This is a genomic window from Chitinophaga sp. YIM B06452 (genome assembly GCF_039655965.1).
Taxonomy (GTDB): Bacteria; Bacteroidota; Bacteroidia; order Chitinophagales; family Chitinophagaceae; genus Chitinophaga.
The window spans coordinates 173,015-230,685 of record NZ_JAWLKY010000006.1 but is presented as its reverse complement, the minus strand read 5'-3'; the positions used below and the strand labels follow the sequence as shown (position 1 = coordinate 230,685).

At 52.1% G+C, this 57,671-nt stretch carries 50 protein-coding genes (2 of these 50 running past the window's edge); 24 read left to right on the top strand and 26 right to left on the bottom strand.

Annotation, left to right across the window (positions count from 1 at the left end; genetic code table 11):
• Positions 1–713, top strand: partial view of an ABC transporter permease gene (locus R3I13_RS23980; protein ID WP_346320523.1) — the final stretch only. It extends 1,714 nt beyond the left edge of the window; the window shows 713 of its 2,427 coding nt (coding positions 1,715–2,427); its start codon lies beyond the left edge, outside the window; it ends in the stop codon at positions 711–713.
• Positions 714–954: 241 nt separating this feature from the next.
• Here the strand turns inward: R3I13_RS23980 and R3I13_RS23975 are convergent, their stop codons facing one another.
• The 6 genes from R3I13_RS23975 to R3I13_RS23950 are packed head-to-tail and all read right to left on the bottom strand — an operon-like array spanning position 955 to position 7,635.
• Positions 955–1,884 carry a glycerophosphodiester phosphodiesterase family protein gene (locus R3I13_RS23975; RefSeq protein WP_346320522.1) on the bottom strand — a complete coding sequence of 310 codons (930 nt, stop codon included), beginning with the start codon at positions 1,882–1,884 and terminating at the stop codon, positions 955–957.
• An 8-nt stretch (positions 1,885–1,892) separates the two neighbouring features.
• Positions 1,893–2,489, bottom strand: coding sequence for a histidine phosphatase family protein (locus tag R3I13_RS23970; RefSeq protein ID WP_346320521.1), 597 nt, complete (start codon positions 2,487–2,489; stop codon positions 1,893–1,895).
• Positions 2,482–3,894 carry an FGGY-family carbohydrate kinase gene (locus R3I13_RS23965; protein ID WP_346320520.1) on the bottom strand — a complete coding sequence of 471 codons (1,413 nt, stop codon included), beginning with the start codon at positions 3,892–3,894 and terminating at the stop codon, positions 2,482–2,484. The genes R3I13_RS23970 and R3I13_RS23965 overlap by 8 nt, the downstream gene beginning before the upstream one ends.
• Before the next feature lie 34 nt (positions 3,895–3,928).
• A complete protein-coding gene (locus R3I13_RS23960) occupies positions 3,929–5,374 on the bottom strand; it encodes an FGGY family carbohydrate kinase (protein WP_346320519.1) in 1,446 nt (481 codons plus the stop codon).
• Positions 5,367–6,374 (bottom strand): 2-hydroxyacid dehydrogenase, encoded by a 1,008-nt coding sequence (locus R3I13_RS23955; protein WP_346320518.1) that lies wholly within the window; start codon positions 6,372–6,374, stop codon positions 5,367–5,369. Before R3I13_RS23955 ends, R3I13_RS23960 begins: the two co-directional genes overlap by 8 nt.
• A gap of 1 nt (position 6,375) precedes the next feature.
• Positions 6,376–7,635, bottom strand: a complete 1,260-nt coding sequence (locus tag R3I13_RS23950) for an MFS transporter (protein WP_346320517.1) — start codon at positions 7,633–7,635, stop codon at positions 6,376–6,378.
• A 222-nt stretch (positions 7,636–7,857) separates the two neighbouring features.
• Here R3I13_RS23950 and R3I13_RS23945 point away from each other — a divergent pair, with 222 nt between their 5' ends.
• The 5 genes from R3I13_RS23945 (at position 7,858) to R3I13_RS23925 (ending at position 12,286) form a co-directional block, all read left to right on the top strand.
• Entirely contained in the window at positions 7,858–8,622 is a 765-nt protein-coding gene (locus tag R3I13_RS23945; RefSeq protein WP_346320516.1) for a DeoR/GlpR family DNA-binding transcription regulator, read from the top strand.
• 42 nt (positions 8,623–8,664) lie between these two features.
• Positions 8,665–10,500, top strand: a complete 1,836-nt coding sequence (locus R3I13_RS23940; protein ID WP_346320515.1) for an ABC transporter ATP-binding protein — start codon at positions 8,665–8,667, stop codon at positions 10,498–10,500.
• An 81-nt stretch (positions 10,501–10,581) separates the two neighbouring features.
• Positions 10,582–10,881 carry a DUF3817 domain-containing protein gene (locus R3I13_RS23935; protein WP_346320514.1) on the top strand — a complete coding sequence of 100 codons (300 nt, stop codon included), beginning with the start codon at positions 10,582–10,584 and terminating at the stop codon, positions 10,879–10,881.
• An 80-nt stretch (positions 10,882–10,961) separates the two neighbouring features.
• Entirely contained in the window at positions 10,962–11,531 is a 570-nt protein-coding gene (locus R3I13_RS23930) for a hypothetical protein (RefSeq protein WP_346320513.1), read from the top strand.
• Positions 11,531–12,286 carry a hypothetical protein gene (locus R3I13_RS23925; RefSeq protein WP_346320512.1) on the top strand — a complete coding sequence of 252 codons (756 nt, stop codon included), beginning with the start codon at positions 11,531–11,533 and terminating at the stop codon, positions 12,284–12,286. The genes R3I13_RS23930 and R3I13_RS23925 overlap by 1 nt, the downstream gene beginning before the upstream one ends.
• Here the strand turns inward: R3I13_RS23925 and R3I13_RS23920 are convergent.
• Positions 12,283–12,795, bottom strand: coding sequence for a DinB family protein (locus tag R3I13_RS23920; protein ID WP_346320511.1), 513 nt, complete (start codon positions 12,793–12,795; stop codon positions 12,283–12,285). The genes R3I13_RS23925 and R3I13_RS23920 overlap by 4 nt on opposite strands.
• Before the next feature lie 104 nt (positions 12,796–12,899).
• Here R3I13_RS23920 and R3I13_RS23915 point away from each other — a divergent pair, with 104 nt between their 5' ends.
• On the top strand, positions 12,900–13,385 hold the full coding sequence (locus R3I13_RS23915; RefSeq protein ID WP_346320510.1) for a hypothetical protein: 486 nt from the start codon (positions 12,900–12,902) through the stop codon (positions 13,383–13,385).
• A 3-nt stretch (positions 13,386–13,388) separates the two neighbouring features.
• On the opposite strand, the gene dusB is transcribed toward R3I13_RS23915, so the two are convergent.
• The 6 genes from dusB to R3I13_RS23885 all read right to left on the bottom strand — a co-directional run bounded on the left by dusB (position 13,389) and on the right by R3I13_RS23885 (position 19,231).
• On the bottom strand, positions 13,389–14,426 hold the full coding sequence (gene dusB, locus R3I13_RS23910; protein WP_346320509.1) for a tRNA dihydrouridine synthase DusB: 1,038 nt from the start codon (positions 14,424–14,426) through the stop codon (positions 13,389–13,391).
• Between the two features lie 40 nt (positions 14,427–14,466).
• Entirely contained in the window at positions 14,467–15,201 is a 735-nt protein-coding gene (locus tag R3I13_RS23905; protein ID WP_346320508.1) for a metallophosphoesterase family protein, read from the bottom strand.
• Positions 15,202–15,236: 35 nt separating this feature from the next.
• Positions 15,237–15,791 carry a GNAT family N-acetyltransferase gene (locus tag R3I13_RS23900; RefSeq protein WP_346320507.1) on the bottom strand — a complete coding sequence of 185 codons (555 nt, stop codon included), beginning with the start codon at positions 15,789–15,791 and terminating at the stop codon, positions 15,237–15,239.
• A gap of 19 nt (positions 15,792–15,810) precedes the next feature.
• A complete protein-coding gene (locus R3I13_RS23895) occupies positions 15,811–16,626 on the bottom strand; it encodes a helix-turn-helix domain-containing protein (protein ID WP_346320506.1) in 816 nt (271 codons plus the stop codon).
• A 160-nt stretch (positions 16,627–16,786) separates the two neighbouring features.
• The gene (locus tag R3I13_RS23890; RefSeq protein WP_346320505.1) at positions 16,787–18,382 is read right to left on the bottom strand and encodes a sigma 54-interacting transcriptional regulator; all 1,596 of its coding nucleotides are present in this window, start codon (positions 18,380–18,382) and stop codon (positions 16,787–16,789) included.
• A gap of 12 nt (positions 18,383–18,394) precedes the next feature.
• Positions 18,395–19,231 (bottom strand): AraC family transcriptional regulator, encoded by an 837-nt coding sequence (locus tag R3I13_RS23885; RefSeq protein WP_346320504.1) that lies wholly within the window; start codon positions 19,229–19,231, stop codon positions 18,395–18,397.
• Positions 19,232–19,328: 97 nt separating this feature from the next.
• Between R3I13_RS23885 and R3I13_RS23880 the strand changes: the two genes are divergently transcribed.
• Together R3I13_RS23880 and R3I13_RS23875 are read left to right on the top strand one after the other, a co-directional pair.
• The gene (locus tag R3I13_RS23880) at positions 19,329–20,492 is read left to right on the top strand and encodes an MFS transporter (RefSeq protein WP_346320503.1); all 1,164 of its coding nucleotides are present in this window, start codon (positions 19,329–19,331) and stop codon (positions 20,490–20,492) included.
• 8 nt (positions 20,493–20,500) lie between these two features.
• Positions 20,501–21,646, top strand: coding sequence for an MFS transporter (locus tag R3I13_RS23875; RefSeq protein ID WP_346320502.1), 1,146 nt, complete (start codon positions 20,501–20,503; stop codon positions 21,644–21,646).
• On the opposite strand, the gene R3I13_RS23870 is transcribed toward R3I13_RS23875, so the two are convergent.
• Complete coding sequence (locus R3I13_RS23870; RefSeq protein WP_346320501.1) at positions 21,594–22,214, bottom strand: pseudouridine synthase; 621 nt, start codon at positions 22,212–22,214, stop codon at positions 21,594–21,596. The genes R3I13_RS23875 and R3I13_RS23870 overlap by 53 nt on opposite strands.
• Before the next feature lie 115 nt (positions 22,215–22,329).
• Here R3I13_RS23870 and R3I13_RS23865 point away from each other — a divergent pair, with 115 nt between their 5' ends.
• The 3 genes from R3I13_RS23865 (at position 22,330) to R3I13_RS23855 (ending at position 25,903) form a co-directional block, all read left to right on the top strand.
• Positions 22,330–23,325 carry an AraC family transcriptional regulator gene (locus R3I13_RS23865; RefSeq protein ID WP_346320500.1) on the top strand — a complete coding sequence of 332 codons (996 nt, stop codon included), beginning with the start codon at positions 22,330–22,332 and terminating at the stop codon, positions 23,323–23,325.
• A 184-nt stretch (positions 23,326–23,509) separates the two neighbouring features.
• Positions 23,510–23,785: a helix-turn-helix domain-containing protein gene (locus tag R3I13_RS23860; protein ID WP_346320499.1), complete on the top strand. Its 276-nt coding sequence runs from the start codon at positions 23,510–23,512 to the stop codon at positions 23,783–23,785.
• 3 nt (positions 23,786–23,788) lie between these two features.
• The gene (locus R3I13_RS23855; RefSeq protein WP_346320498.1) at positions 23,789–25,903 is read left to right on the top strand and encodes a protein kinase/lanthionine synthetase C family protein; all 2,115 of its coding nucleotides are present in this window, start codon (positions 23,789–23,791) and stop codon (positions 25,901–25,903) included.
• 68 nt (positions 25,904–25,971) lie between these two features.
• Here the strand turns inward: R3I13_RS23855 and R3I13_RS23850 are convergent, their stop codons facing one another.
• The 9 genes from R3I13_RS23850 to R3I13_RS23810 all read right to left on the bottom strand — a co-directional run bounded on the left by R3I13_RS23850 (position 25,972) and on the right by R3I13_RS23810 (position 37,697).
• Complete coding sequence (locus R3I13_RS23850; protein ID WP_346320497.1) at positions 25,972–26,295, bottom strand: hypothetical protein; 324 nt, start codon at positions 26,293–26,295, stop codon at positions 25,972–25,974.
• 12 nt (positions 26,296–26,307) lie between these two features.
• Positions 26,308–27,138 (bottom strand): hypothetical protein, encoded by an 831-nt coding sequence (locus R3I13_RS23845; RefSeq protein WP_346320496.1) that lies wholly within the window; start codon positions 27,136–27,138, stop codon positions 26,308–26,310.
• 1 nt (position 27,139) lies between these two features.
• Positions 27,140–27,667 carry a hypothetical protein gene (locus R3I13_RS23840; protein ID WP_346320495.1) on the bottom strand — a complete coding sequence of 176 codons (528 nt, stop codon included), beginning with the start codon at positions 27,665–27,667 and terminating at the stop codon, positions 27,140–27,142.
• A gap of 1 nt (position 27,668) precedes the next feature.
• The gene (locus R3I13_RS23835; RefSeq protein WP_346320494.1) at positions 27,669–28,811 is read right to left on the bottom strand and encodes a DUF4221 family protein; all 1,143 of its coding nucleotides are present in this window, start codon (positions 28,809–28,811) and stop codon (positions 27,669–27,671) included.
• A 126-nt stretch (positions 28,812–28,937) separates the two neighbouring features.
• A complete protein-coding gene (locus R3I13_RS23830; protein WP_346320493.1) occupies positions 28,938–29,258 on the bottom strand; it encodes a hypothetical protein in 321 nt (106 codons plus the stop codon).
• Positions 29,259–29,418: 160 nt separating this feature from the next.
• Complete coding sequence (locus tag R3I13_RS23825; protein WP_346320492.1) at positions 29,419–29,739, bottom strand: hypothetical protein; 321 nt, start codon at positions 29,737–29,739, stop codon at positions 29,419–29,421.
• Between the two features lie 496 nt (positions 29,740–30,235).
• Positions 30,236–32,812: a metallophosphoesterase gene (locus R3I13_RS23820; RefSeq protein WP_346320491.1), complete on the bottom strand. Its 2,577-nt coding sequence runs from the start codon at positions 32,810–32,812 to the stop codon at positions 30,236–30,238.
• 36 nt (positions 32,813–32,848) lie between these two features.
• The gene (locus tag R3I13_RS23815; RefSeq protein ID WP_346320490.1) at positions 32,849–34,300 is read right to left on the bottom strand and encodes a RagB/SusD family nutrient uptake outer membrane protein; all 1,452 of its coding nucleotides are present in this window, start codon (positions 34,298–34,300) and stop codon (positions 32,849–32,851) included.
• Positions 34,301–34,310: 10 nt separating this feature from the next.
• On the bottom strand, positions 34,311–37,697 hold the full coding sequence (locus R3I13_RS23810) for a SusC/RagA family TonB-linked outer membrane protein (RefSeq protein ID WP_346320489.1): 3,387 nt from the start codon (positions 37,695–37,697) through the stop codon (positions 34,311–34,313).
• Positions 37,698–38,126: 429 nt separating this feature from the next.
• On the opposite strand from R3I13_RS23810, the gene R3I13_RS23805 reads away from it, so the two are divergent.
• From R3I13_RS23805 to R3I13_RS23785, 5 genes are all read left to right on the top strand, one after another.
• Positions 38,127–38,657, top strand: a complete 531-nt coding sequence (locus R3I13_RS23805; protein ID WP_346320488.1) for an RNA polymerase sigma-70 factor — start codon at positions 38,127–38,129, stop codon at positions 38,655–38,657.
• Positions 38,658–38,755: 98 nt separating this feature from the next.
• Entirely contained in the window at positions 38,756–39,844 is a 1,089-nt protein-coding gene (locus tag R3I13_RS23800) for a FecR domain-containing protein (RefSeq protein WP_346320487.1), read from the top strand.
• A gap of 232 nt (positions 39,845–40,076) precedes the next feature.
• Positions 40,077–41,915: a family 16 glycoside hydrolase gene (locus R3I13_RS23795; protein ID WP_346320486.1), complete on the top strand. Its 1,839-nt coding sequence runs from the start codon at positions 40,077–40,079 to the stop codon at positions 41,913–41,915.
• Positions 41,916–41,939: 24 nt separating this feature from the next.
• On the top strand, positions 41,940–43,913 hold the full coding sequence (locus R3I13_RS23790; protein ID WP_346320485.1) for a hypothetical protein: 1,974 nt from the start codon (positions 41,940–41,942) through the stop codon (positions 43,911–43,913).
• Between the two features lie 261 nt (positions 43,914–44,174).
• Positions 44,175–45,170: a helix-turn-helix domain-containing protein gene (locus R3I13_RS23785; protein WP_346320484.1), complete on the top strand. Its 996-nt coding sequence runs from the start codon at positions 44,175–44,177 to the stop codon at positions 45,168–45,170.
• 65 nt (positions 45,171–45,235) lie between these two features.
• On the opposite strand, the gene R3I13_RS23780 is transcribed toward R3I13_RS23785, so the two are convergent.
• The 3 genes from R3I13_RS23780 to R3I13_RS23770 all read right to left on the bottom strand — a co-directional run bounded on the left by R3I13_RS23780 (position 45,236) and on the right by R3I13_RS23770 (position 48,625).
• Entirely contained in the window at positions 45,236–46,330 is a 1,095-nt protein-coding gene (locus R3I13_RS23780) for an aromatic ring-hydroxylating dioxygenase subunit alpha (RefSeq protein WP_346320483.1), read from the bottom strand.
• A gap of 353 nt (positions 46,331–46,683) precedes the next feature.
• Positions 46,684–47,547 (bottom strand): DUF4349 domain-containing protein, encoded by an 864-nt coding sequence (locus tag R3I13_RS23775; RefSeq protein ID WP_346320482.1) that lies wholly within the window; start codon positions 47,545–47,547, stop codon positions 46,684–46,686.
• A gap of 55 nt (positions 47,548–47,602) precedes the next feature.
• Entirely contained in the window at positions 47,603–48,625 is a 1,023-nt protein-coding gene (locus R3I13_RS23770; protein ID WP_346320481.1) for an LLM class flavin-dependent oxidoreductase, read from the bottom strand.
• A gap of 133 nt (positions 48,626–48,758) precedes the next feature.
• Here R3I13_RS23770 and R3I13_RS23765 point away from each other — a divergent pair, with 133 nt between their 5' ends.
• The 7 genes from R3I13_RS23765 to R3I13_RS23735 all read left to right on the top strand — a co-directional run.
• On the top strand, positions 48,759–49,349 hold the full coding sequence (locus R3I13_RS23765; protein ID WP_346320480.1) for an RNA polymerase sigma-70 factor: 591 nt from the start codon (positions 48,759–48,761) through the stop codon (positions 49,347–49,349).
• A 65-nt stretch (positions 49,350–49,414) separates the two neighbouring features.
• Positions 49,415–50,581 (top strand): FecR domain-containing protein, encoded by a 1,167-nt coding sequence (locus R3I13_RS23760; RefSeq protein WP_346320479.1) that lies wholly within the window; start codon positions 49,415–49,417, stop codon positions 50,579–50,581.
• A 330-nt stretch (positions 50,582–50,911) separates the two neighbouring features.
• Positions 50,912–54,280 carry a TonB-dependent receptor gene (locus R3I13_RS23755; RefSeq protein WP_346320478.1) on the top strand — a complete coding sequence of 1,123 codons (3,369 nt, stop codon included), beginning with the start codon at positions 50,912–50,914 and terminating at the stop codon, positions 54,278–54,280.
• Between the two features lie 19 nt (positions 54,281–54,299).
• Positions 54,300–55,844, top strand: coding sequence for a RagB/SusD family nutrient uptake outer membrane protein (locus R3I13_RS23750; RefSeq protein ID WP_346320477.1), 1,545 nt, complete (start codon positions 54,300–54,302; stop codon positions 55,842–55,844).
• 22 nt (positions 55,845–55,866) lie between these two features.
• A complete protein-coding gene (locus R3I13_RS23745; RefSeq protein ID WP_346320476.1) occupies positions 55,867–56,712 on the top strand; it encodes a hypothetical protein in 846 nt (281 codons plus the stop codon).
• Between the two features lie 57 nt (positions 56,713–56,769).
• A complete protein-coding gene (locus R3I13_RS23740) occupies positions 56,770–57,624 on the top strand; it encodes a glycoside hydrolase family 16 protein (RefSeq protein WP_346320475.1) in 855 nt (284 codons plus the stop codon).
• On the top strand, positions 57,621–57,671 hold the 5' end (the start) of the coding sequence (locus R3I13_RS23735) for a glycoside hydrolase family 30 beta sandwich domain-containing protein (RefSeq protein ID WP_346320474.1). Its footprint extends 1,386 nt past the window's final position; only the first 51 of its 1,437 coding nucleotides appear in the window; the start codon lies at positions 57,621–57,623; its stop codon lies beyond the right edge, outside the window. Before R3I13_RS23740 ends, R3I13_RS23735 begins: the two co-directional genes overlap by 4 nt.

Sequence of the window (57,671 nt, the reverse complement as noted above, 5' to 3'; positions counted from 1 at the left end):
TCAACGAAACATTCGTGAAAAAAATGAGCCTGCCCAACAACGAGGCCGTGCTGGGCAAACGCCTTTCTTTCCACCAGCAAAAGAACCTGGAGATCGTAGGCGTGGTAAAGGATTACAACAATCAATCCCTCCGCGACGAGATCACGCCTTTGGTCATCACATTAGACAACAAAACGATCGCGTTCATGGCGCTGCGCCTTCGCCCGCAGGATATGCCTAAAACGCTGGCCCGCATTGAAAAGGAATTCACGGGCCTGTATCCCACTTACCTGTATGATGTAAAATTCCTGGACCAGCGGATCGGCAACTATTACAAAGCTGAAGCGCAAACCGCGCTGCTGTTCAGGGTGTTCGCCGTGCTGGCTATTTTTATATCCTGTCTTGGTTTATACGGTCTCGTATCTTTCATGGCGGTGCAAAAGCAGAAAGAAGTGGGCATCCGCAAGGTGCTGGGCGCTTCTGTGCAAAACATCGTGCTGCTCTTTTCAAAAGAGTTCACCCTGCTGATCGGCGTCGCTTTCCTGATCGCCGCGCCGCTGGGGTATTACCTGATGAATACATGGCTGGAAAGTTTCCATTTCCATATCACGATCGGGTGGGGCGTTTTCGTACTGGCGGTGGGGTTGTCTGTGCTTATTGCCTGGATTTCCGTGGGTTATAAGGCACTCCGCGCTGCATTGGCCAACCCGGTGAAAAGCCTGCGGGCGGAATAGGAGGCCGGTCAGGGTCGGGCAGACGCAGATTTCAAATTGAAAAACAATACTTTGGAAGAGGAATGCGGCGGTTGGGAGAAAAAATGCAGGGCGGTAAGAATACCGCCCTCAAAATTTTTAACCATATCCTATGAAAAACCAATACAAAGATATACCCGGTGGATATTCCCGTATATGATTTTCCGTGAAAGGATAGTTTTGTCTCGTAAACGATACCAGATATACAATTACAGGTATAGGGCTACTTTAGTGTCTTTTTGCCAAAAAACCTCTTTTTAGGGCTCTTTGCCGGTACCAGCGCGGCAATGGCTTCCGCCGCCTCAATAGACCTGTCCGCCTCTATCAGGCTGGCGCCCTTTTCTATAATAGACTGATAGGCAGCGGCTCTCTCCGTGGCGCCGGGCAGTTTATCGTAGGTGGGCGCGGTGGAGATCATGCACATTACCCCCCGTTTGTTGAGGTTGGCGTACAGCGGGGCCAGCTCCGGCTTGTTGTCCGGCCCAACGTAGGCCATGATGTGCGTCCAGGGGATGTTGGCCTGTTCGTATTCTTCCAGGGCCTTCTGCGTTTTCACAAATGCCTCGAACACGATCTCCGGGTTCCGGTCGTGGTACCATTTGGCCTCTTGGGCGCTGTGAACGGTTACCATTACATGCCCTTCCGCTTTATGTTTTTTAATGATAGCGGCCGTCATTTCAAACGGCACGTCCTTTTTATCCAGTATCAGCACGGTTTTGCCTTTGGCCCACCGGATGGCTTCTTCCAGTGTGGGGATGCGGAAGCTGGTCACATTACCCTCCACGTCTTTCAGGTACAGCTGCTTCAGTTCTGCAAGCGTATAGTCGCCTACTTTGCCTTTGCCGGTGGTGGTGCGTTCCAGCGTGGCGTCGTGCATGAGCACGATGGCACTGTCTTTGGTGAGGCGCGGGTCTATCTCGAACGTAGCGGGCGTGTGGCGCAGGGTGTTTTCAAACGCTTCGATGCTGTTTTCAGGAAAACCTTTGTTCACGCCGCCGCGGTGGCCGCTGATGAAGGGAACATCCTTGCCGGTGTAGGCGAAAAAGCTGCGCAGCTCTTTGGCGTTGCGGATGTTGAGCACGTTGATGGTGTTTTGCGCATTGGCCAGCAGCGCGCCGCAGAGGAGGGCGCTGCCGAGGAGTATCTTTTTCATTTCGTGGATCAGAATTTTGAATTCAGATGTTGTAAGGTGAACTGGCCCAGTTCGTCGATGGTGAACATGGTGACGGCAGCATTATCCTGCACGAGCATACGGTAGTTCTTCAGCGGCATGCCCAGCTTGTGTGCGAGGTAAAGCCTGTTCACGCCGTTGTGCGCCGCTACGAGGATATTGCCGTTCTTATGTTTGCGGGCGATATCTGTAAAAAAGGCATCCACGCGGGCTACGATCTCTTTGCCGGATTCGCCGGTACCGCCCGCTTTGTGCGTGGCGGGGTCTTTCATCCAGTTGTCCCAGAGCTGCGCGTTCTCCGCGATGAATTCTTCTTTTGTTTTCTTTTCCCAGGCTCCGAAATCCGCTTCGATCAGCCGCTGGTCCTTGATCACATGCACGCCGGAGGCAATATTGGCCGTCATAAAGGCACGCTCCAGCGGGGAGGAGTACACGCCGTCGAATGTAATGTCTTTCAGCTGATCTTTTACCAGTTCCGCCTGCTGTATGCCTTTGGCTGTCAAAGGAATGTCTGACCGGCCGCAATAGCGGTTATTGTCTGCATTCCAGGCCGTTTGGCCATGGCGGAGTAAATAAATATTAAGCATATCCTTTTTCTTTCAATGCATGGATGAAACGGTGGTAGTTATTTTCATAGGCCGCTGCCAGTGCGGGCTGCGGCGATACGGTCTTTTCTGTTTGCGTCATGGCCGCGGCTGCTTCGCGGAGTGACTTAAAGTGCGTACGGGAGGCTGCGAGGATGGCTGCGCCTGCCGCGCCGGTCACTTCTTTCATTTTATGCACGGGCCTGTTCAGCACGTTGGCGCGGATGGTGAGCCAGGCGTCGCTGTTGCTGGCGCCGCCTGCGGTGTATACGGCATTTACTTTTTCACCGGAAAGCTGCTCTATCACTTCATAGGCCAGCCTTTCCACGTACGCCACGCCTTCCATGCCGGCAGTGAAACGCTCTGCGCCGGCCAGCCCGGGCGTTTCAAAGCCCTGCGCCTGCGGGGCGATGAAAGGAAAACGCTCGCCCTGCTGCATCAGGGGGTAAAACAGGTGCTGCGTGGGCAGGAGCTTTGCCGCTGCTTCGTTGAGCAGGGCAAGGTCCGTTCCGAACAGCCGGGTTACCCAGTCTGCCCCTGTATTGCTGGCGCCACCCGGCATCCAGAAGCCTTCGGGGTGGCGGTGATTGTATAATCTTCCCTGCGGGTCCTCCACGGCATTTTGCGTGACGCCCTTTACCACGAGGGTAGTACCGATGGTCGTGTTCCAGGTACCGGGGTTTACTGCGCCTGATGCGATCTGCGAGGCGCAGCCGTCCGTCATGCCGGCCACTATGGTCACATTGCCGTTCAGGCCTTTGATGGCTGCTGTTGCAGGCCCCACGGGCGTTCCGGAGGGAACGACAGTTTGCAGCCACTCCCTGCGGAGCGGCAATTTATCCCAAATATATTCCGGCCAGCGTTCCGTTCGCACATCGTAACCGGATTTTAACACATTGGTAAAATCAGTGACGTCGTACCGTCCTGATAATTTGCCGATGATATAATCCGCCGCGTGGATGAACAGGTGGATGTCTCCCGCTTTTTCCGGGAACCGGCGCAGGAACCAGAGCATTTTAGGCAGGCCGCTGCTGGTGTTGAAGGCAGTATAGCCGTCCGGGTTATGCAGGGTTGCGGCTGTTTTGCAGATCGCGCCTTCTTCCGCCTGCCTGCTATCGCTGTACATGATAGCGGGGTGAAGCGGCTCGTTGTTTTTGTTGATGGGAATGATGGTGCCGGAAGTGGAGGTGACGGAAATGGCTACTAAGCCCGCCGCGGCTTTGTTTTCCAGCACCTGTTCCAGCACGCGGGTGCAGGCCTGCCACCAGGTTTCGGGTGATTGTTCTTCACGCGAATGGGCATTGAGCGGGAAATGCTCTTCCGCTGAGACCAGTACATTACCGGAAACATCGGCCAGCACGGCGCGGGCGCCTTGTGTGCCTACATCCAGGCCTATAAATGTGTGCATATCGTTCATGGGTTGCATGCCGGAAGCGGTCCGGTCAGTTCATATTCCGGAAATAACCCCGTGTTTTTTCCCACTCGGCATACAATGCGGCAAAATGCGCTTCATCCTGCGGGTGCACGGTTTCCGTGGTTTCATTCATCTGTACGTCCAGCTGCAGCGCCTGGTTGCAGATCAGCGCGCCGCCTACGGCGGAAGATTGCTGGAATTCGTGCCGCAGCTTTACTTTTTTGCCGGTGAGGTTGGCAATGAGCTGACGCAGCACCCTGCTTTGCAGTCCGCCGCCGCAACCCCAGATGTAGTCAGGCTTATGACCGGCCACTTCGGCGAGTATACGGTAGTTCTTAGCAATGGAACAGGCGATATCCAGGATGGTGGCCCATACGAAGGAACCGCGGGTGAGCAGGTGCGACACGGGCGCCGGGAAGATAAACCCGCCGCGGGTGAGCGACACTTCTTCGTCTGCCAGCAGCGAACCAAGCGAGGCCATGCAGAAGGTATGTTTGTTTTCCGCGAGCTCTTTTTCGATGACGTCGTATCCTTCGTTGGGATAGAAGATCTCTTTCAGCCGCTGGTAGTTGAGGCCTGTCACGCCGGCGTTCGCTTCAAACACAAAGCGCCCTGGCTCAATGTCGCGGCTCGTCCAGGTGCGTTCTTCATTATCCAGTGTATACGTTCCCGTTATTTTCACGATGGGCGTGGTGGTGCCGGATACGATCACCATATCGTCTACCGCCGGGCGCGTGCTTTTGATGGCCAGCTGCGTATCGCCGCCGCCTACGATCACTTTTGTATCGGCCGGGATGCCCAGCGCGCCTGCCACATCAGCTTTCACGTTGCCCAGCACTGCGCCGGAAGCGGCGATGGGCGGGAGGAGGGAAGCGTGCAGGTTAAAGGCGCTGCACAGGCCGGCAGACCATTCCATGCGGTCCACGTCATACAGCAATGTTTCCGAAGCCTGTGAGTGCTCGTAACGGGCTACGCCGCTGAACTGGTATTCTATCCAGTTGCTGATGCTGAGGAATGACGCAGTTTGCGCCCAGATATCAGGCCTGCGCTCGCGGATGCCCACCAGCTTCATGGCGGAGAAAAGGGAAGTAGGGTAGCGGCCGGTGAGCTGGTAGATGCGGCTCTTGTCCTGCATGATGTGTTCCCATTCCCTTCCGCGATGGTCGATGTTGGGCAGGCCGGTCAGGGACTGGCCGTCCTTTCCCAGCAAAACGATGCCTTCGCGCTGGCTGGTGGCGGTGATGGCCTTTACAGAGGCGGCCGGCACTTTCGCCAGTACTTCGCGGGCCAGGCGCAGCACCTGCTGCCAGAGCTGCACGGGCTCGAAATACAGCGCATCGGGATAAAGCGGGTCCTTATGATACACGATGTCTTCCCGGGCTACGCCCAGCACCTGGCCCTGCGGCGAAGCCGCGGCTACGCGCACGTTGCCGGTGCCAATGTCCACGATAATGTATGCTTGCTGATCAGTCATTCACTTTCATTGTAAGTATGTCCCTGTTAGCCAGTTCCCTGACCTTTTTATCTCCACCGGCGAACCACGCGGTGAGCGCTTTGTTCATGATCTCCACATGATGGTCTTCCACTTCAAAGGTCGCCCCTGCAATATGCGGCGTGGCGATCACATGCGGCTGGTCGATGATGCGGTAATCCACTTCATCGGGCGGCTCATGGTCGAACACGTCGAGGATGGCGCCGCGGATGGCGTTTGTTTCCAGCGCCTCCAGGAGGTCTTCCCGTTTTACCACGGCAGCGCGCGCCGTATTTACGAAGATGGCGTCTTTTTTCATCTTTTTCAAAAGACGGCTGCCGATCATACCGGTGGTTTCGGGGGTAACGGGGAGGTGAACGGATACAATGTCGCAATCCGAAAATATTTCTTCAATGCTGCACTGCTTATAAGCCGGGTCGTGCTCCTGCACGTACGGATCGTAAAACCGGATCTCACAGGGATAGTTGCGCACCATGCCCGCGATCAGCTGGCCAATGGCGCCGAAGCCCACCATGCCGATGGTTTTGCCGGCCAGCTCGCCGCCTTTGAAGTGCAGGTACGAATCATGCGCGCCTTCCTGCCAGTTGCGGCCTTTCAGCCAATTAATGCCGGGAATGGTATTGCGCAGCAGCATAATGACGGTGGAGATGAACATTTCAGCCACCGCCTGCGCATTGCGGGCCGGCGTGAAAAACACGGGGATGCCCAGCTGCGTAGCCTTCGAAACCGCTACGTTCGACGGGGTGCCGCGGCATACGCCGATAAATTGCAGTTGCGGGAAAGCCGCGATCACATTCGCCGTAACATGGTCGTGCTCCGTGATCAGCGCTTCAGCGGCAGATTCTTCCAGCAGCGCTATCAGCTCGCTTTCGTAATAAGCCCGGCCATGCGGCTTCCAGGGCCGGTAAACGACCTCTCCGAACAATTGTTCAATTTCCCTGATCCCCTTCTCGTTGTAAGGAGCTGTGATCAAAATTCTCATGCTAAATGGTTTGTAATTTTTCTTCTGGTTGAAGGGTATGGTGTAATGTTTTTGCGTTATCCGGCAGCGTGATGAACTTCGTGATGATGGCGCTGATCACATACAGTACGGCCAGTATCCAGATCACGCCTTCGTTGCCGACAAGGCCGATGAACAGGCCCACGATAGCCGGCCCGACGAACACAGGCAAACCTGCACCCAGGTTGAGGATGGCCATGGCCGCGCCTTTATCTTTTTTCACGAGGGAGGGCACCAGCGCGGTGAGCGGCACGTAACCCGCCAGCAGCGCGCCCCAGAGGATGCCTGCGCCCATCACCATCCAGTAATTGTTTTCCCAGATCTGCGGGGCGTAATAAAATAATAAGGTGCTTACCGCGCAGCCCACGCCGCCGAACCACATGATGGTATTGCGCCAGCCGAAGCGGTCGCCCACGAAACCGAATATAAGGTTGAAGATGATGTTGGACGTGAAGATGGTGCCCCAGATGGTGAGCCATTCCGTAGTATCGAAGCCATGCTCGGCCATATACATGGGGAGGAACACGGGGAAGGCGAACTGCGCCGTGGTGTTGATGATGCGCACAATGCCGCCCAGCAACACTTTCGGTTCTTCTTTTACGATGGTGAGGCCTTTTACCAGTTCCTGCAGTTTAGAGCCGCCGGCAGATTGGCTTTCCGCCTTGCTGCGATTGAGCAGGAGAGCAAATACTGCGCCCAGCAGGGCCCAGAAGAGCGAGGTCCATAAGGTATTGAGGTGGCCGAACTCCGTGATGGCCCAGCTGGAATAATAAGCACCCAGCACGTTCAGCCCGCCGGTGAATACGAACCAGAACCATCCCACGGCGCGGCCCAGCTGTTGCTGCGGCGCGCTGTAGGCGATCCATACCAGGAAGGTGTAGGCAAACAGCGGGTATCCGAAGCCGCGCAGGGCGTAGGTGAGCAGCATGACAGGGACGTTCAGCTCAGGCATGCCGAAGCCTACAAAACCAACGGTGCCGAGGCAATAGAGGAGGAGGCCGAGCGCCATAGTGCGTTTTACGCCGAGGCCTTCAGCCAGCACGCCGGAAAACCAGGCGGAGATGGCAATGGTGATGCCATATACAGTGAATAAAGTTGCGGATTGTTGCACGGTCATCCCGTGGTCTACGAGGTAAGGGCTGAGCCAGCCTTGTTCAATACCATCGCCCATCATGAAGATCATAACGCCGATGTATCCCCATAATAACTGGCGTGGAATGCCTGCTTTTTCGAAGGTGGTCATGTTAAATTTGTTAATTCGTGGAATGAAATGAAGCTGAATTAAAAGTAGAAATTAAACTTTATTAAACAAAATTAAATTAAAATAAAGTCAATATTAATTTAGTGTTAAACCTGCCAATAGAGATGTTTAAGCTAATTTTTTACCCCTGAAGCATTGAACCTTACGCCAATAATATATTACTTTTGATGAAAGGTATTTAAACATTAGTAAAGCCGATTCCACATGAACATTACCGAGAGGCACCAATTGATCCTGCAAAAGCTGCAGGAGAACGGAAAGGTGGATATACAGGAACTGAGCGATTCCCTCCAGGTTTCGGGGGTTACGATCCGGAAAGACCTGAAGCTGCTGGAAGAAAAAAAGCTGCTCTACCGTACCAAAGGCGGCGGCAGCACCCAGAACCCCTACACGATCGAGCGCCCGATCAATGAAAAGGAATTCATTAAAATGGAGGAAAAGAAGCGCATCGCGAAAGCCGCGGTGGAGCTGATCGGGCAGAACGATTCCATTATCATAGGTTCCGGCACCACGGTATTTGAACTGACCCGGGTGCTGCATCCCAATAAACATATCACGGTGATCACCCCCGCGCTGAAAGTGGCGCTGGAACTGTGCAACCGGCCTCATATAGACGTGCTCCAGATCGGCGGGCTCATTCACCAAAGTTCTTCCGCCGCAGCCGGCTCCTTCGCGGAACGTTTGCTGGACGATATTTCCTGCGGCGTATTGTTTGTAGGCGTAGACGGCATCGATCCGGAATTCGGCCTTTCCATCACCAACCTCGCGGAAGCCAGCCTTAATATGAAAATGATCAGCCTGGCCCAGACCGTTGTGGTCATGGCAGACAGCTCCAAGTTCGACCGCCGCGGCATCGGCCGCATCTGCAGCCTGGAACAGGTGGATTACATTATTACAGACGGGATGGTAAACGGCGAAACCGTCAAAATGCTGGCTGAGAGAGGCGTGAAGGTGATCATCGCGGAGTAGCGGAGTATTCCAACATTCCGTACCTTCATCACCTGTATGAGCATGAAACGACCAAGCAGAAAACCCGGCGAACCCGACGTGAGTTTCAGGGAACGGATGGCTGCCCTCCGCAACCTGCCTGCCTTCTTTAAGCTGGTCTGGCAAACGAGCCCCTGGCTTGCCGTCTGGAACATTCTCCTGCGCGCCGCGCAATCCGCCACGCCGCTGGCTCTTCTGTACGTCGGCAAACTTATTATAGATGAAGTCGTGAAAATGACGCAGCAGAAGGGCGACCTGTCTTACCAGTACCTCTGGGAGCTGGTAGCGCTGGAATTCGGGCTGGTGATCATTTCCGGGGCATTGGGCCGCGCGATCTCGATGCTGGACAATATGCTGGGCGAACAGGTGGCCAACCACACTTCCGTGCGCATCATGCAGCACGCCGCCACGCTGGACCTGGACCAGTTCGAGGATTCCAACTTTTACGATAAGCTCGAGCGCGCCCGCCAACAGACTGTTGGCCGCACCATCCTGCTCAGCCAGGTGATGACGCAGGTGCAGGATATCGTGACTATGATCTTCCTAGCCGCGGGCCTCCTCACTTTCAGCCCCTGGCTCATCCTGCTGCTGTTTGTAGCCGTGATCCCGGCGTTTTTGTCCGAAACGCATTTCAACGATCAATTCTATGCGCTCGCCTGGGGGCAAACCTCAGACAGGCGGGAGCTGGATTACATCCGCTTCCTCGGCGCCAGCGACGAGTCCGTGAAGGAGGTGAAAATATTCAATCTCAGCAATTACCTCGTGGAAAGGTTCAAGCGCCTTTCCGATAAATTTTATAAGGACAAACTTGACCTGTCTGTCCGCTACAACATCTGGGCGGTGATATTCGCCATCATTGGCAGCGCCGGTTATTATGCGGCCTACGTGATCATCATCCTGCGCACCGTGCAGGGACAGCTGTCCATCGGCGACCTGGCCTTCCTCGGCGGATCGTTCCGCCAGCTGCGCGGCCTGCTGGAAGGCGTGCTCATGCGCTTTACCAGCGTAACGCAGGGCGCCATTTACCTGCGCGACCTGTTCGAGTTCTTCGAAATTTCCCCGCGCATCACGCAGCCCTCCAAAGCAAGGCCTTTCCCCAAACCGATCCTGGAAGGTTTTACATTTGAAAATGTCGGGTTCAAATACCTGCATGCTGAAAGATGGGCCAACCGGCATCTCAATTTCACGCTGCATGCCGGCGAAAAACTGGCGCTGGTAGGGGAGAACGGCGCGGGAAAAACCACCCTCGTGAAATTACTGGCACGGCTATACGATCCTACCGAAGGGCGTATTCTTTTGGATGGTCATGATCTGAAGGAGTACGACCTTGCAGAGCTGCGGATGCAGGTGGGGGTTATATTCCAGGACTTCCAGCGTTACCAGATGACGCTCAGCCAGAACATCGCCGTAGGCAATATCGCGGAGATCGCCAATCCTACGCTCATCGAAAACGCCGCGCAGAAAAGCATGGCCGACGAACTGACGGACCGTTTGCCCGGTAAGTACGAACAGATGCTGGGCAGGCGTTTCAACAACGGCATAGAGCTTTCCGGCGGCGAATGGCAGAAGATAGCGCTGGCCCGGGCTTACATGAAGAATGCGCAGCTGCTGATACTGGACGAACCTACCGCCGCGCTGGATGCGCGCGCTGAATATGAGGTCTTCCTGCGTTTCGCAGACCTTACCCGCGGCAAATCCGCCGTGCTGATATCGCACCGCTTCTCCACCGTGCGGATGGCGGACCGTATACTGGTGCTGGAAAAAGGCGAGCTGCTGGAAATAGGGAGCCACGATGAGCTGCTGGCGAAGAACGGGCGTTATGCGGAGCTTTTCCATTTACAGGCGCAGGGTTACCGCTAAGATTTCCGTCACTGGCGGGTAAAATCCCCCGGCCTGACGAGGATCATTTCCCGGGAAACATTTCCGGCGTAGTATTGCGGCATGGAAAAAAATCCCGCTCCCGCTATCAAACGGTTCAAGATCATCGCCCTGCTGGAAGGCATTTCCTTCCTGGTGCTGCTGTTCATCGCCATGCCGCTGAAATATTTTGCGGACCAGCCCTGGATGACGAAGCAGGTAGGCATGGCCCACGGCTTGCTGTTTGTACTGTATGTGATCCTGGTGATTGAAGTGAAGATCGCGCTGGACTGGTCCTTTCGCAAGACCTTCATCGCGCTTGCCGCATCCATCGTGCCTTTCGGCACTTTCTACATCAACGATAAATGGATGGCCCGTAAATAATATATCTAATATTTTTAACCCCTTGTAACTTCCGGCAGCGCAGCGCCGTTTAACTCCCATATACCCTAAACTACATCCTTATGCTGCGACTGTTCACCCTTTTTATGCTCGTCGTCACGCTCTTTTCAGCCTGCGACCGTTTTGACTTTGGTTTTAACGACCGCAATGCGGACCGTGCCGGTTACCGCGAAGTTGGCGAAGTGCAGGCCTGGGTGCCTGTATATGTAAAGAACGATGATGCCAGTCTCGACGTTTCCGTGAAAGATAAACGCCCCACGGAAGAAGGCGGGAAAATTTTTGCGCTGGGCAACAGGCTTTTCCAGGTAGAAACCGGTGTGGGCCTGCACATCATTGATTATTCGGACAAGACGAAGCCTGTGAAAGTAGGCTTCCTCAACATCCCCGGTTGCCAGGAAGTGGCGCTGAAAGGGAATTCCGTGTACACGAATTCTTTTGAGGACATGCTGGTGCTGGACCTGTCCACCTTCCCCGATGTGAAGATCAAAAGCAGGCTGCCCAACATTTTCCCGGAAATGAAATATCCCCGCCCGCCCGCCACCGGTACGTATTACGTATGCCCGGACGTGAGCAAGGGCCGCGTCTCCCACTGGAAACAGGAAACCGTTCTTAACCCTCAATGCATGAACTGATGAAAATACGTTTACTCCTTATATGCGGCCTGGTTGCTGCACTGGTAGCCGGCTGCGCCAAGCAGGACGGCAGCTCGCCCACCAACGAATTCGCCAACGGTTCCGGCAAAGGCGGTTCCATGGCCCGTTTCGCAATATCCGGCAATTACCTGTACGTGGTGAACAATACCAGCCTGCTGGTATATGATATCAGCAATCCCGCGGAAACCGTCCAGAAATCAATAGTATCGGTAGGCTGGCAGATAGAGACGATCTTCCCATACGACGATAAGCTGTTCATCGGTTCCTCCACCGGTCTCTTCATCTACGAACTGAAAGACCCCACGAAACCCAGCAGGCTGGGTGCTGTAGCTCACTTCCGCGCCTGCGATCCGGTAGTGACACAAGGCAACACCGCCTACCTTACCTTAAGGGGCAACGGTTTCTGCGGCAGCCCGAACAATGCGCTGATGGTGTATGACGTGACGAATCCCACGCAGCCAGTACTGAAGAATCAATTGCCGCTGAAAGGCCCTTACGGCCTGGGCGTTCACCGCGATGCGCTGTATGTGTGCGACGGCGACTCCGGCATGGTGGTGTACAACGTAAGCCGGCCGCTGTTTCCCGAAGCAATAAAGACTATCAAAGACGGCAGCACTTTCCTGGACGTGATCCCGTACAATGATGTCCTGATCGTATACGTAAAAGGCGGCGTGCGATTCTTTGACATCAGCACGCCGCTCAACCCGGTATTGTTATCTGAAATGATGAACTAGCACTGCTTATTGTATTCTTCCATTTCGTCTGCGCTGGGCCCGTAGCTGCCCGGGATGGGCACGTCCAGCAGGCGGAGGAACACGCCCAGCTGCGCGCGGTGGTGCACCGTCTGGCAGAAGGTCATCCTGATGTTCTCTGATTTGGGAAGCACGCTGAAGATCTCTTCGCCGGCGCGCATGGTCCAGGGTTTGGAGAACTGGCTTTCATCCGCGTTCTTAAGGGCGTTGTATCCTTCCTGGTACGATTTCTCGAAAAGTTCCAGCAGGTCTTTGGCGCTGTTCACCGGGGGAGCCACGTAAGGGTCGCCGGCAAAATCCAGTTCGTCTTTTTCCACGATAATGGAAAGCCATCCGGGTATCTCTGCAATGTGTGTGGCCAGTGCGCGGATGTCCATGCTTTTGGGATGGGGGCGGAAGTCCAGCTTGTTATCCGGTATCTGCGCCAGCATTTTACGGGTGGTTTGCGCTTCGTGTTCCATTTCATGGAGCAATTCGGTGATAGTAGCCATAGTAGTACGTTTTTGGTTTATGATACAAAGATGGGGGCGGGGTTTGACAGCCTTATGTCAGCAGTGTTTGAAAATATTCCGTAGATTTAGAGAAATACGTGAAAATGAGATTCATCGCCAGTATATTCTTCGCCGCAACGGCATTTTTGGCAGCCTGTAATTCCGGCGGCACTCCAGGTACTTCTGATACTTCCGATACCTCTGCTCAGCAGCAGGCGGATAAAACACGGCAAATGGCGCAGGCAGGCGCAGCCTGTTACCAGAAAGTGGTGGGTAAGGATACATTTTATTTACAGCTGATCGTGGAAGATGAAAAGGTGAATGGTGTGCTGGATTATAACTTCTTCGAAAAAGATAAAAATACGGGGCTGATAGACGGCTCCATCAACGACAATATCCTCCGCGCCACTTATCACTTCCAGAGCGAAGGCCAGAAAAGCGACCGGCCGGTGGTGTTCAAGGTAATGGGCGAACAGGCGTATGAAGCCCTGGCAGACAGTTTCGACGCCAACGGTGTGCCCGTGTTCAACAGCGACAACAGTTTGCTGAAATTCGAGCCGCAGCCCTACAAGAAAGTGGATTGTAAATAACGCCTACAGCGGGCAGTTCTCATGATAATTCACCAGGCGGATGGGAGTATGCTCCATTTCGAACCCGTCGTAGGTGCGCAGCACTTCATCCAGTACCGCATTGATCTCTTCGGGCATATCCAGCGTTACCAGCCTGCTGCGGAATTCTTTGATGCCCGGTAATCCTTTCAAATAATTCAGGTAATGCCTGCGCATGGCGTAAATGCCGCTGTGCGGGCCTTTCCACTGCAGTGATTTTTGCAGGTGCTGTTTGCAGACGGCCACGCGTTCGGCTACGGTAGGCGCAGCCAGCATTTCGCCGGTATTGAGGTAATGGCGTATTTCCCGGAATATCCAGGGGTAACCAATGGCGGCGCGGCCGATCATGATACCATCTACCCCGTACCTGTTCTTATATTCCAGCGCTTTCTGCGGGCTGTCTATATCGCCGTTGCCGAAAATGGGGATGTGGATGCGCGGGTTGTTCTTCACTTTGGCGATGAGGCTCCAGTCGGCTTCGCCTTTATACATCTGGCAACGGGTGCGGCCGTGGATGGTGAGGGCTTTCACGCCAACGTCCTGCAGCCTTTCCGCTACTTCTTCAATGTTTTTGGTGCTGTCGTCCCAACCCAGGCGGGTCTTTACCGTTACGGGCAGGGAAGTGCTTTTTACGCAGGCTTCCGTAAGGCGGGTCATCAGCTGTATGTCCTTCAGCACGCCCGATCCGGCGCCTTTGGCTACAATGCCTTTTACGGGGCAGCCAAAGTTGATGTCCAGCAGTTCGGGTTGGGTAACATCCACTATTTTGGCGGCCAGGGAAAGGCGTTCTTCATCGCCGCCGAATATCTGGATGCCGACGGGTCTTTCCTCGTCGAAAATATCCAGCTTTTTGCGGCATTTAATGGCATCGCGGATCAGGCCTTCACTGGAAATGAATTCCGTATACATGAGGTCTGCCCCGCTGGCTTTGCATACCACCCTGAAGGGAGGATCGCTTACGTCCTCCATGGGCGCCAGCAGCAGTGGGAAATCCGGCAGCGATATGTGGTCTATTTTTACCATTTGCGGTGGCAAAGGTACGGTAAAATCGGGAGGAACGGGCCTAGTACTGGTTCCTGCCCTTTTCCTGCGGGTAGAGGGTGCGCACAACGTCGCTCTGGAAGTATTTTTTCGTGTCGATGTTCAGCGCGGACAGCCTGCCGGTAAAAGCGGCCCCGGTGTCCACATTCCAGACATTAGCGGCTTTCATGGGCTCCGATATTCCGTAGTTGATAGTGGGCGTGTGGCCGATGAAGATCTCGGAGAAGAGGCGGAGCCGTTTAGGGAAGCGGAGATCGGTCTTCCTGATGCGGGGATTGAGGCCCACGGCCATTTCCCAAAGGGTACGGTCCCACATGTAATTCTTTTCATACCGCTCAAAATCAGGCCCGTGCAGCGATGCGAAGCCGGCATGGATAAAGAGGCGGTTCTGCTCGTCGATATGGTATTTGAGCATGCGGCTGTAGAAGTCCAGGTGTCGCGTCCTTTCGGCGTCGCTGAGCGGTTCGTAGCTTTCTACAGTGGAAATGCCGCCGTGGAAGAGCCAGACGTTATCCGGTTTTTCGCCTGCCAGCCAGGATTCGCACCAGGCGTCGTGGTTGCCTTTCAGGAAGATGCAGTCGCATTGCTGCTCAAGTTCCATCAGGTAGCTGATCACCCCGGCAGACTGGCTCCAGCCGTCCACGTAATCTCCCAGGAAAATCAGCTTGTCGCCGGGCTGCGGGTTTATCTTCGCAATTATCTGTTGCAGCGCCAGCAGGGCGCCGTGAATATCGCCGATCGCATATGTTCTTGCCATGACGGCGTGAAATTAATCATTTAATGAGAGAAGTCTCATTTTAAGGGCGTCAGCAAGGAGTACACGAAAGAATCCAGCCACTTGCCGTCATAGAATTCCGCTTCGTGGAAATGCGCTTCCTTTACGAAATTCATTTTTTGGAGAAGCTTTTCCGAAGCTGTATTCTCCGGGGCTAAGACCGCCTCAATAGAATGCAGCTTCATGGTATGGAACCCGTAATGCAGCATGGCTTCCAGCGCCTCGGCCATGATCCCTTTGCCATGCCAGCCATCGTGCAGCATGTAGCCTATTTCGCCGCGGTAATGCTCCGGCTTCATCCGGAAAAAACCAATGGTGCCGATCAGCCTGTCCACGCCTTTTTCCGTAATGGCCAAATTGATGCCGTCATTACGGTCTGCGAGGCCATAGTACATCTCGATGAGAGCAACGGCTTCCTCCCGCGTGTGAAGTAAGGGACGGGGAATATACCGCATCAGCTCCGGGTTGGAGCGGAGATACAACATTTCATTGGCATCGGATGCACGCAATTTCCTTAACACCAGCCTGCTGGTCGTCAAATCGGGGAAAGAGGAGAATTGTAAGTTGAGCATGTACCGAAAATACGGTAAATCATGCTTCCAGGGCCAGCTCTTTTTTATAGTTGGTAAAATTCTTCCCGGAGGCATTTTTAAAGTACTTTGAAAAATGCGATTTGTCCTCAAACCCGAGGTGATAGGCGATCTCCTTCATGGAATAATTCTCCCGCCGCAGGGCCAGCAGCTTGGCTTCTGATATCACACGCCGGCGGATGTGCTCGCTGGCAGTGATGCCCGTGATGTCTTTGAGCGTGGTGTTCAGATGGTTGGAAGTGACATGCAGCTTTTCCGCGTAATGCGTTACTTTTTTTAGCGCGGTATACTGCTGGTCCAGCAGCTGGAGGAATTGCCGCACCAGGCCGGTTTTGCGGGAAGCGCTCCAGCTTTGCTGCTGGTGATGTACGGAGCGGCTGATGTGGCGCACGATGATCTTGAGGTAATCGCGGATAATGTCTAACCGGTAATGCCTTTCGGATTCATATTCAGCCCTGATCTTTTGCAGGATCAGCTCCACTTCCTGTTTTACGGGACTGTCTACAAGAATGGCGGACGACATATGCTCCGCGCCGAACATAGACAGTTCGTGCACGAGCGGTATGTGCTGGATGAATTCATGGGTGAAGGAATACACCTGGCCCTGGGATTCTTCGGATATCTCCACCCTGCCCGGGGTGGGATTATGGAGGAAAAACAGGCTGTCGCCGCCTGTTTCCACGAGCTTATTCTGCTCGTAATAAGCGCCTGCGCCATTGGCGATATGGATGATCCTCAGCTCATGGTCCTTCTGGGGAGCGGCGCAGGCTGAGCGGATAGACTGGATGCGGAACGGTACATTGTTCATCTGTAGCATATACTGGGTTTTATAGACCTTATAGTGCGAGCAGTATGCCATTTTGGGGATGAACAGCCGTAATCCGCCACGGTAAGGATATACAGCCGAATATTATAACTACTGGGCAGTCTTAAAACTCCGAAATTTCCGGAGTTTGCAACGAAATTGCGGGAATATTTCAGTGGAGGTCCCTGCGGGAGATGCCGAGTTTTTCCATCCTGGATTCGAGGGTGGTGGGTTTTACGCGGAGGATGGCAGCCGCGCCGTTTTTCCCGCGCACTTTGCCGTTGGCCTGGCGGAGGATAGAGAGCAGGTATTCCCTTTCGGTTTGCTGCTGCGCCAGCTTCAGGTCCTGCAGGTTAGTGATCACGGAAGGGGTGGAGTGTAGCAGGTTGTTCAGCGGTTTGGGCAGTTCCAGCGGGCTTTTGCCGTCGCTGAGGATGGCGGCCTGGGTGATGATGTTCTCCAGTTCCCGGATATTGCCGGGCCAGTGGAAGGTTTCCAGCGCGCTCATCATCTGCGGCGATATGCCGGGAAATGGTTTCCCCAGGCGTTTGGCGGCGAGCAGCGCGAAGTGCGTGGCCAGCGGCGGTATGTCTGAAAGGCGTTCGCGCAGGGGCGGCAGGGTGATGGGGAAAACGTTGAGGCGGTAATAGAGGTCCAGCCTGAATTCCCCGTTGCTCACGGCTTTTTCGAGGTCGCGGTGCGTAGCGGCGATCACGCGCACATTCAGCGGGATGGGTGTATTGCTGCCCAGCGGTTCTATTTCTTTTTCCTGCAGCACGCGCAGCAGCCGCGATTGCAGCTCATGCGGCATTTCGCCGATCTCGTCCAGGAAAATGCTGCCGCCCTGCGCCTGTTCGAATTTTCCTGTCCTGCGGGAAGCCGCGCCTGTAAAGGCGCCGCTTTCGTAGCCGAATAGTTCCGATTCAATAAGGTCCGGCGGGATGGATGCGCAGTTGACCCGCACGAAAGGCCCGTTGCGGTGTTGGGAGAGGCGGTGCACAGCCGTGGCCACCAGTTCCTTGCCGGTGCCGCTTTCACCCAGCAGCAGCACGGTGGTATCCTGCGGGGCCACGCGTTCAACGAGATCGAATACACGCAGCAGGGAAGGGTGGGAGCCAATGATAGCCCCGAAGCGGCCATCCTGCGGGATGTCTGGCAATGCGGTCTCTTCCGCGCAGGCGAGATATTCCAGAAGCGGAACGAGCCCTTGCAGCAATGTCAGCTGCTCCTGCGTGTAGGCTTCGGCGTTACGGCTGTATAAACTGAAGGCGGTATTGCCCACGGGCAACACAAGTGAAGCGTTCAGGCCATGCAGCTCAGCGAGTTTTTTGATCCAGGGCGTTTTCTGCGCGGCGGCTTTGAATTTCGTTCCATGTAAGATCAATGCTGAAGCGGGTTTCCGGGGCCAGGGCCATTTCATGCCCGTCATTATGGCAAAAGCGTCCGGGTCAATCACCTGGTATTCATCCCGCCCGATGCGCAGGAAACCGCGATGGTCTACCAGGCAATAATCGAATGGCACGGCGGTTTGAATGGCCCTCACCAGTTGCAGCAGGTTGCGCTGCGGGTGAGCCATGAGCCCGATCAGCGCCTGTTGCAGGCGGATCGCCTGCTGGGCCTGCGTGTTCAGCAGAAGATAGTCTGAAGACTGATCTGCGGGAAAGCTTCCCCTGAAAGCGGAAACGGTATAGCCAGCCTGCTCAAGCAGCGTTTGCAGCTGGTTGTTGTCCGTTGCGGGCAGTTGTATCTTTTGCGGAGTGGCGGCCATGCGGCGATCGGTTTAGTTGGTAAGATATCTCTTCTTGAAATCACGCGGGTTTTCCCCGTTCATTTTGGTGAACAGCTTCGTGAAATAAGAAAGCTGCTCAAAGCCCGTGGCAAAGCAGGCTTCACTCACCGTCTGCCCTTGCAGCAGGAGGTTCTTCGCCTGGTTGATGCGGCAGTGGTTCACAAAATCGGTGAAGGTCATGCCTGTATTTTTTTTGAAGTACCGGCAAAAAGCGGCGGTGGTCATGTGCACCTGCCGGGCGATCTCGTTCACATCGGGCTTCTGGTGGAAGTTTGCGTCGATGTATTGGTAGATGACGGCCATGCGGCTGTCTTTATGCTGCTGGTCCGCCCGGTCGTTGAGCTGCACCACTTCTTTGCTGGTGGCCATAACCTGGAAGATCTCCAGCAGGCAGATCAGCTGCCCGAAATGTTCCAGCTGCTGCATGTGTTTCAGTTTGGCGGCGATCGTGATCTTGGTAAGGCCGGTAAACGACAGCCCGTATTTGGCGCGGCCGAAAAGCTCTTTGATGGCCGATAGCTCCGGCGCGTTGAGGAATGCGTCTCCCAGGAAATCTTCCTTCAGCTGCACCACGATCTGGTTGATCTCGCGCCCCAGCCCATAATCAAAGTTGAGATGCGGCACGTCCGGGCCGATAAAGATCAGGTCGTTGTCGACGTAATTCGAGATATGCTGGCCTACATGCCGTGTGCCGGAACCGCCTTCCACGTATACGATCTCGTACTCCGGGTGGAAGTGCCAGTAAAAGTTCTTTTTGAAGCAGGAAGCGTTCAGCTTGAAGGATTTCCCCTTGTCAGGGAGGATCTCTTCGAATTGCAGGTTGCTCATAACGGTACAAAATTACAGCAATTCGAGTCAATGTAGTACAAATATTGATCACTCCAGAGCAAAAAGGGCGATTAGGGATATAATAATTTTGCAGATCATGCAGATAGCTTATTCACCTGCGCTGAGGCCGCAAAGAGTTTACCGGATCGCACTGAGCATCTTCTTTTTCATCCAGGGCATTGTATTTGCCAGCTGGGCCAACCGCATACCTGATTTTAAAAGCAAGTTCCAGCTGAACGACGCAGAGCTGGGCTCGCTGTTGTTCGCATTGCCTGCCGGGCAACTGGCAGGGATGGGACTTTCCGGTTACCTGGTTTCCCGCTTCGGGAGCCGGGGAGTGCTCATGGTCGCGGCGTTCCTGTATCCTTCTTCTTTACTGTTGCTGGGCCTGGCGCCCAATACCATCATGCTGGCGGCGGCGCTGGGATTGTTCGGGCTGTGCGCCAACCTGATGAATATTTCAGCCAACACGCAGGCCGTAGGTGTGGAAGCGCTTTACCGCAGAAGCATCATGGCCAGCTTCCACGGGCTCTGGAGCCTGGCCGGCTTAACCGGCGGACTGATCGCGCAGTGGATGGTGGTGGGGCATCAAAGCCCTTTTTTGCATTTCTGTTTTATCGTCAGCCTGTCTGTGATACTCGCCATGCTCAGCGGCTCCTTCCTGCTGCCGCGCGATGCGGCGCGGAGCGCGGGCAAGGCCAATATCTGGGTGAAGCCGGACAGGAATATCATTCTCCTGGGGCTGATCACTTTTGCCTGCATGATCTGTGAAGGCGCGATGTTCGAATGGACGGGCGTTTACTTCAACCAGGTGATACATGCGCCGGTGGAATACAGCCGCATGGGTTTCATTGCTTTTATGAGCACCATGGCGGGCGGCAGGCTTACGGCGGATTATTTCATTACGAAGTTCGGCGTGAAACGCATGCTGCAGGCCAGCGGCCTGATCATCCTCACGGGTTTGATGACGGCGGTGATTTTCCCTACGCTCACGACTGCTACTACAGGTTTTTTGATAACAGGGCTTGGAGTTGCGGCGGTAGTTCCCTTATCTTTCAGCCTTGCCGGCAGGTCAAAAAAGATCCCGCCGGGTGTGGCGCTGGCCATGGTATCGTCCATTGGCTTCTTTGGTTTTTTACTGGGACCACCACTGATCGGGTTTATCGCGGAGGGGTATGGACTTCGTTGGTCCTTCACCGTGATAGCGATATTGGGGCTGGGCACTACCTTGCTGGCCGGCAGCATTAAAACGGACGAATAAACGGACACATGGACCAGGCCAGGAAAGCGCGATTTTCCATTGCATTATTTTTCTTCATTTCAGGGTTGGGTTTTTCCACCTGGGCAAGCCGCATTGCGGACATACAGCACCGCCTGCGGCTGAACGAAGCAGAGCTGGGCAGCGTGCTGTTCGCTTTGCCGCTGGGGTTGATGATCACCATGCCCATCACCGGCGTGCTGTTGCAACGGCATAGCAGCAACCGGATCATGTTCGCGGGCGCGCTGGCTTTTAATGCCATGCTGGGCTGTCTTGGTTTCGTAACGGAGGTATGGCAACTGGTGATCGGGTTGTTTTGTTTCGGCGCTTCGCGCAACCTGCTCAATATTTCCATGAACGCGCAATCGGTGGGCGTGCAGTCGTTGTACGAGCGTTCCATCATCACTACTTTTCACGGCATATGGAGTGTGGCGGGTTTCAGCGGGGCGGGGCTTTACTGGCTGATGGTGCGTTTCCATATCGGTACCAACTGGCATTTCCTGGGAGTGGGCGCGCTGCTGGTGATATTGGGTTTCTTTGCGTACCCCGGCAGTCTTGAACAGCCGCCGGCGCCCACGGGCAGGAAGTTTGCGCTGCCTGACAAGACGTTGCTGAAATACGGGCTGATCTGTTTTGCGGTGATGAGCTGCGAAGGCATGATGTACGACTGGAGCAGTATTTACTTTGCGAAAGCGGTGAATGCTTCGCGGGAAGTGGTGCCGCTGGGTTTTGCCGTGTACATGGTGGCCATGGCGGCGGGGCGGTTTGGTGGCGACAGGGTGGTGCACCAGTTCGGCGTGCCTGCGATGATCAAATACAGTGGCATGCTGATCTGCTGCGGATTGTTGCTGGCCGCGGCGTTGCCTGTGCCGGTAACCGCGGGCCTGGGCTTTATGATGATCGGTTTTGGCGTGTCGTGCGTGGTACCCCTGGTGTTCAGCATGGCCGGCAAATCAAAAACGATGGCAAACGGGCCGGCGATCGCGGCGGTGAGCACGGTAGGTTACCTGGGTTTCCTGCTGGTGCCGCCGCTGGTGGGGTTCGTGGCGGAAGCGTTTAGTCTTCGCTGGGCGTTCGGACTGATGGCGGGTTGCGGCGTGGCCATCACTTACCTGATCCTGCAGGCGAAGCGGGAAGAGGCAGCTTCAGCAGCCTGAAAAAAGTTTCTTCATTCATTTCCTTTATACAACCGGAGGGCAGACCGTCCAGCTCCATATCTTCAATCGCCACGCGGATCAGCCGCCTGCAGGGGTGGCCGATGGCTGCGACCATTTTCCGTACCTGCCGGAACTTTCCTTCAAAGATCGTGATGCTCAGCCAGGTGTGCGGAACATCCCACTCCACTTCTCCTTCACGCTGCGGCAGGCCCGTAGGAGCGGGGACGATGTGCGCTTCGCAGGGCGGCGTGGTATAATATTCTTCTCCTGAGATGCGGATGCGCACGCCGTTGCGCAGCTGCTGCAGTTTTTCATTGCTGACATGATTCTTGACCATGACGTGGTATGTCCGGCTATGCGGCTCTTTCCCTTCGAACAGCAGGCGTGTGACCTGTTTGTTGGTCGTGAGCAGCAGCAATCCTTCCGAGGTATAATCCAGCCGTCCCACGGCATGCGTTCCTTCCGGGAAATCGAATGTCAGTTCTCCTATCAGCCGGCCGCTCTTTTCGTTCCCTTTGAACTGGGAAAGCATATTGTAAGGTTTATTCAGCAGAAAGTAACGGTGCATGATGCAAGGTAAACACTAATGTTAAGTTATTATCAATTCTATATGAATAAAAGGTCTGGTACGGTTAATATAACTTAATTGCAACCGTTCATTCAACCGTTGCGAACTCCTTTTTATGCTTAATAACCCATTGCCCGCTAAATTCCAGATGCGGTTCCTTGTTTCAGGCGAACCGGCAGAGGACATCCGGGCCTCCACTGAAATCCCGCTGCAGTACCGCCCTTACCTGCATCCCTTTGCCGCCGCTGTGATAGAAGAAAGTGCGGGAGTGGATATCATTTACCAGGTATCACAAACAGATGGATTTGTGATCTGCAATTATCTTTTTTTTCCAGGGGAAGATGTGGTGATAGAGCCGTATGTAACGCATACCGTCACTTCGTTGCAATTCATGATGAAAGGCAGCATCCGTTGCGAGATGGCCGGGCAGGGAACGATATGGTTCAGGGCGGGGCAGTTTGGTTTTTTACAGGCAGCCAACGGCCAGTTCCGCGGCTGGCTGGAGAAAGGAGCGGTGTACGAGGTATTCCACATCTACCTCGGCGGCGAGCAACTGGCGCACCTGGCGCCGCATTCACCGCTGATCGCTGAATTGCGGCGGCATTCGGAAGAGAGCAGGACAGCGTACTTCCTGCCGTCGTCGTCTATTATGACCAGCCGTTTTTACGAACAGATAAGAGAGATCCGGGGAATGCCGCCTGCACAGCCTTTGCGGGATTTTACGATGCCCGCACATGTTACGTTGCTGCTAAGCGGCGCGCTGACCACTGAAGAAATACCGCAGCAGCGGGATGACGATCATACCCTGTTTGCCGCCATCAGGGCCTATATACAGAACAACCTGGCGAAAGAGTTAGGCAACAGCGAGCTGGCATCTGATTATTGCATTAGTGTATCCAAACTAAAATATGGTTTTAAGCGGATCTACAACGAATCGTTGCAGGCACATGTAAAACGTTCGCGGCTTGAAAGGGCGAAGGACTTGATAAGCGCCACTGCGCTACCTTTGCAGCGGATCGCCCAAATGGTAGGCTACGCGGACTATGGCAATTTTTCGAGGAGATATCACGCCTATTTCGGTCATCCCCCGAGTGCACTAAAGAGACAATAAAAATGTCTGAACAGCTATTTTATCTTATTGTTAATTGTAGGAATTTTATAAGGAAGACACAGAGCGTTTAACCCGAAGAGCCAGAAAACAGACAGGAAATCCCATTCCCGACACGCAGTTTTGCCGCGCTGCGCAGCGGGTGAGCTATTGACCGACCCTTTTACTTTTAAACCATCGCTAATCCATGACCACAGACACGCTGGAGCGTTTGCAGCGCCTTGACTATCTTATCCGTACCAAGTCCACCGGAACACCATCAAAGCTGGCAGAGCGGCTGGGGATCTCCGAACGCTGCATTTACAAATATCTTAACCTGATGAAGGATTTCGGCGCGCCGATCAAGTTTTCGAACGCGCGCCAAAGTTACTATTACGACGAGGACGGATCGTTCATTGTAAATTTTTCTTTCAGAAAAGCGGCCAGTTCCGTGGTCGCGTTTTTTCTCATGTTTAATGCTTAAGATATGCCAGAAGAACAAAGCGTAAGCCTGCACGAAGGCTCAGTTGCCGTGGTACCGCAAAAGGCGGAAAAAAAGGGGGGCAAACGGATCGGTTATTATTATATTATTCTGAAAAGTTTAAAGGAAAGCAGGAAGAACGATGTGGTGAAATGTATCTACATTAAAGGCCTTACAAACTTTGGGTTATGTGTTATCAAAGAGGGCTCGCAGGGGGATACAAAGGATAAGCACGGGCGGGACATTCAGGATAGGCTTAAGTGGCAACGGGAACTGCATGAGCGGTTGGCGAAGAAAGTGAGGATGCCGAAGTTGCTGGGGAGTTTTGAGGAAAATGGGAATTATTATTTGGTAATGGAATATATTAAAGGAAAACCATTACATAGCATTATCCGCAGAAAAAAAGACCTGCCGAAATCACTGCGTAACGGTGAGGTTGACGGCATACAGATGCTCCGGTATCTGGAGCAGATGGTGCATGTCGTGAGAGATTTGCACGAAAACGGCATAGTTCACCGGGATGTTACCATTAATAATTTTATGGTCATGCCTAATGATAAGATCGCCGTTATAGACATGGAGCTTAGCTATTCACTTACAGATCAGTATCCTGATCCTCCGTTTACCCTTGGTACCTTTGGATATATGTCACCCGAACAGGAACAAACAGCGACGCCTACCGTCAAAGAAGACATTTTCGCGGTAGGAGCGATTCTATTGCATGCATGGACGGGTATATCCCCCTATAAATTTGCTGGTATGCCAATGGAGGACTTGGAGCAAGCGGTGCCTTTTTTTGTTGAAGAAGAAAATATTGCATCCATCATTTTGCAATGTATGAACAAAGATGCCAATATGCGTCCCTCACCTGAAACGATTATACAGGTGCTGAAAAAAAACAGGCAAGAAAAAGAGAGGGAGTTTATCAGGCCGTTGCCAGAGAGACATACCTTGCCAGCTGATCTATCCAGAGAGTTGCTGGATAGAGGTATACAAGCGCTAGGTGAATCTGTGCTTGCTGATAAGGAACAAGGGTGGTTTGCTGAACATTTATCGCAACCTGCTGAACATACAAATGATATTAAAAAGGCGTGGTATGCCAGCTTTGGTCGTGGTGTGTCCGGAGTGCTTTATTTCCTGGCGAGGGCCAATGCCGCAGGATATGATGTTTCCAGGACAGCTGCACCAGTTGAGCAGGGGATTGAGCTGATCCGAAAAAAATATACAGGTGATCGGATAGGACAGACTAATAGTGGATTGCATTTCGGTTCTGATGGCATTGCTATGGCGCTTGCTGAATGTCACCGGCTGGGTTTCCTGGGAAAAGACCAGGTTATGAAAGAGGAGTGGCCGCAGTTATTATCTCAAAATACAGAGGATTTTGGATTGATTGGGGGAATGGCGGGACAGGGGATTGCGAACCTGGCTTGTGCAGGTATACTGGAAGGTACGAGGGAAAAATACTTTGCGGAAGAATTGATAAAGGCTCAGCAGGCCGATGGCAGCTGGATAATGGGCAAGACACGCCCGACTTTTCATTTTCTGAACGGGCAGGCTGGTGTAATTTATTTTCTACTTAGGTATAGCGCTTATGCAGGCAGCAAGGATGCGAGGGAAGGCGCCGTAAAAGGAATTCGTCACCTTATTTCGAAAGCGGGGTATTATGGTTCAGGAAGAGGGCTTACATGGAAAGGTACACGGCGGGAACATTCATCGGATCACTGGTGGTGTGAGGGATCACCGGGTATTGCATTGATGTTCCTGAAAGCTTATGAGTTGCTGGGAGATCCGCTTTATGCTACCTGGGCAGGTAAAGCGCTTGCAGGTCATGACGAGCGGTCTCTATGGGGAGGATTGAGTTTGTGTCATGGTGTTGCCGGTTTGGGTGAGGTGTACCTGGAGGCTGCAAATGTATTAAAAGAAGAGCAATGGAGAAATAAAGCCTGGGATTGCTTGCAGGTTATTTTGCACTCTCGCCGCCTGACCTCGAAAGGAGCGGCGTATTGGTTTGTTGAAAAGGAAAGACGGCCGGTAGCGAATATAATGGTAGGGAATACCGGTATTCTGCATTTTTTATTGCGATATCAGCAAACTAATGAATTCGGTTTCCCGGGCCTTTAAGTACATCTTTTAACTTCAGTGGATAGCAAGGCGAAAGAAATATTGCCTTGTCTGCATCTACGGTATAATTACCAATAGCGCTCCGGTTCCGTTTCTGACATCGTTATATCCCAACAATCGGCAGAGAGAGAATTGCTACCTACTACCCATCCGCTGGTAGATGACAGGAATGGGGAGATAATATCATTTCCGGTCTGCGTGTAGGAGCAGTTAAGAATGTCTCCTCCCCATGGTTCCCGACATGTACGGTCGAAAGAAAAGCCTGTTGAAAAGGTCATATGGCCATTAAGGATCAGTTGGCCCGCAGCCGTGGTTTTTTTTGAAGGTATCAAGGTTGCTGCGACGGCAGACGCGGCAAATAATACGATACTAAGGATTGAATTCTTTTTCATAAGTATAAGTAATTAAATAAGCGTTGCTATTCCTAACTGACCGTTCTCCATTAGTAAATGCCCTTTATCGTCCTTGATCAAAATGGGAGATTCGCAATAATGACGTGCGGATTTATTCTGTTCAGAAATAATGACCTTTCCCGTATTGGCTTCTGCAATTACCAGAATGGGCACTTGTAAGGTTCTATGGATAAAAGCAAGATCGCTGTCGCTTATTCTGGTTAATGGGAGCTGTAATATATTCAATACCCCTTCCGGGAATCTTTTTCCAGGAAACTTTGGAAGAAAATCCCGGCTTTCCTGCGGAAGGTTACATTGCAGTATCGCCATATCGCCGATTTGTTCCAGGATATTTTTAGTTAGCAGCCACCGGTACAATTCATTGTTCCCATCAAAAAGGATCGCATATTTATGGGTGGAACGGCTATTTCTTGCTGCATAATCTGGCTGCAGGGAGCGCCATGCACCCTGACTGTTTGCCAATTCGGAAGGGCCGGGAAGAAAGTGAAGATATCCTCCCCGTTTTACAGCTTTTGACTCCATGGCATAGATCAACCACAGCAGAGCAACGCTTTCCGGAGAACCATCAAGGCAATTTCCCGTAACAATTACATGTCCATCCCCAAAGATCCAGTTAAAGGATTCATCCACGATGCCACAACGCAACATGGTGCCCATCATATCCCCGAAACTGCCAGAACTTCCATTCAACAACAATATCCTGGCTCTTGGATGATAAACACCGGATTCTTTGATCAGCTCTTTTTTCAGGCGGATGGAAAATGTTGTTTTTAAAGCGGCCGGTATCGGCGATTGCAACGCAATTTTAACGGTTCCAGGCATTTTATTTGGATTTTGGACGGTAACCTCTGAAAAATTCACTCAAATCCTCCTTGACAGTGGCTGGCAAGGCAGAAATTTTCCTGTAGACATTACCGGAAGAGGTATAATAAAACGCAGGATTGCTGTGATAGAGCTCAAAATCCCCTGCTTTATCCACACTGTCAATAAACATTACCCCTGGAATTTCAGGGATTTGCTTATGTCCGGCATTCTTAAAAAAATGTTTTATATACTTCTGACCACCCTTTAAGGAAAGAATGATATAATGTCCTTTCGGCACTCTTTCTTTGAATTGGATAATGCTGTCCAATGCTTTATCTCTGCAGGAGGGGCAGGAAGCCTGAAGCGGCAGAACCATAAACGCAAGTGAATCCGCCGTCAGTACTGAATCCGGAACAAGTTTGGCCAATTGATAATAGGTGTCTTTCTGACGTTGTGAGTCCTGGACCAGCGTATCATTATTCGGAGGGGCGACTGTCGCCTTACATGCAAAAATCAATGGCAGGGCATATTGAAATAATCTTTTCATTTTACTTGATGCTTATGTGGTTTTCCTGGTATTCCAGGCGGCGGAATGAATACTGGTTTTCTACGGGAGACATTACCTGGGCGTAAAGTTTGCCGTCGGGTGTAGCGAACATCCTGTGCAGTTCAATACCATTCTCAAAATCAGATTCTCCTATGATCTGGAAGTTTTTGTCAAATATGATCAAACGATAAGGCCTGGCGTATTTTTTTGCATTGAAATCTGCCTCTGAAATAGCAGGCTTGGCAACACGGAGATATCTTTCATGGTATGGATCGTAAAATATAGAACCGTATGAATCTGAAATCATGTAGATCCTGCCTTCCTCTTTAACATCATTGACGTCTTCTTTTTTGGAATCTTTGACTGGTTTAATCTGGTATTGGCTTTTAGCAAAATAAGCATGGTGATAATCTTTCAGGTCGGTTTCATAAAGCAGTGTATCCGTGGCAAAACTTACGACAAAACGGCCTTCCTTGTTCATGCAATAGCTGTGTTTGTTGAGTTTTCCGACATAATAGTGATCCGTGTAGGTATCAGGAAGATGGTAGTATCGGGTGACTTTATCAGTTTTAAGATCTACCGACCATAACAGTTTCCAGGAACGCAGGGCTGATTTTGAGCCGTTTCTTGTAGCTGGTGTTACGGAAATGAAAACAGTATCATTTTTCAGGTAAAGTGAATTTTCGGTAGAAATACGCCCTTTCCCCTGGTTTTCCTCACTGATGAACGGAACTTTCCTAATGTGCTTCCCAGCGCTATCAAGCATATAGAATGCATCTCTTGTAGTAACAAAAATGCTGTCGTAATTGTGGAAATAAGCTGAATTAACGGAATTCGGTTTGAAAAATCGCTGCAGGTCGATTCTGTCTGCCTGGTGATTAGATGGATAATCGTAAAGTATAATACTTGCAGACATCTGTTCGAAAAAAGCGATGTAAGTTTTTCCGTTGAATTGGCGTACACTCCAGGATTCCAGGTCGCTGAACGATTCTTCATCCGCCAGGAAATTAATAGTGTCCTGAGTAGCAATAATATTATAGGAATGATAAGCAGGTTGCGGATAATACAATTGCGGTTCCGGGTTGCCATGTTTGCATGCGATGATGAACAACATTATAAATATACTCGGTATGAAGGCTTTCATATTTAAACAATGGTGATTGATGTACGATAATAACATATTATACGCATTCAGGAATAGGGAATACCGTTCCAGTTTTGAAACGTTATTCCCTATGTATTTTTCATTGATCGCGGTGATCAACTTCGATTAAGGAAGAGTCGGCTCGGTTGCGCTGAGTGTAACCGCCAGTTGGGTACCGGTGATAGAATGGCTATCTACTACGTTAGCGCTCGTTGAGGAGAATCCGACATTGAGATTGTTATTGCCGGTCCGTGTATAGGAGCAGTTCAACGCATCACCTGTTTGAGGAGCACGACAGGTTCTGTCTGGTTGATTGCCTGTAGACTGGGTCAGGTGGCCGTTGCCTGCCACTTGGCCAGCGGCATTTGTTTTTTGGGCTGGAATAAAGGCTGCGGTGATTGCGGAAACTGCCAGCAGGGACAAGCCGAGAATTGAATACTTCTTCATGATTAATAGTTTTTGGGTTTTGGAATATTGTGAATCAATGGCCATTGTGATTTAACTCAAAATTAAAATAGCCCACTGTACATTTCGTACAGTAGGCTATTCTTATATGGCAATTATTTGGCTGCGATGATATTGCAGCATTGAATTTACAGGTGATTATTTACGGGCAAGGTGGTTCTGTGAAAGTGAATGTAAATGCCAGCTGGGTAACAGAGCCGGAATTGCTCCCGACTACATTTGCACTGGTTGAAGAGAACCCTACATTGAGATTGTTATTGCCAGTCAGCGTATAGGTGCAATTCAATACATCGCCTGGGTGAGGAGCACGGCAAGTTTCATCGGGCTGATTGCCGGTAGACATAGTCAGGTGACCTGGGCAGCGTTGTTGCTTGATAGCTTTAGTTTTTGAAATTGGGACTAGGGCTGCGGTAACTATTGAAGCCGCCAAAAGTGGCAAGCCGAGCATTGAGTACTTATTCATAATTAATGGTTTTTAGTTTAAGAATTATTCCGAATCAGATGTCAAGGCGATCGGGAGCCGCCTCGAACCTGTAGGAGGGTTCAGTTTCGGTATAGGTAATCAATGGCCTGTCAAAGCTAATGGAGTTACTGCCCACTACATTAGCAGTAGTTGAGGAAAACTGAGGGTTAGGATTGTTATTGCCGGTTTGTGAATAGGAACAGTTTAATACATCGCCAGTTAGTGGGGCGCGGCAGGTTCTACCGGGTTGATTGGCGGTAGACTGGGTCATGTGACCATTGCCAACCAGTTTACTAGCAGTATTATACTTTTTAGCGGGGATGAAAGCTGCAGTGACCGCGGAGACTGTTAGCAGGGTTAAGCCGAGTATTGAATACTTTTTTATGATTAATGGCTTTGGGTTTACGGAATATTATTTGCAGTACAAAATTAAAAGAGCCTGCTGTACATTTTGTACAGCAGGCTCTTTTATACAGCAGCGCATTTCGCTACGATATTATTGCAGTGGCTCCTTGTTCCCGTTGAACAAGGCCCTATACAAATTAGTGCCTTCTATTATCAATCCTTCACTGTCGCCGCTGGCGTGGTGTGTATCAGTATTGATCACCTTACCATCAAAAAAACTCACAATATCCTGGACTATGGTATGACCTGTTATGATCCTCTTTACCTTATATAATTGTAAAGTATTATCTATTATGGCCAATTCTACTTCCGGGGTGGAGCTGCTATTGTAATAGCCCCTGTACCAATACGGCGCTACTTGGCTGTTAGCAAGTGTTAGAGCCGGCTTCTTGTTTTCTGCGCTTATTGGCAGGGAATTCAAAATTGAATGATGCAACTCGTTCAGTCTTATAACGGGCAGTTCCAATGCGTTTACTTCTGCGCTGATTCCGCCATGGACTATCAGGTTGTCGCCGATTTTTTCCATAATATTTTTACTCCTGAGCCATTGTCCAAGTACGCTTTGGCCGCTGAGAAGGTCACTGTATTCCCTTTTGAACATCCTGGCGCTTATAAAATAGTCCCTTGAAACATAGCTATACTCTCCTGTCATATTCATTATTTCATGATTGCCAAGTATAAAATGAACGTATCCCCCGGCCTTTTCCGCCTTTTCTTCCAGGGAATAGGCCAGCCACAGACATTGGGTGACCTCCTTGCCCCTGTCCATCATGTCTCCCGTTATAACAAGGTGCCCGTCTCCATACGTCCAGTTGTATGCTGTATCTATTATTTTGTGATTAATAAGGAATTCCCTGAAGCTTTCAAAATTCCCTTCAAGATCTGAAAGCACCAGCATCTTTGAAGGCTGCTGGTACAAAGCCGGAGGAGGCACGGCAGCGCTTCTGATAGGAATGGTAAAATGGTGTCCGCTGTTAGTTAGAACGGCTTGTTCAGGAACTTTGGTGTTGACCAGTGTATCGATAGCAGCGGAGGCGTTACGAATGTTGTACACGAAAGCTGTATCATTTTGATAAAAAACGTAGGGTCCATCATTCAGGAAGAGTTTTTTGTCATTCGGGTTGTTTTTTTTGTCATTTGAACTGATTTTTCTGTCATTCGGACCAAGCGCAAAGTATCTGTCAAGAAAACGGAGCCGTGCTGAGTCCGTATTGCTGATCTTGAATTTTTTTATGTACATGTATGGAGCGAATATATTGGCATGGTATCCCCCTTTAGGATATAACAGCATGGACAGTAGACTGTCCGGTCCCTTGTCCAGTATATTTAAATCACGATGATCGCCGCTATGTGGAGCATACCATTGATGTATGTTAGCATCTTTTTTCATTTTTCGTACCTGTTTCCGCCATTCTTCGAAAGTACCTTTCCCAGAAACGGCAGCGAATATTATTTCTTTTTTGTGGCCATATTTTTTGTAGGCACTCTGAAAAAAATGGTTATCCGCCAACTTTCCTCTTTCGCTGAAATGAAATAGGAAAATTTTGTCGCCATGATCGGCTCCTTTAATCTGGTTTCCGTTTTCATCGAGGAGAAGGAAATCTGTGAACATTCCCCCGCTGGAACTTTCCAAAGCATAAGCTGCTAAGCCTTTCTGGATGATGGATTTATACTCCGAGGAACTCAGGGTGGGATAGATTTTTTCTGCCAGATCACCGGCTAGTTTGGTATTGCCCCCATGTGCTGCCCGGCTGAACAGAAAGTAAGTCTTAAGTTGGTCTGTGAGTCGTCCTTCGGTCGTGCTGTCGATCAGGTCGAAGATATTAAGGTAGTTGCTGTAGGGATCCTCATACAAAGCCGTGTTTTCACGATCATCTATATCATTTTCAACCAGATTGATGGTCGCAAAAACACGGTAAAGTTGTTCAAGGTTAGGCAACTCCTTCTTACTGCTGAGAAGCCATTTGAGATTGTCGTTATAAATCTCAGAATAGTACATTTTTTTAAGCTCGACTTGTGTAAGACCATATTTCTCTTTATCAAGGCCAACAGTGAAAAATTTTCCATGCCTTTCGTTCTCTATAGAAGCGATCATGGCAGCTTTTACAATATCCCATACCGGTGAAGGATATTCGGATGAATATTGGGCAATTGACTGGTAAAGTATCTTAGACTTTTTATCCAGATACTCATTCCATGCCCTCATTTCTCCTATATTAGTCGGATCAGCATATTTTTTTGGACTTGGTAGTGCAAGTTGATCGAACTTTGGATAGAGTTCTTTGTAAAAGAAATCGTAAGTCCGGCTTCCTGGCCCTGACACCTGTATTCCATTTTTATCTGCCTTTATCGCCACCTCGTCTCCCGGCATCAAGAACATAAAACGGAAGTATCCGCCTTTCTCCATTTGAATATTTACGATTGTAACGGAATTTGCATTGATGGTAAGATCTTTTTTTGTAGGCAGTTTGTAATATTCGACAGATCCATCCGTTCCGGGCAGGTACTCCAACGTATAAGGGTCATAATACTGGATACGTAAAGAGTCATCGGCATCGGTTGCGGATAGTCTCAGCTGGATCTTGATCGGTTTTTCATGAGCAGGAGTAGAGGCGAATATCGGTAAGCCACATAGCAGTATCGCCAATATTGGATACAATGATTTCATATTCTATTGGATGGTTTAATGATCGATTCAATGCTGTTAATATCCGGGATTCTGTATAACCCCTGGCTTTGCCACGTCCTGCAGAGGAAGGGGGGGGACCGCCTTTTCATTCGGGTACGGCAGGCGGCTGGCCTCGGGAACGGCCGGATCTGTTCTGACAATGTCTTGCTTCCAGCGAAGAACATCAAACAGACGGTCCCCTTCAAAGGCCAGTTCTTTCCTGCGCTCTTTCCTGATAGCATCCCGCAGCTGGTCGCCGGTCAGCTGTAATGGTGCGGCGGCAGGATTTGCTCTTTGAATGATCAAATTGAGATAATGCTTTGCGCTATCTTCCTTTTGCAGGTGAAAACAAGCCTCAGCGGCATTGAGATACATTTCAGAGCAGCGGATCAATGGTTTGAAGTAAGACAATGAGGCAGGGCTGACATCGCTGACTGCACCGCCGGCATATTTGTTTACTTTCCAGCCACTACTCGACGTAGTCACCCATTTGGCCCTTACGTCCTGGCTGTCTTCTGCAATGATACCGGCAACGTCGGCCGTGGCGACGAACTGTGTAACAAGTTGGTAATACAGGTTAGAGAATAGTCCACCTATACTGTATCCCAAAGTTTTGCTTGCCATAGGTACAAGCAGGAAAAAGGACTCATTTTGAGATGGATTGGTTTTTCGGAAGATTTCATCCGGGTAGCCGTTTGCTATTGTCAGAAGCGGCGTTTTTTCTATGGAGACCTGTGCCTGGCGCAAAGCGGATTCGTAGTCTCCTTTGTACAGGTATACTTTTGAAAGCAACGCGACTGCCAGTTTCCGGTTCATTAGCATTAGGTTGTCGGAGTTTTCAGGCAGTAGCTTGATGGCCTGTTCCAGGTCTTCCAGGATATGCTGATATACTTCCGCAACCGTCGCCCTTCCGTTTACAGGAGCATATATGTCAGACGAAGAAGTGTAAACAACACCAGGATGCCGTCCATCAGCAGTAAAATTGTATGGCTGGGCGAAAAGATTGACAAGCATAAAGTAGGAATATGCTCTGAAAGTAAGTGCTACGCCGAGTACTCTGTCTGCCTTCGGGGGGTCTTCCTTTGCAAATTCGGGCGTTTTTTCAATTACATAGTTGCTGTTGACGATAAGCTTGTAGAAGACATATGATAAGCCATTAATGTTTAGTGATGTCGCGCCAGGCTCCGCTGTTTTGTCATCGGATATCTGTGTCCAGCTATACATCCTCAAGAAATTGGACGAGCCCGTCACTGGTTTGATATTGTCGGCGGCGAGCTCAGGGTATATGTCTGTATAGGTACCATATCCACTGCTCAGCATTGGATATAAGCCGAGCATTAGTTGTTCGCAAGCCTTCAGGTCTTTAACATAACTTTCTCTTGGTAGTACGTTTTGCGGAGGAGCGTCGAGAAAAGATTTTCCGCAGGCAGCCACGGTAGCAGAAAAAACAACCGCAGCAAATATATTGGATGTGTGAATTTTTTTCATGCTATTTTTTTTAAAAGGATAGATTAACACCAATCGAATATGTTTTTGAGTTTGGATAGGCAAAACCGCCTACGCCTCCAGGGTTTACGATATCCGGATCCACGTCGTCGGCCCTTGACCAGAGCGCGATATTGTTGGCCTGTGCGTATAGATTGACCGTTTCTAGTTTCGCTTTAGAAAGCCAGGAATGCGGTAGCTGCCAGACGAATTTCAAATTTTGGAAGCGGATATAATCCGACTTTTGAAGGTATCTCGTGGAGTTCAGGTAACCAGGGTTAGTATTATTCAATTTCCTGATAGGATTGGCTGCATGGTCACCAGGTTTTTGCCATCTGTCCAGTGCTGTAACCGGCACATTATGATAGGGATATAATCCGTCATCAAGCAACAGGCTGTTAAGATTGTTGTAAAAATGTCCGCCGTACTGGTAATAGAACATGGCCTGCAATTCGAAGTTTTTCCAACCAATGGTACTGGTTACGCTACCGAATCCATTCGGCTGTGATTTTCCGACAAATTGTTTGACAGCCTTGTTGTAATCTCCTGTGGGCTTCATGGAGGCGTCATACCAAAGGGGCTGTCCGTTTTCAGGATCTACTCCCACCCATATAGGAAGGTAGAAACTGTTCATTTCCCTTCCTTCTTCGTTAGATACGATATCGGATACAGAATACACGTTTTTATTCGCTTTGACCAGCTTATTGCTGTTTTTACTCCAGTTTCCCCGCAGGTTCAGGCGGAAGTTTTTTTCTTGTATTACTTGGCCAGCCACGCTAATTTCAAGGCCGCTGTTGCGAATGTCGCCAATGTTTTCCGTAACGCCGGCGTATCCAGCAAAGCTCGGCAGAACGATGCGATAAAGCAGATCCTTGGTATATTTATAGTACAAATCCACATCAGCGGTAACTCTGCTGTTAAAGAACGCAGTCTGCAAACCGGCGTTCCATTGGCTGGTTTTTTCCCATTTGATATAAGGGTTTCCTGGCGTACCCCTATTCCAAACAACAGGCTCGTTTAAATACAGCGTTCTACTCAATAAATTATATTTCAATAAAGGGTTAACTGCAGCTGCATTTCCCGCCAGGCCAATGCTCCCCCTGAGCTTGAAAAAATTTACAATGTGCCCGACAGGACGCATGAACGGTTCTTCGCTGACAATCCACGCACTACCTAGCGACCAGTAATTCCCGAAAGGATTGGCATCGCCAAAAACTGACGCTCCATCGCGCCGCCAACTACCTGATAGATAATATTTTTTCCTATAGTCATAATTCAGCAATACGAATTGCGAAAGTGTGGTGTTTTTGCCCGTTACACTGGTGGCATTGTCTATAATATACTCCGGGTTTGAAACGTCTGTGTAATATGGATTAGTAGTGTTACCATAGGCGCCTTTAGCTACGATATTTGTTATTTTATTGCTCCTGATCTGCGCCTCCTGGCCTGCAAGTATATCAACATGATGCTGAAGCCCGATTTGCGTTTGATATTTTAGGATATTGATCCAGAGAATATTGGCATTTCGTGTATTGAGATCCTCGATTTTTCCACCCGGGGGATAGTCCAGCCTGGGGTCCAGGCGTTCTTTATTCTCAGTCTGCATAAAGTCAACACCCAGTTGTGTATTGAAATTGAAATGACGAAGAAAGGAAACATCCGCATTTACTGTGGTCAGACCCCTGAAAGCGATTGTTTTGTTGAAGTTGTAATCCACTTCCATTGCAGGGTTGGGTTGCCTGGAGTTGTAATAATTTCCCCACTCATAAATATTGAAATATTGACCATCAGCTTTGCGGACAGGAAGGAGTGGGGAAAGAACGTCGGTGGAAGGAGCTCCGGCATAAGGCCCCTCTGACTGATAACCCGCTTCCTGGACATTGTAGGAAAGCATAGAACTCATCCCGAATTTGAGCCAATCAGCCACCTTGTTGTCTAAGTTGAAACGTACAGATGCTCTTTCGTACCCGGTTTTTTTGACTATACCATTCTGCTTGGTATACTCAAAGTTAATATAGTAAGTTTGCGCCGGTGTGCCACCGCTAATAGATAAGTTGTTAGACAAGGTGATCGCCGGGTTCCTGTATATCTCTCGCTTCCAGTCGGGTTGTGCATAAAAGCTGGTATCATTCCCGGACACCTGGTAAGGAAATTTTTTATAAAGGTCGGATGTTATGGCCTCGTCGGTCCATCCAATCGGATCGGTATTCCTATATGTTTCGTACAACAGTTCGAGATACTCGGTCTGATTAAGCATTTTGGGGATAGACGACGGGCGTATAGCTGCATCTGTTTGATGGCTGAAGACAAACCTGGGTTTGCCTACGCGTCCTCTTTTTGTGGTTACAAGAATCACGCCGTTACTTGCCTTTGACCCATAAAGAGCGATAGCGGCAGCATCCTTGAGAACGGAAATTTCCGCGATGTCGTCTGGGTTGATCTGTGCAAGTGGATTGGATAACGGAGTAAACGCATTGTCCGCACCCATCCTGGTGAAGGTTTCCTGGGTTACTTGCATCCCATCCACTACGACCAACGGATTCCTCACAGAGGAACCTCCCAATACTTCTGTTCCTGTAGATATCCCACGAACGATCATATTGCTCAGTCCGGCGCCAGGCTGGCCCGTGCCCCCCGAAATACGCATACCGGGTACGAGGCCCTGAAGACTCTTATCGAACGAGCGGTTCGGCAAGGACTTAATATCCGAACCTTTAACGGTACTAACGGCACCGGTTACACTCCGTTTTGTGGAGGTGCCATAAGCCACTACAACTGTTTCGTCGAGGTTACTAATACTGGGTTTCAGGTAAAAGACTGTACTGACTTCTGTTCCCAGGGTTTTTTCTTCGGGTTCAAAACCTGTATATCTTGCCTGGATAACCAGTTGTTTTACAGGAACGTTCATAATGGAAAAACTGCCTGTGCCCGATGTGGTAGTCCCGATATTGGTCCCTTTGATCTGCACCGTCGCACCCGGCAGCGGCTGTCCGTCCTTATCCAACACGGAGCCACTCACGGTGCGAAACAGGGACTCTTTGGTTTCTTTGTTTTCTTTAGGCTTCACAGCGGCTGCTTTCAGCACGATCGCCTTATCCATGATCGTCCAGCTGATGCCGCGGCTTTCCATCAGCGTTTCGAGTACATCCTCCAGTTTTGCATTGGTCACTGTGATACTCACAGGATCATTCACCCGGAGGCTCCCCGCCGCACTGTACATGAAATACAATCCCGTCTGCTTTTCAATGTCTTTCATTACACGCTTTAATGCTACCTGCTCTGCTTTCAATGTCACTTTAAAATCGAATTGATGACCATTTGCGCTGGTGGATAAATGCAGGAATAACACCATCCACAGCATTGCGAATCTTCGCAATGATAGAACAGGATACTGTTTCATAGATTTTTTGTTAAACGTTAGTTAAGGTTGCTGGTTCAATTACATTCACAATCACTGCGTTCGCAGTTTATTTAAAGACATTGAAACAGTATCGTCGGGTGAAGAGCGGAATGTAAAGGAATTGTTATGGCTTGAAAAAGCCTTTAACAACGGGCTGACAGCAGCAATCTTAAAGCCGGGGTGAACGGGCTGTGTAAAGGAATTGTTGCGGTTTGAAAAAACTTGTGGGGAAAACAACAGGCGCGTAAAAAATAAATAATTCCAATTAATTGTTATCTTCGCCACAGCATCATCCTTCCGGTTTAGCTAACCTTTTTCTCCATCATTAAGTAATCTTTATCTTTTTCCATGCAGCACTTTATGTGGGCAGGTTGAATTTATTTTGCCGCGTGGGTTGATTCATACTTTAGCATGACATCAGATCAACAAATGAATTTACTGGAAAGGCTGAAAGCCGGCGACAGCGAGGCTTTCGATGAAGTGTACATCTCTTACCGCAAATGGCTCTGGATCGCCGCCCTCGGCATACTCCAAAATGAAGCCGATGCGGAAGAAGTCGTACAGGAATTCTTTATCGAATTCTGGCAACGAATGGAACAACGGCAGTTTGATGACATCCAGCACCTGAAGAACTATCTCTTCATCAGCGTCCGCAACCGCTGCCTCAACAAACTCCAGCGCGATAAAGTCACGCGCAAACGCAACGAACAAATGTTGCAACATGCAGAACTGGCCGTGTCTTACAACCAGCTGGAAAATTCCGAACTACAGCAACAACTCAGGGAAGCCATCGCCAAACTGCCGCCCATCCGGTCGAAGGTCTTTAAAATGGGCTACCTGTTCAACTATACCCGCCGGCAGATCGCCGCCATACTCAACGTCAGCGAAGAAACCGTTAAAAAACACATGATACTGGCCTTGAAAGACCTGCGGCTCTCACTAAAGAACCGCAATGAGTGACCATTTTCACATTTTTGACCATCCGCCGGCTTCCTTTCTCTCAAAAACCGGGACGGGCCATTCACCCATACTCCCTTAAATCTTGTCTTTAATATATTATGAACATTCCGGAAGAAGAGCATATTTTCCAATTGATGAGCGAAAAACTGGCCGGCATTATATCGCCGGAAGATGACGCCCGTCTTTCCCACCTGCTGGAAACCGACCCGCAAACACGGGCCGCATGGGAAGAATATCGTTCCCGTTTCCCGAAGGAACACCTGGATAATCATTTCGCCGCGGCAGAGCAGATCAGCTGGAAACCGCTTCCCCCCCGCAGGAAAATATTCAAATGGCAATACGCCGCCGCGGCAGCCGCCATCGCCATCGGCGTATTCATGCTGCTGCCCGGGCGCGGCCCGCTCCCTGAAACCACCGCCCCAACAGGCGGGATCCGCCTTACCCTGGCAGACGGGAAGCAGCTCAGCCCGGGCCTGCCCGCATCCTCCACGCAAAAAGGATTCAGCCTTCAGAAAGACAGCCTCCTCGTAGCCACAGACGCACCCGCGCCCGGCGGCTACAACGAGCTGGAAGTGCCTACCGGCATGGATTACCGCGTCAAGCTGCCAGACGGTTCCGTCGTTTGGCTGAACGCCGCTTCCAGGCTCACTTTTCCCTTCGCATTCACCGGCCCTGAAAGAAGAGTGACCATTCACGGCGAAGCTTTTTTTGAAGTAGCGCCGGACCCCGGCCATCCCTTCATCGTGGAAACACCCAACGGAAGGGTAGAAGTGCTGGGCACCAGCTTCAACGTGAACAGCTACGACAGCAGCAAAGTAAAAGTATCCCTTCTCACCGGCGCCGTACAGGTGCGCCAGGGCGAACAGTCCCTGCTCCTGAAACCCGGCCGCCAGGCCGTGATCTCCAGCACCGGCAGCCTCCGGGAAACACCCTTCGCGGAAGAACAAACCCTCAGTTGGCGCAAAGGCTGGTTCTGGTTCGAAGATACCCGCCTGGCAGACATCAGCGGCGTGATCAGCCGCTGGTACGGCGTAGCCGTGAAAATGGACAGCGAAGATGTGGCCCAACAGGTGTTCACCGGCCGGCTGGACAAAAGCACCGCGCTCAAAGTATTCCTCGAACAGCTGAAGTCCACCACCGTGATCGATTATTATTTCGATGACGACGGCACATTGCATTTCAAATAAGTTCCCCTTATGATAACACCAGGCAGGCCGCAGGAATGCGCCTGCCTTTTTATTGCCGTCATTTTTATCCCCGCTGGTTGGTAAATCCTGCCATTTTCCCCCGTCTGTATAATTGATTTTGAGACGCAAATCCTTGTATCTGCGCATTGCAAAGGATTGCATTGTGGATTTCCTTTACCATCCGTAACAAAATCGTTTTAGCAAACAAAACATTTTATATTTTACCGCAACTATGGTACACAGATCGAAAAAAAGCAAACCGGGCCGGTCATGGATCGGCTTTTTGTATGCATGCGGCGCAGGCCTGGCTCTCAGCCAGACCGCGGCGGCACAGTCCGCCCAATGGCCCTTGCAGGATTTATCCGCCTTCAGGCAGCCAGGCAGCAGCTGGCAGCTCGCGTCAGACGTACAGGCACGCCTGGGTAAACCCAACGTGCTCGAAACCGCCAAAGGCGCCGGCGTTCTTGTAAACCTCCCCGGTAAAAAGCAGCACGGGCAGGACCTCTTCACCAGCCAGGAATTTGGCGACATAGACCTGGAGCTGGATTACATGATGGCGGAAGGTTCCAACTCCGGCATCTACTTCCAGGGCCGCTACGAACTGCAGCTGCTGGACAGCTGGGGCGTTGCCAATCCCCGCCCGGGCGACAACGGCGGCATCTACGAACGCTGGGACGACAGCAAACCCGAAGGCCAGCAAGGCTACCAGGGCTACGCCCCGCGCCAGAACGCCAGCAAGGCTCCCGGCCTCTGGCAGCACCTGAAAGTATCCTTCCAGGCGCCCCGCTTCGACGCTTCCGGCAATAAGATTGAAAACGCCCGCATCATCCGCGCAGAGCTGAACGGCGTGCTCATCCACGAAAACGTAGTGCTGCAGGGCCCCACCCGCGGCTCCATTGGCGGCGGCGACGAAAAAGCAGCCGGTCCGCTCCGCATACAGGGCGATCACGGCGCGGTGGCCTTCCGCAATATTTCCATCCGCGAATTCAAAACACCCCGCCCTGAACTTTCCGGGCTGCATTACAGCGTGTTCGGCGGGCAGTATACCAAAGACCTGTTCCTCACCGCCAAACCGCAGGCAACAGGCGATTCCAAAGTATTGACAGCCAACGCAGGCCCCTCATTCAAAGAGTACGTACTGAAATACGCCGGTACGCTCAATGTCAAAGAAGCGGGCGAATACACCCTCGGCCTCGGCATGCAGGGCGGCGAGGGATTCATCAAAGTAAACGGCAAGAACGTTACTGAATTCGGTCGGAACCGCGGCAAAGTACAGCTGCCCGCAGGGGAAACGCCCATCGAGATCGTGTATGCCCGCAGCGGCGAATGGGGCAGCCCTTCGCTGGGTCTCGTCATCTCCGGCCCCGGCGTGCGTGACTTCTACACCGGCGACGCGATTACACCCGACGATACGGACCCGATCATGGTAACCGCGGACCAGAACACCATTCTCCGCAGCTTTATCGACCTGCCGGGCCAGCAGAAAGTAGTACATGCGGTATCTGTAGGCAGCCCTGAAAAAGTGCATTACACCTATGATATGGATAAAGGCATGCTGGTGCAGGTATGGCGCGGCAGCTTCCTGGAAACCACGCCCATGTGGCACGAGCGGGGCAACGGCACCGCGCGTCCGCAGGGAGCCATCCAGCGTTTCGGCACGCCGTTCTTTACACTCGGCAGGCTCGCTTCCCAGCAGGATGCATGGAACGCGGATTCCACCGGCAGCGGCTACCGTCCCAAAGGTTATGTGCTGGATGAAAAAGACCGGCCCACTTTCCGTTACCAGATCCACGGCAGCACCGTTACCGATGCCATCCGCGTGTTCGAAGACGGCCATGGCCTCAGCCGCGAACTGACCGTTTCGGCGCCAGCGGCTGATCTCTATGCCAAACTCGCAGAAGGCGCGCAGATCGAAGCGCTGGATAAAGACCTGTACCTGGTGGATGGAAAGGCCTGGTACCTGCAACTGCAGGACGCAGGCGGCGCCAAACCCATCGTGCGCGATGCGGCAGGCAAAAAAGAGCTGATCATCCCCGTGAAAGGCAAGCTGAGCTATTCCATCCTTTTCTAACCAACTTTACTGACAGACACCAGCATGAAAAATATCATAAAGAAAGCGGCGATGTACCTGTTGCCGCTCATTACACAACTACCGGCACAGGCGCAGGAAACGCCCAAGGAAGAAGATTATTTCAGGATCATGAAGATGAGCGCGCCGGAAGGCACCCTGCTGGAAGTAGGCGGTTTGACCGTGCTGCCTAATGGCGATCTGGGTGTGGCTACACGCCGCGGCGACGTGTTCATCGTCGAAAACCCAACCAGCCGCAGGCCTTTCTTCCGCAAATTTGCCAGCGGCCTGCATGAGATATTGGGTCTTGCCTACAAGAATGGTTCTCTTTACTGCGCGCAGCGCGGCGAGCTTACCCGCCTGGAAGACACGAATATGGACGGCAGGGCCGACGTCTATGAAACTGTATACGCATGGCCTATTTCAGGCCACTACCACGAATACAGCTTCGGCCCGAAGCTGGCGCCCGACGGATCGTTTTTCGTATCCGGCAACGTGGCGTTCGGCAACGAGGAATGGTGGCGCGGTGAAAGCCGTGTACCCTGGCGCGGCTGGATGATGCACATCTCGGCAGACGGTTCCACCCTGGAACCCTGGGCTACCGGCATGCGCTCTCCCTGCGGCCTCGGCATGATCAACGGCGAACTGTTCTACTCCGAGAACCAGGGCGACTGGATGGGTTCCGGCGGCGTATGGCAGGTGAAGAAAGGCGACTTCGTTGGCCACCCTGCGGGCCTCCGCTGGACCAGCATGCCTAACTCACCGCTGAAGCTCACGGAAGAGGACGTATATGCCCAGGTGGACCAGCGCAGAACGCGCAACGCCGAAGGCCGCGCCATTAAACCGGAGAACGTGGTGGACGAAAAATTCAAGACCATGTACGAAGTGAAAAAAGCAATACCGCAGCTGAAAACGCCCGCAGTATGGCTGCCGCACGGCGTGCTGGGTATTTCCAACTCGGAGATCCTTCCCATCCCTGAAGGTGCTTTCGGCCCCTTCGCCGGCCAGGTGCTGGTGGGAGACCAGGGCCAGAGCAAGATCATGCGTGTAGTGATGGAAAAAGTGAACGGCGAATACCAGGGCGTTGCATTCGACTTCCGCAGCGGCTTCCAGAGCGGCGTATTGCGCATGGCCTGGGGCAACGATGGTTCGCTGTTCGTAGGTGAAACCAACCGCGGCTGGGGCTCCGCCGGCGATGCGAACGAAGGCCTGCAGCGCCTGGTATGGAACAACCGCATCCCGTTCGAAATGCAGACGGTGAAAGCAATGCCGGACGGCTTCGAGATCGAGTTCACCCTGCCGGTGGATAAAAAATCTGCTGAAGACCTCGCTTCTTATTCCGTGGAAAGTTTTATCTACAAATATCACCCGGTGTATGGCAGCCCTACCGTGAACACCGAAAAATGCAATGTAAAAGGCGTGAAAGTGTCTGACGACGGCCTGAAAGTACGTATCATCGTAGACAACCTGCGCCGGTACTACATCCACAACATCACGCTGGAAGGCGTGCGTGCCCGTGACCAGTTCTATTCACTGGTGCATCCTTCAGGATATTATACCCTGAACAATATCCCCGAAGGCCCGAAGCTGGCCATGAGCGAGGTAAGCACGCGCAATTCCGTCGCTGAAACAAAAGCAGCGGAAGAAGCCGCCGCAAAAGCAGCAGCTGCCAAAGCCAGGACCACAGCAGGCAAAACCGCCGCCGCCAAACCTGCGGAAACCGCTGCCAAAGCTGCTCCCAAAGTGGCTACCTTTGAAGAAGTAAAGCCGCTGCTCGCGAAATATACCTGCAGCGCCTGCCACAATGCAGAGAAAAAACAGGTAGGCCCGGCATTTAAGGACATTGCCAAAAAGAAATACACCAACGAAATGATGGTGAAGCTGATCTATAATCCCAATCCTGAAAACTGGCCGGGCTACGCAACCGAAATGCCGCCCATGCCGCAGGTGCCGAAAAGCGATGCGCTGAAGATCGCCGGATGGATCAACTCCCTGAAGTAAGCGTTGCATATTATGTTTTAAAAAATCCCGGTCACATGTGGCCGGGATTTTTTTATTTCCCCACAGCTCCCGCCGCCGCTGCATTTTCAGCGCAGCGAAAAAATATTTTGGAAAATTTTCACCTTTTTTCCTGAAAATCTTGTCTTTAATTAAAGATACATTCACAATACGCATTTGTTATTTATCCCGGAAACACCGCTCCAGATTTTTTCTCCGTTTAGCACACGTATGAATAGGATTATTAAGCTTTAAAATTTAAAAATGAAAAGCCAATCATTACCTGTGCACGACATGTGGATCGATGAATGCGAACAGCGGAAAACCATTCCTGTAGCCACCATGCCTGCCGACCTCCTCAAAGGGCTGCTCAGATGTTCGAAAGTGGAATATGAAGAGAACAAATGTTGCAGGATAGTCACCCAACAGGTCCCGCTGGATGTTTTTTCACTCTGGCTGCAAACGGTGTACCCGAAAAAAAACATGTTGCTCAGGCCGCAAACGCCTTTCCGCAACATTATTCTCCATGTGATGCTCGGCAGCGACGTGGTCACGATGATCAGGTCCGGCGAAACCGTATGCCTCGGCAGCGGCTTCATGGATATGTTTAATCTTACCCGTTACCCGAACGAAGCACCTTTGCAGAAAGACCAGGGTTTCCTCAGCCTGCATATCAACATCCAGCCAAAAAAAGTAAAAGAACTGGTGAAGTGGTTCCCGGAGCTTGCCGGGCTGAAGGATAAAAAGATCATGAAAGTGGACGGGAAGGTAAATAAAACCTCACTCCGGCTAAACGAAGTGAGCTGGCCCATAGTGCTCGACATCCTTACCTGCCGCTACATCGGAGAGGCCGCGGATGTTTATCTTCGCCGCCACTCCGTCAACCTGCTGCTGCTGTTCGAAAGAATGGTGGACAAGCCGGATCATGGCCTTTCCGAACGGAACCGTAAAAAAGTGGAGGAATGTTTCGATTTCCTGAAGGACCATTACGTTGACCAGCATACCGTAAAACAAATGGCTGAGCGTTTCAGGCTCAACGCCCGGGTGTTGCATGAAGGTTTCCAGGCGATGTTCGGCTGCACCATCAGGCAGTTCCAGCTGGACCAGCGGTTACGCAGGGCTTACCGTTACATGATGGAAACAAGGACTCCTTTCGGGATGGTCGCCGTGAAAACCGGTTTCAAAAGCGCGCGCAGCTTAAGGAACACTTTCTGGGGATATTACAAATGCGATCCCATATTACTCATGAGAGCGCAGTAAGCCGGGATTGCTATCAAGACAGTTTTTCACCGCTATTGAATGATGAGAACATATTTATATCGTTTTCAGCCGGCATAATCCTGCAGTAATGAACTGAGCATGCGGTGGAAATGATGCGTGCCCTGCTCGCGGGTAACGGAATACCGTCCATGGCCGTAAAAGCGCGAACGGACGCCCTTTTGCACGGTTTCCACGATGGCTTCGTCTTCCATTTCCACGGTATGCAGGTTGGAACCCGCGCCTGTATTGTACAGCTGGTCTTTCCACACGTAGGTCAGGAACGTTACTTTGCAGGTGCCGGTGGTCAAAGGTTTTACGATGTTGATGCTCAGGCCCCAGGGGTAGAAGTTGAACATCATGTTCGGAAAGACGTAGAAATAATAAGCGGCCACTTTTTTCCCATGATCAGGCGAGGAGGGAGGCAGATCGAAACAATCCTCTTCGTCTTTCGCTAAGCCCAGCTGCAGGTTGCTCCAGGGGAACAACTCGGTCGTGTAATTCCCGTAATCGATCACCGCATTCAGGCCCGCATGCACAAAGGGAATATGAAAACCTTCGAGGTAGTTCTCACAATACAGCGCCCAATTGGCTTTGATGAAATAATATTTTGTCAGCTCGGGCCGGTAAACAAATTCATCGATGGGCATCCAGCTGATGCGCGCCATCATATCCCGGAAATAAGGGAGATGATCACTACCGGGTTGCAGGGAGGAGAACAGCATGGAGCCCCAGCGGAAGAGCGGCAATTCAGCAAGATCATCCTGCGGGGAAGGAAAGTCTTTTACCCCGCTGAACTCCGGCATGCTCTGGAACTGGCCATTGAGGCGGAATACGCGGCCATGATAGCGGCAGCGCAGCTGGGAAAGCTTGCAGGGTTCATTCACGATAATGGCGCCGCGATGGGTGCAAACGTTGCTGAGGCAGCGGATGGTGGATTGCTGGTCTTTCGTAAGCACCAGCGGCTCTTCCATGAACTGCTCCATGAACGTGAAAGGGTGGCAGTACCCCGGATCACGCAGCAGGCCCGCATCTCCCACGTATTGCCAGGATGGGCCGAAGATGCGTTGCCTGGTGAATTCGAACACAGCCGGGTTGTTGTAAAAATCAGTATGTATCGTTTTAGCCTTAGATATATCCGGATCAACAAAAAAGATTGACATAACGCCCGATTTACACAGGAATTTAAGGAATTCTCCGCTCAGTTGCCGGAATATTTTGGACTTAGGGATTTGGATTTTTGTGCGGTGAAATAAAAAGTATAGTGGCTATACACACTTGTTTTTGCTGATAGGAAAAACCGTTCATTGCGAGGAGCTGCAGAGCTTAAGTCGGGATAGCCAAGCAAGTAAAAGATCGTCATTGCGAGAAGCAGCAGAGCCAAAGCGGGGCGCGACGAAGCAATCTCTTGTATTGGATTGATATACGCCAATGTTGGGAGATTGCTTCGTCGCGCCCCGCACAAAACCCTCGCTGCTTTTCGCAATGACGGACTTCTTTCGCAACAACAGGCTTCTTACCGCTTCAATCCTAATTTCCTGTACACCAGCCAGCCCAGCGCGCCGAAAATAAATGCCGGCCAGATGCTGAGGAAAAAGAGGAGCACCGTCCTGAAAAATTCCGCGCCACGGTTCAGCGCCACAACAGCGGCAGTAGCCAGCGGCGGGCGTTGCAGCCGTTCGGGGTTCAGTACAATCTGTATGTCTGCCACTTCGGGCTGGAACAGCTCTACCGTGATGGTAGAATACAGCACCTTTTCATCAATAGCCATGTTGTTGATCGTACGGTCTATCACTTCATCTTTTTTCGCGTCTTCATAACGCGTGATGTCCAGCTCTTTTTCAGGTTTGGTGTGATCCTTTTTCCGTACGGGCGTTTCGTCGGCTTTGTTGTGCAGCTGGTTGCGGAGATAATCCAGCGTAACGTCTGTGTCTTTCAGCAAACGGTGGCTGATGAGGCTGGCAGAAGAAGTAAGCGCGCTCACTACCGTGTCCATGTAAGGCGCGGGTACCTTCAGCGTGAGGCTGGCCACTGGCGTGTAACGCGTTACCTGCTTCAGCGAATCAGCGGAATAGGCGAACTCGTGGGATGAGTTTTGTTCATTCCTGATGAGGCTTTCCACTACAACGCCGTTCAGGGAAGCAACCAGCTTTTCAACGCCCGCGGCGGCGCTCACCACATCGCTTACCCGGCAGCGGAGCTCTGCCGTTTTGATGCGCTTGCGCGCTTCGGGAGGCGCCGGCGATGCGGCGGTGGTACTGTCTGCATAGGCTTCGGATCTGTTTTCGGAAGATGCCTTGAAATTGATGTTGCCCGCATTGGAACAGGCATAGAGGGTCAGTATGGGAATGAGTACCCACAGCGTGGAAGAACTGCGCATAAGAATAGATTTCCTGTTGATACGCAGTTCCCGGAAAAGTAACCTTAGCAAAATGTTAAAGTGCGGCGCGCGGCATCAGCTCAAATGTCCGGGCCAGCAGCCGGAAAGATTCCATCCGCTCTTCCGCGTTCTCAGACATGGTGCTGATCACGATCTCGTTCACACCATATTCCGCGCACATCTTTTCAATTTTCTCTTTCATTTGCTTCGGTGTGCCGCATATCATTCTCCCGCGGTTGTAATTCACGCGCAACTGTTCGTCCGGCATGTATTCGATCTCCGCGATCTCCTCGTAAGGGGGGAGGGGCGTATCTCTTCCGCGCTCGATGTTGAGGATGCGGTAGTCCATGATGGTCTGCCACCTGTCTACAAGCTCTTCACTTTCAGAACAGAACCCGAAGATACCCACGTTGGCCAGCGGTGTGGCGAGTGAAAGCGAAGGCCTGAAGCGTTCGCGGTAATGCGCTACGGTTTCGGGGCCGCCGTTGGGATTGATGAACTGCGCGAAAGAGAGCGCCGTGCCGAAATGCGCCGCGATGTTGGCGCTGCCCCCGCTGGAGGTGAGCAGCCACATGGGAGGCGCGGTAGAGGCCTGCGGAAGGGCTTTTACTTTTTCGTAAATACTGCCGGGAGGCGCATTGTCTGTCAGGAAATGCTGGAGGTCAACGATCTGCTGCACGAAGTCCTGTTCGCTGAAGGTGTTCTGCGGGTTCAGCAGGCGGGCTGTAAGCCGGTCCCCGCCCGGCGCGCGGCCGATGCCAAGGTCTATCCGCCCGGGGAACAATGCTTCCAGCATCCTGAAATTCTCCGCTACTTTAAGCGAACTGTGGTTGGGCAGCATGATGCCCGCCGCGCCGAGGCGGATCCGCTGCGTTTCCGCGCCCAGGTAGGCCATCAGCACTTCCGGCGTGGTGCCGGCTATATTGGCGATATTATGATGCTCAGACACCCAGAAGCGTTCGTATCCGAGACTATCCGTCAGTTGCGCGAGAGCTTTGGTTTCCAGCAGGGTTTCCCTTGTGTTGCTGCCGTTTCGTACTACAGACTGGTCCAGCACACTTAATTTTATCTTACTCATCTATATAAAGATACGAAAGCCGGAAATAAACGTATAAACACCACTTGATTTGCTGGTTTCATGAATTTAATTAGATTTACAGTTATTACACATGTCATAAAACGGCAGGTCAAACCAAAATCAAAGGATCGTTATGGGTAGCAATCTATCCGGCAAGGAACTGCTGGAACGGATGAAACGGGGAGACGAAGATGCATTTACCTCGGTTTACCGTCAGTATCACCCTTCGCTTTATGTATATATTCTGCGTTATTGCAAGATACCTTCCCTCGCGGAGGACCTTGTGCATGACGTCTTCCTGAAGATATGGGAGATCAGGGGGAGGATAGATCCCGAACGCCCTTTCACCGCTTACCTTTACAAGATCGCCCGCAACCATGTATTCAAGACCCTGCAGAAAGTGGCCACAGACCGCGTGCTGCGGGAGCAGGTATTGGCGCAGCTGAACGGCGGCGAAGCCGTGCAGCCCGGACAGCTGGATACCAAAGAATACGACCGCCTTTTCCACGAAGCCCTCAACCATATGCCGCCCCAGCGGCTCAACGTGTTCCGCCTCTGCCGCCAGGAAGGCCGCAGCTACGACGAAGCGGCGGAGATACTCGGTATTTCCCGCAACGCCGTCAAGAAACACATGGTGCTCAGCATGCGTTTTATCCACGATTACGTGTTCCGTTATGGCGGCGTGACCCTCACCATTCTCTTCCTGCAAAAAAATATTTTTTAAGAGGGGTACCCTCGGGGAATATTCCCGGATATTATAACAGGTACACATGAAACTGTACCGTTAGTATGCCACATTCCACGGATCCACACGAGAAACTGCTGCAGCAATACCTGGATGGAAAATGTACGCCCGAAGAGGCGCAGGCATTGATGTCCTGGCTGCAGACCACCGGCCATCACCGGGCGCTTCTGCGTAAGATGCAGGAAGAATTCCCCGAAATACTCGCCAGCGAACCTGTTATAGACCAGGAGATCAGCGACCGCATGGAGGCGCGCCTCCTGCAGCAGATCAGTGCGCCCCGCATGCTGCGCATGCGCAACCGCCGCATCTGGCTGGCCGCCGCTTCCGCATTGGTGTTGCTGGCCGCAGGCGCTATGTACCTGTTCTCCCCGAAGCAGGATCAATCTGCCCCGCTTGCTTCTAACCATACACCCGTTGCACCCAAAGATATTGCGCCCGGCAGCGCCAAAGCTGTGCTCACCCTGGCAGACGGCAGTACCGTTACGCTGGACAGTGCGGGCAACCAGGTGATCCACCAGGGGCAAACGCTGGTACAGCTGCAGAACGGGCAGCTGGAATACGACGCAGACAACATCGGCCAGGCTGCAGGTTACAACATATTATCAGTGCCGCGCGGCGGACAGTTTACCATCGTATTGCCCGATGGCAGCCGCGTATGGCTTAATTCCGCTTCCAAATTGCGTTATCCCACCGCATTCACCGGCGAGCAGCGCCTGGTGGAGCTGGAAGGGCAGGGGTATTTTGAAGTGCGTAAAGACGCGCAGCATCCCTTTATCGTAAAAACCAAAACACTGGATGTGGAAGTACTGGGCACAGGCTTCGACGTAATGGCGTACCCGGACGAGAAATCTATGAACACCACGCTGGTGGAAGGGGCCGTGAGAGTGAAAGACGTGATGCTGAAACCAGGCCAGCAGGCGAGGATGGAATATTCCACCGGCTGCATTTATGTGGCGCCCGCGGATATACAGCAGGTGATAGCCTGGAAGACCGGTTTCTTTGAATTCGATAACGCGAACCTGGCAGACATCATGCGCCAGGCATCCCGCTGGTACGACATCGACATCGATATGAACATTACCAGCGTCAACCAGAACAAAGCCTACGGCGGGCGTATCAGCCGCAACCTCCCGCTTTCCGAACTTTTGAATATGCTAGAGGCCAACGGGGCCCGGTTTAACCTTCAGGGCCGCAAACTGATCGTACAATAGATTGGCAGGCAGGCTGTGACAACAATGATTATCCACGTACCATAAACTAAACTAAACACACTCGTTATGAAAAGATCCACTACAAGCTAACCGGCATTGACCCATAAAAAAACCGGAAGCGCTTGCAACACTCCCGGAAATAGGATGGGTTATACCGACATCAGTCTTCAGAACTTATATCTCGTAATTCCCAAACACTACAAAAGTATGAAATTTAACTTTAGTGGCGGAGATTCCTTTGCCTGGAACTCAGCCCCGTTTTACAACGCTCTCGCCGGTTTTTTCCGGGCCGGTAAGAAGCGGGACGCATTCAGTAAATTCTACTTGGTTATGAAACTCACCACCTTTTTGCTGCTCGTAGCTTGCCTGCAAATCAGCGCAAAAGGCTTCTCGCAGCAGATCACGCTTAAGGAAAGGAATGCTCCGCTGAAAAAAGTGCTGAAAGAAATTGCGCGCCAGGCAGGGATCTCGATCGTATACGACGAAAGCCTGCTGGCTAAAACGAGCAGGGTCAATATTGATATAAAGGACATGCCCGTAAAGCAGGCTATGAACATGCTCCTGCTGAACCAGCCGGTTTCTTTTACCATCGAAGGGCAGAAGATCGTTATCCAGCCTATGTCTCCAGACCTCAGGTCACTTGCCGCCGATACCGCCATCACTGTATCGGGCCGTGTGACCAATGAAACGGGAGAGCCCCTCCCGGGCGCTACCGTGCGCATCAACGGCACCAATACCGGTACCTCCACCGATGGCGACGGCCGGTATACGCTCAAAGTGCCCAACAAAAATGCGGTGCTGGTATTCAGCATCCTGGGTTATTCCTCCAAAACGCAGGCCGTTGGCGGCTCTACGCTCAACGTGCAGCTGGGCCTCTCTGAAACCTCCCTCACCGAAACGGTAGTGGTAGGTTACGGTACCCAGAAAAAGGCCGTGGTAACGGGCGCTATCTCCAGCGTCCGCGCCAAAGACCTGGAAGGCATGCCCATCAACCGCATCGAGCAGGCGCTGCAGGGCCGCACCGCGGGCGTTACCATCGCCTCCAACTCCGGTCAGCCCGGCTCCGCCGCTACCGTTCGCGTGCGCGGTATCACTACATTCAACAACAACGATCCGCTGTGGGTGATAGACGGCGTAGTGGTGGATAACGGCGGCATCGGCTACCTGAACCAGAACGACATCGAATCCATCCAGGTGCTGAAAGACGCCGCCTCCCAGGCCATCTACGGCGCCCGTGCCGCTTCCGGCGTAATACTGGTGACCACTAAAAAAGGGAAGGCCGGCAAGCTGACCATCAGCTACAATGGCTACTACGGCACTTCGCAGCCTGCCCGCAAGCTGGACATGCTGAATGCCACAGAATATGCCACCCTGCGCAACGAACAATCCGTGAACGGCGGCGGAGCGCCTGTGTTTGCAGACCCTGCTTCCTACGGAAAGGGTACAGACTGGCAGGCTACCATCTTCAACAACAGCGCCAAACGTATGAACCACGAGCTGAGCATCAGCGGCGGCGGCGAAAAATCCACTTTCTATACTTCCTTCGGTTACCTGGACCAGGAAGGCATTGTAGCCACAGAAATTTCCCGTTACAAACGTTTCAACCTCCGGCTCAATTCCACTTACAAGATCACTCCCTGGCTCACCTTCGGCGAAAACATCGGCTATGCGTATGATAAATCCATAGGCCTGGGCAATACCAACAGCGAATTCGGCGGCCCCCTCAGTTCCGCCATCAACCTTGATCCCATCACGCCGGTAGTGGAAACAGATCCTGCTAAGCTGGCGGGCGTGCCTTATGCGGGCAATGAAGCCAAACTGAGAAGGGATGCGCAGGGCAATCCATATGGAATTTCCACGATCGTTGGCCAGGAAATGACCAACCCGCTGGCGTATATTTCCACGCGCCTCGGCAACTACAGCTGGAGCCACAACGCAGTAGGCAACGTTTACCTGGAGGCCGAACCCATCAAAGGCCTGCGCCTACGGTCTACCATGGGTTCCAAGATCGCTTTCTGGGGCAGCGAGACCTTCACGCCGCTGTTCTTCCTCAACAGCTCCAACAACCCGGCCAATAACTCGTTCCAGCGCAGTAACAACTCCGTGTTCAACTACAACTTCGAAAACACGCTTTCGTATTCCAAAGACATCAACGCGCACAGCTTTACCGTGCTGCTGGGCCAGGGCGCTTACATGGAGAACCGTAGCCGCATGACCACCGTTACTTTCCAGAACGTGCCTGCGCAGACTTTCAAAGAAGCGTCCCTCAACTATAAAGTGACCAATCCCAACCGCCTTTCAGACGGCAGCGAAGGAGTGGAGCACACCATCGCATCGCTCTTCGCCCGCGTCAACTATGCTTACGACGAAAAATATCTCGTGGAAGGCATCATCCGCCGCGATGGTTCCAGCCGTTTCGGCGCGAACAATAAGTACGGCGTGTTCCCGTCCTTCTCGCTAGGCTGGGTGCCCACCAAAGAGACATTCTGGCCGCAGAACCAGGTGGTGGACATGCTGAAGCTCCGCGGCGGTTACGGCGTAGTGGGCAACGATAATATCGGCGACGGCCGTTTCCTCGCCACCATCGGCAGCGGCCGCAACTATACGCTCACCAATTCAGACCTGGCCGAAGCCGGTTCCAGCCCCAATGCCCCGGCCAACCCGGACCTGCGGTGGGAGGAAACAAGGCAGTCCAACATCGGTTTCGAAGCATTGCTCTTCAAGAATTTCACGGTAGAGTTCGACTGGTTCAAAAAACTGTCCAAAGACATCCTCATGTACCCGGACATTCCCTGGTACACAGGCGCTGCAGGCAACCCGGCAGACAATGTGGGCAGCATGGAAAACAAAGGCCTGGAGCTGGCCCTGGGTTACCGCAAGAACCTGGGCGAATTTGAATTCAGCCTGAACGGCAACGTGAGCTACACCAAAAACAAGGTTACTTTCATCGGCGACGATGTGAAGTTCATTACCGTGGGCCAGGCGTCGTTCCAGACCATGAGCGCCATCACCCGCACCGAGGTAGGCCAGCCGTTCAACGCGTTCTACATGTTCAAGACCATGGGCGTTTTCCAGAACCAGGCTGAAATTGACGCATATGTGAACAAGGACGGCAAGAAGATACAACCCAATGCCAAGCCCGGCGATTTCCGCTGGCACGACCGCAACGGCGACGGCGCTATCACCGACACCGACCGCGATTACATCGGCAACCCGACGCCCAACTGGATGTATGGCATGACGCTGAACGCCGCCTACAAAGGTTTCGACCTGGTGGTGTTTGCACAGGGCGCCGCCGGCAACCAGATATTCCAGGGCCTGCGCAGGCTCGACATCATGACGGCCAACTGGCAGCGTAAAGCGCTCGGCCGCTGGACCGGCGAAGGTTCCACCAACAGCTACCCCCGCCTTTCCAGCAAAGACGATAACAAGAACTTCACCAACCCTTCCGAATTCTACCTGGAAGACGGCGACTACTGGCGCCTGAAAGTGCTGCAGATCGGTTACACCCTTCCTGCGCGCCTCGTGAACAAAGCAGGGTTTGAGCGTGTGCGCGTGCACGTTATGAGCGAGAACCTCATCACATTCACCAGGTATACCGGCTACGATCCCGAGATCGGCGGCGGCGTGCTCAGCATCGACCGCGGTATTTATCCGCAGGCGCGCACATTCATGGTTGGCCTGAACTTCACCTATTAATGATTAAAAGCTGATGAAAATGAAACAAAAATATTTCCCGATCATATGCGCGCTGGCAGGTGTCACATTTTTCAGCGCCTGCAAAGAAAGCTTCCTGGAACCCGACCTGAAAGGAACGGACCTGGAGACGAATTTTTACAAAAATGAAGCGCAGGCACGCCAGGGCCTGGTAGCGATCTACGATGTGGTAGGCTGGCAGGGCAACGGTTACGTAACCCGCGAAGGCATGGCCAACGCAGCCAGCGACGACCAGCGGGCAGGCGGCGGCGGCCCCAGCGACATCAACGACCTGCAGGTGGTCACCAAATGGACGCTCACCGCTGAGATCGGCCCTCATAACGAGCTCTGGCGCAAAGGTTTCGCCGGCGTGTTCCGCGCGAACAAGCTGCTGGAAAAGCTTCCCGAAGTGCCCATGAATGAAGCCACCAAAGCGCGTTTCGCCGCGGAAGCCAAATTCCTGCGCGGTTATTTTTACTTCGACCTGCTGCGCATGTTCAAGAACATACCGCTGATCACCAAACCGGTTACCACCGCTGAAATGCGCGACGTACTGCAGGCGCCGCCGGCCGATGTGTGGAAACAGATCGAAGACGATATCAAGGCCGCCATTGCAGAGCCTACCATGCCGGACCGCATCCTGGGCAGCGTAGACAGGGGCCGTGTAACCAAAGGTACCGCGCATGCCATGCTCGGTAAAGTATACCTCTACCAGAAAAAATGGGCGGAAGCCGCGGCAGAGCTGGCGCTGGTGAATGGCGCCATACCCGGGCAGCCCAGCCCGACCTACGGTTACCAGCTGCTGCCTAACTTCGCGGATCTCTTCAAATCCAAACCTGAATTCAAATACAACAGCGAATCCGTATTCGAGATCGGTTATTCTTCCCAATCCAACGGCGGCTGGGGCTGCGTATCCTGTACGGAAGGCAATGTGCTCAATATCCTCGTAGGGCCCCGCGGCTACAATCCCAAACCCGGCGCGCCCGATTACGTTTCCGGCTGGAGCTTCCTCGTGTTCACCAAAGAATTCTACGATTTCATCCATTTCGACCCCCGCTTCAAATACACCGTGGCGGATGTGGACAGCCTTGAGAAAAACGGTTTTGCCACCTACGAAAAAGGCCACGACAATACCGGCTACTTCCTGGAAAAATTCGCAGGCCGCCAGTCTAACAGGCCCGCCAGCGGCACCATGGAGCTGAACTTCCCGCAGAACAAATACGACATCCGCCTGGCGGATACCTACCTGATGGAAGCCGAAGCGCTGGTAATGAGCGGCCAGGGCGGCGGTCCCGGCACGCGCGCCTATGCGCTGATGAATGCTGTGCGCGCCAGGGTTGGCGTTGGCCCGAGAGACGCGACCATCGACAATATTTTTGAAGAACGAAGGCTGGAGTTTGCCGGCGAAGGCATCAGGTTCTTCGACCTGATCCGTTCAGGCAGGGCAACGGCGGCGCTTGCCAGCCGCGGCTTCGACCCGAACAGGCACTACGTATTCCCGATCCCTTTCCACGAGCTGCAAAACACCAAGATGGAGCAGAACAAGGAGTGGGGCGGCAGCAAGTAATTCATCAAAAAAAATGTACCTAATGAAACCGATCATATATATCGCAGCAGCCGTGCTGCTGCTCGCATCCTGCACGCCGGATTCAGAGAACCTGACACTGGGAGCCAAACCCAACGCAAGTTTCACCGCAACGTTGCTGGCTGCCAATCCCAATAAAGTGGCCTTGCAGAATACCACCACCGGCGCATTCTCTTACACCTGGTACAACGGCGGCGCAAACCCCGTGTCCTGGAAAAAAACAGATACGCTCACCTTCAGCAAAAAAGGGGAGTACACCATTTCGCTGGTAGCTTACGGCGCGGGCGGTTCCTCTTCTGTTTCACAGAAAGTGACCATCGCGCAGGATATGGCGGGAACGGACATCCTGAAGGGCGGCAACATGGAACCCGGCGCGGAAGCGCACTGGACCATTCTTAACACCGGCGGGCCGCAAACATCCATTACCTTCACCGGCGGAAAGCTTAAATTCGTGAACCAGCCCGGCGGCAGCAATGGCGCTATTTACCAGGAACTGACCGTGAAAAAGGATGTGACCTACACCTTCTCCGGCATCGTGAAGGGCGGCGGCGCAGCTGAAACCTGGTTCGAAGTGATCTTCGGCACCACGCCTCCCGCACAGGGCAGCGATTACTCCGGCAACAAATGGAACTCCATCAATACCTGGGCCGGCTGCGGCATCGCGGATTTTGAGGGAGACCTGGCGGTGATCGGCTGCGACGGCACCGGCAAAGACAAAGGCGGCAAGATCTCCTTTACCACCGCAGGTAAAGTGTATATGCTGATCAAAGGAGGATGCACCGGCGCAGGCACTTTCGGCCCCAACGGCATCACCATCGACGATGTTAAGTTCATTGAAGAAGCACAATAGTTCACCCATGCAGGGCCGGTTACGCCCGGCCCTGCATAATTTTTTTTCCTGCCCGATATGAAAACGATCAATTACATCCCGGTACTGCTGCTGGGGCTCAACATCCTTGCGTGTGGTGGAAAAAAGGACGATCCCACACCGCCGCCGTATATCCCGCCTACGGTGATAGACAAAGGCTGGACGTTCGAAACCACTCCCATGTGGGCGGATGAGTTCAACTACACCGGCCTGCCCGATAATGCCAAATGGGGCTACGATACAGGCGGCGGAGGTTGGGGCAACAACGAGCTGCAATTTTACACTTCCCGCGAAGAGAACGCTTCCGTGGGCAACGGCCTGTTAACCATTACTGCAAAGAAAGAAACTTACCAGAACAGGAATTACACCAGCACCCGCCTCATTTCCAAAGGCAAAGGCGATTTCCTGTACGGCCGCTTTGAAGTGAAAGCCAAACTGCCGGAAGGCAAAGGCACCTGGCCTGCCATCTGGATGCTGCCTACGGAATGGGCTTACGGCGACTGGCCCAAATCCGGTGAGATAGACATCATGGAGCATGTCGGTTACGATCCCAATATGGTGCACATCAGCGTGCATACCGAAGCATACAATCATTCCATCAACACGCAGAAAACTGCCAAACGCACGGTAAACAAGGCGATGGAAGAGTTTCATCTCTACCGCGTGGACTGGACGCCCTATGCCATCCGCGGGTATATAGACGACCAGCTGCTGTTCACTTTCGTGAATGAAGCCAAAGGTTCCGCCGCCTGGCCCTTCGACAAAAAATTCCATTTCCTGCTCAACATCGCTGTAGGCGGCAACTGGGGCGGCGTGCAGGGTGTGGACGATACCGTTTTTCCCGCTAAAATGGAAATAGACTACGTGCGTGTTTATAAAATGATCGACAAATGATACAAGGCATAAAACTGACCGTACTCGCCTGCCTGCTGGGGATCGCC

Bases quoted from the DNA above. Each gene is read 5' to 3' on its own strand.
- R3I13_RS23975 (WP_346320522.1), bottom strand. From the start codon at position 1,884: ATGAAAAAGATACTCCTCGGCAGCGCCCTCCTCTGCGGCGCGCTGCTG.
- R3I13_RS23970 (WP_346320521.1), bottom strand. From the start codon at position 2,489: ATGCTTAATATTTATTTACTCCGCCATGGCCAAACGGCCTGGAATGCA.
- R3I13_RS23965 (WP_346320520.1), bottom strand. From the start codon at position 3,894: ATGCACACATTTATAGGCCTGGATGTAGGCACACAAGGCGCCCGCGCC.
- R3I13_RS23960 (WP_346320519.1), bottom strand. From the start codon at position 5,374: ATGACTGATCAGCAAGCATACATTATCGTGGACATTGGCACCGGCAAC.
- R3I13_RS23955 (WP_346320518.1), bottom strand. From the start codon at position 6,374: ATGAGAATTTTGATCACAGCTCCTTACAACGAGAAGGGGATCAGGGAA.
- R3I13_RS23950 (WP_346320517.1), bottom strand. From the start codon at position 7,635: ATGACCACCTTCGAAAAAGCAGGCATTCCACGCCAGTTATTATGGGGA.
- R3I13_RS23945 (WP_346320516.1), top strand. From the start codon at position 7,858: ATGAACATTACCGAGAGGCACCAATTGATCCTGCAAAAGCTGCAGGAG.
- R3I13_RS23940 (WP_346320515.1), top strand. From the start codon at position 8,665: ATGAAACGACCAAGCAGAAAACCCGGCGAACCCGACGTGAGTTTCAGG.
- R3I13_RS23935 (WP_346320514.1), top strand. From the start codon at position 10,582: ATGGAAAAAAATCCCGCTCCCGCTATCAAACGGTTCAAGATCATCGCC.
- R3I13_RS23930 (WP_346320513.1), top strand. From the start codon at position 10,962: ATGCTGCGACTGTTCACCCTTTTTATGCTCGTCGTCACGCTCTTTTCA.
- R3I13_RS23925 (WP_346320512.1), top strand. From the start codon at position 11,531: ATGAAAATACGTTTACTCCTTATATGCGGCCTGGTTGCTGCACTGGTA.
- R3I13_RS23920 (WP_346320511.1), bottom strand. From the start codon at position 12,795: ATGGCTACTATCACCGAATTGCTCCATGAAATGGAACACGAAGCGCAA.
- R3I13_RS23915 (WP_346320510.1), top strand. From the start codon at position 12,900: ATGAGATTCATCGCCAGTATATTCTTCGCCGCAACGGCATTTTTGGCA.
- dusB (WP_346320509.1), bottom strand. From the start codon at position 14,426: ATGGTAAAAATAGACCACATATCGCTGCCGGATTTCCCACTGCTGCTG.
- R3I13_RS23905 (WP_346320508.1), bottom strand. From the start codon at position 15,201: ATGGCAAGAACATATGCGATCGGCGATATTCACGGCGCCCTGCTGGCG.
- R3I13_RS23900 (WP_346320507.1), bottom strand. From the start codon at position 15,791: ATGCTCAACTTACAATTCTCCTCTTTCCCCGATTTGACGACCAGCAGG.
- R3I13_RS23895 (WP_346320506.1), bottom strand. From the start codon at position 16,626: ATGCTACAGATGAACAATGTACCGTTCCGCATCCAGTCTATCCGCTCA.
- R3I13_RS23890 (WP_346320505.1), bottom strand. From the start codon at position 18,382: ATGGCCGCCACTCCGCAAAAGATACAACTGCCCGCAACGGACAACAAC.
- R3I13_RS23885 (WP_346320504.1), bottom strand. From the start codon at position 19,231: ATGAGCAACCTGCAATTCGAAGAGATCCTCCCTGACAAGGGGAAATCC.
- R3I13_RS23880 (WP_346320503.1), top strand. From the start codon at position 19,329: ATGCAGATAGCTTATTCACCTGCGCTGAGGCCGCAAAGAGTTTACCGG.
- R3I13_RS23875 (WP_346320502.1), top strand. From the start codon at position 20,501: ATGGACCAGGCCAGGAAAGCGCGATTTTCCATTGCATTATTTTTCTTC.
- R3I13_RS23870 (WP_346320501.1), bottom strand. From the start codon at position 22,214: ATGCACCGTTACTTTCTGCTGAATAAACCTTACAATATGCTTTCCCAG.
- R3I13_RS23865 (WP_346320500.1), top strand. From the start codon at position 22,330: ATGCTTAATAACCCATTGCCCGCTAAATTCCAGATGCGGTTCCTTGTT.
- R3I13_RS23860 (WP_346320499.1), top strand. From the start codon at position 23,510: ATGACCACAGACACGCTGGAGCGTTTGCAGCGCCTTGACTATCTTATC.
- R3I13_RS23855 (WP_346320498.1), top strand. From the start codon at position 23,789: ATGCCAGAAGAACAAAGCGTAAGCCTGCACGAAGGCTCAGTTGCCGTG.
- R3I13_RS23850 (WP_346320497.1), bottom strand. From the start codon at position 26,295: ATGAAAAAGAATTCAATCCTTAGTATCGTATTATTTGCCGCGTCTGCC.
- R3I13_RS23845 (WP_346320496.1), bottom strand. From the start codon at position 27,138: ATGCCTGGAACCGTTAAAATTGCGTTGCAATCGCCGATACCGGCCGCT.
- R3I13_RS23840 (WP_346320495.1), bottom strand. From the start codon at position 27,667: ATGAAAAGATTATTTCAATATGCCCTGCCATTGATTTTTGCATGTAAG.
- R3I13_RS23835 (WP_346320494.1), bottom strand. From the start codon at position 28,811: ATGAAAGCCTTCATACCGAGTATATTTATAATGTTGTTCATCATCGCA.
- R3I13_RS23830 (WP_346320493.1), bottom strand. From the start codon at position 29,258: ATGAAGAAGTATTCAATTCTCGGCTTGTCCCTGCTGGCAGTTTCCGCA.
- R3I13_RS23825 (WP_346320492.1), bottom strand. From the start codon at position 29,739: ATGAATAAGTACTCAATGCTCGGCTTGCCACTTTTGGCGGCTTCAATA.
- R3I13_RS23820 (WP_346320491.1), bottom strand. From the start codon at position 32,812: ATGAAATCATTGTATCCAATATTGGCGATACTGCTATGTGGCTTACCG.
- R3I13_RS23815 (WP_346320490.1), bottom strand. From the start codon at position 34,300: ATGAAAAAAATTCACACATCCAATATATTTGCTGCGGTTGTTTTTTCT.
- R3I13_RS23810 (WP_346320489.1), bottom strand. From the start codon at position 37,697: ATGAAACAGTATCCTGTTCTATCATTGCGAAGATTCGCAATGCTGTGG.
- R3I13_RS23805 (WP_346320488.1), top strand. From the start codon at position 38,127: ATGAATTTACTGGAAAGGCTGAAAGCCGGCGACAGCGAGGCTTTCGAT.
- R3I13_RS23800 (WP_346320487.1), top strand. From the start codon at position 38,756: ATGAACATTCCGGAAGAAGAGCATATTTTCCAATTGATGAGCGAAAAA.
- R3I13_RS23795 (WP_346320486.1), top strand. From the start codon at position 40,077: ATGGTACACAGATCGAAAAAAAGCAAACCGGGCCGGTCATGGATCGGC.
- R3I13_RS23790 (WP_346320485.1), top strand. From the start codon at position 41,940: ATGAAAAATATCATAAAGAAAGCGGCGATGTACCTGTTGCCGCTCATT.
- R3I13_RS23785 (WP_346320484.1), top strand. From the start codon at position 44,175: ATGAAAAGCCAATCATTACCTGTGCACGACATGTGGATCGATGAATGC.
- R3I13_RS23780 (WP_346320483.1), bottom strand. From the start codon at position 46,330: ATGTCAATCTTTTTTGTTGATCCGGATATATCTAAGGCTAAAACGATA.
- R3I13_RS23775 (WP_346320482.1), bottom strand. From the start codon at position 47,547: ATGCGCAGTTCTTCCACGCTGTGGGTACTCATTCCCATACTGACCCTC.
- R3I13_RS23770 (WP_346320481.1), bottom strand. From the start codon at position 48,625: ATGAGTAAGATAAAATTAAGTGTGCTGGACCAGTCTGTAGTACGAAAC.
- R3I13_RS23765 (WP_346320480.1), top strand. From the start codon at position 48,759: ATGGGTAGCAATCTATCCGGCAAGGAACTGCTGGAACGGATGAAACGG.
- R3I13_RS23760 (WP_346320479.1), top strand. From the start codon at position 49,415: ATGCCACATTCCACGGATCCACACGAGAAACTGCTGCAGCAATACCTG.
- R3I13_RS23755 (WP_346320478.1), top strand. From the start codon at position 50,912: ATGAAACTCACCACCTTTTTGCTGCTCGTAGCTTGCCTGCAAATCAGC.
- R3I13_RS23750 (WP_346320477.1), top strand. From the start codon at position 54,300: ATGAAACAAAAATATTTCCCGATCATATGCGCGCTGGCAGGTGTCACA.
- R3I13_RS23745 (WP_346320476.1), top strand. From the start codon at position 55,867: ATGAAACCGATCATATATATCGCAGCAGCCGTGCTGCTGCTCGCATCC.
- R3I13_RS23740 (WP_346320475.1), top strand. From the start codon at position 56,770: ATGAAAACGATCAATTACATCCCGGTACTGCTGCTGGGGCTCAACATC.